General features: G+C 72.2%; 45 protein-coding genes and 1 tRNA gene (2 of these 46 running past the window's edge). 29 read left to right on the top strand and 17 right to left on the bottom strand.

Features of this window, described 5'->3' with window-relative positions; translation table 11 throughout:
- Both ACFY4A_RS22525 and ACFY4A_RS22520 read right to left on the bottom strand, forming a co-directional pair.
- Positions 1-1,011, bottom strand: partial view of a penicillin-binding transpeptidase domain-containing protein gene (locus ACFY4A_RS22525; RefSeq protein WP_390831155.1) — the 5' portion only. Its footprint begins 615 nt before the window's first position; 1,011 of the gene's 1,626 nt are visible here — the first part of the coding sequence; its start codon is at positions 1,009-1,011; its stop codon lies off the left edge, out of view.
- A gap of 106 nt (positions 1,012-1,117) precedes the next feature.
- Entirely contained in the window at positions 1,118-2,866 is a 1,749-nt protein-coding gene (locus tag ACFY4A_RS22520) for a dolichyl-phosphate-mannose--protein mannosyltransferase (RefSeq protein ID WP_390831154.1), read from the bottom strand.
- Positions 2,867-2,963: 97 nt separating this feature from the next.
- On the opposite strand from ACFY4A_RS22520, the gene rsmI reads away from it, so the two are divergent.
- The 14 genes from rsmI (at position 2,964) to galK (ending at position 20,922) form a co-directional block, all read left to right on the top strand.
- A complete protein-coding gene (gene rsmI, locus ACFY4A_RS22515; protein WP_390831153.1) occupies positions 2,964-3,812 on the top strand; it encodes a 16S rRNA (cytidine(1402)-2'-O)-methyltransferase in 849 nt (282 codons plus the stop codon).
- A gap of 235 nt (positions 3,813-4,047) precedes the next feature.
- Positions 4,048-4,500, top strand: a complete 453-nt coding sequence (locus tag ACFY4A_RS22510) for a hypothetical protein (RefSeq protein WP_390831152.1) — start codon at positions 4,048-4,050, stop codon at positions 4,498-4,500.
- 55 nt (positions 4,501-4,555) lie between these two features.
- Positions 4,556-5,485: a TatD family hydrolase gene (locus tag ACFY4A_RS22505; RefSeq protein ID WP_390831151.1), complete on the top strand. Its 930-nt coding sequence runs from the start codon at positions 4,556-4,558 to the stop codon at positions 5,483-5,485.
- 209 nt (positions 5,486-5,694) lie between these two features.
- On the top strand, positions 5,695-7,095 hold the full coding sequence (locus tag ACFY4A_RS22500) for a ubiquitin-like domain-containing protein (protein WP_390831184.1): 1,401 nt from the start codon (positions 5,695-5,697) through the stop codon (positions 7,093-7,095).
- 125 nt (positions 7,096-7,220) lie between these two features.
- Positions 7,221-8,090, top strand: a complete 870-nt coding sequence (gene rsmA, locus ACFY4A_RS22495; protein ID WP_390831150.1) for a 16S rRNA (adenine(1518)-N(6)/adenine(1519)-N(6))-dimethyltransferase RsmA — start codon at positions 7,221-7,223, stop codon at positions 8,088-8,090.
- Positions 8,087-8,980 carry a 4-(cytidine 5'-diphospho)-2-C-methyl-D-erythritol kinase gene (locus ACFY4A_RS22490; protein WP_390831149.1) on the top strand — a complete coding sequence of 298 codons (894 nt, stop codon included), beginning with the start codon at positions 8,087-8,089 and terminating at the stop codon, positions 8,978-8,980. Before rsmA ends, ACFY4A_RS22490 begins: the two co-directional genes overlap by 4 nt.
- 498 nt (positions 8,981-9,478) lie before the next feature.
- On the top strand, positions 9,479-9,913 hold the full coding sequence (locus ACFY4A_RS22485; protein ID WP_390831148.1) for a VOC family protein: 435 nt from the start codon (positions 9,479-9,481) through the stop codon (positions 9,911-9,913).
- Positions 9,914-10,640: 727 nt separating this feature from the next.
- Complete coding sequence (locus tag ACFY4A_RS22480) at positions 10,641-12,455, top strand: ABC-F family ATP-binding cassette domain-containing protein (protein ID WP_390831147.1); 1,815 nt, start codon at positions 10,641-10,643, stop codon at positions 12,453-12,455.
- 269 nt (positions 12,456-12,724) lie between these two features.
- A complete protein-coding gene (locus ACFY4A_RS22475; protein ID WP_390831146.1) occupies positions 12,725-14,566 on the top strand; it encodes a PQQ-binding-like beta-propeller repeat protein in 1,842 nt (613 codons plus the stop codon).
- Positions 14,567-14,667: 101 nt separating this feature from the next.
- The gene (locus tag ACFY4A_RS22470) at positions 14,668-16,488 is read left to right on the top strand and encodes a PQQ-binding-like beta-propeller repeat protein (protein WP_390831145.1); all 1,821 of its coding nucleotides are present in this window, start codon (positions 14,668-14,670) and stop codon (positions 16,486-16,488) included.
- Between the two features lie 263 nt (positions 16,489-16,751).
- Positions 16,752-17,423 carry a LuxR C-terminal-related transcriptional regulator gene (locus tag ACFY4A_RS22465; protein WP_390831144.1) on the top strand — a complete coding sequence of 224 codons (672 nt, stop codon included), beginning with the start codon at positions 16,752-16,754 and terminating at the stop codon, positions 17,421-17,423.
- A gap of 317 nt (positions 17,424-17,740) precedes the next feature.
- Positions 17,741-18,802, top strand: coding sequence for a galactose-1-phosphate uridylyltransferase (galT, locus tag ACFY4A_RS22460; RefSeq protein ID WP_390831143.1), 1,062 nt, complete (start codon positions 17,741-17,743; stop codon positions 18,800-18,802).
- A complete protein-coding gene (gene galE / locus ACFY4A_RS22455) occupies positions 18,799-19,767 on the top strand; it encodes a UDP-glucose 4-epimerase GalE (RefSeq protein WP_390831142.1) in 969 nt (322 codons plus the stop codon). The genes galT and galE overlap by 4 nt, the downstream gene beginning before the upstream one ends.
- Entirely contained in the window at positions 19,768-20,922 is a 1,155-nt protein-coding gene (gene galK / locus ACFY4A_RS22450) for a galactokinase (RefSeq protein WP_390831141.1), read from the top strand.
- 39 nt (positions 20,923-20,961) lie between these two features.
- Here the strand turns inward: galK and ACFY4A_RS22445 are convergent, their stop codons facing one another.
- On the bottom strand, positions 20,962-21,405 hold the full coding sequence (locus ACFY4A_RS22445; protein WP_390831140.1) for a GNAT family N-acetyltransferase: 444 nt from the start codon (positions 21,403-21,405) through the stop codon (positions 20,962-20,964).
- A 274-nt stretch (positions 21,406-21,679) separates the two neighbouring features.
- Between ACFY4A_RS22445 and ACFY4A_RS22440 the strand changes: the two genes are divergently transcribed.
- Positions 21,680-22,453: a LuxR C-terminal-related transcriptional regulator gene (locus ACFY4A_RS22440; RefSeq protein ID WP_390831139.1), complete on the top strand. Its 774-nt coding sequence runs from the start codon at positions 21,680-21,682 to the stop codon at positions 22,451-22,453.
- Between the two features lie 198 nt (positions 22,454-22,651).
- Here the strand turns inward: ACFY4A_RS22440 and tamR are convergent, their stop codons facing one another.
- Positions 22,652-23,149: a MarR family transcriptional regulator TamR gene (gene tamR, locus ACFY4A_RS22435; protein WP_390831138.1), complete on the bottom strand. Its 498-nt coding sequence runs from the start codon at positions 23,147-23,149 to the stop codon at positions 22,652-22,654.
- Positions 23,150-23,276: 127 nt separating this feature from the next.
- Here tamR and ACFY4A_RS22430 point away from each other — a divergent pair, with 127 nt between their 5' ends.
- Both ACFY4A_RS22430 and ACFY4A_RS22425 read left to right on the top strand, forming a co-directional pair.
- On the top strand, positions 23,277-24,095 hold the full coding sequence (locus ACFY4A_RS22430; RefSeq protein ID WP_390831183.1) for a trans-aconitate 2-methyltransferase: 819 nt from the start codon (positions 23,277-23,279) through the stop codon (positions 24,093-24,095).
- Positions 24,096-24,098: 3 nt separating this feature from the next.
- Entirely contained in the window at positions 24,099-24,461 is a 363-nt protein-coding gene (locus ACFY4A_RS22425; RefSeq protein ID WP_390831137.1) for a VOC family protein, read from the top strand.
- Positions 24,462-24,551: 90 nt separating this feature from the next.
- On the opposite strand, the gene ACFY4A_RS22420 is transcribed toward ACFY4A_RS22425, so the two are convergent.
- Together ACFY4A_RS22420 and ACFY4A_RS22415 are read right to left on the bottom strand one after the other, a co-directional pair.
- Complete coding sequence (locus ACFY4A_RS22420) at positions 24,552-25,226, bottom strand: TetR family transcriptional regulator (RefSeq protein ID WP_390831136.1); 675 nt, start codon at positions 25,224-25,226, stop codon at positions 24,552-24,554.
- A complete protein-coding gene (locus ACFY4A_RS22415; protein ID WP_390831135.1) occupies positions 25,223-26,230 on the bottom strand; it encodes an acyl-CoA desaturase in 1,008 nt (335 codons plus the stop codon). Before ACFY4A_RS22415 ends, ACFY4A_RS22420 begins: the two co-directional genes overlap by 4 nt.
- 291 nt (positions 26,231-26,521) lie before the next feature.
- Between ACFY4A_RS22415 and ppc the strand changes: the two genes are divergently transcribed.
- A complete protein-coding gene (gene ppc / locus ACFY4A_RS22410) occupies positions 26,522-29,251 on the top strand; it encodes a phosphoenolpyruvate carboxylase (protein WP_390831134.1) in 2,730 nt (909 codons plus the stop codon).
- Positions 29,252-29,361: 110 nt separating this feature from the next.
- Here ppc and ACFY4A_RS22405 read toward each other — a convergent pair whose 3' ends face one another.
- From ACFY4A_RS22405 to ACFY4A_RS22380, 6 genes are all read right to left on the bottom strand, one after another.
- Positions 29,362-29,868 carry a hypothetical protein gene (locus ACFY4A_RS22405; RefSeq protein ID WP_390831133.1) on the bottom strand — a complete coding sequence of 169 codons (507 nt, stop codon included), beginning with the start codon at positions 29,866-29,868 and terminating at the stop codon, positions 29,362-29,364.
- A gap of 53 nt (positions 29,869-29,921) precedes the next feature.
- Positions 29,922-30,524 carry an aminoacyl-tRNA hydrolase gene (gene pth, locus ACFY4A_RS22400; protein ID WP_390831132.1) on the bottom strand — a complete coding sequence of 201 codons (603 nt, stop codon included), beginning with the start codon at positions 30,522-30,524 and terminating at the stop codon, positions 29,922-29,924.
- A gap of 79 nt (positions 30,525-30,603) precedes the next feature.
- Positions 30,604-31,194, bottom strand: a complete 591-nt coding sequence (locus tag ACFY4A_RS22395) for a 50S ribosomal protein L25/general stress protein Ctc (protein ID WP_390831131.1) — start codon at positions 31,192-31,194, stop codon at positions 30,604-30,606.
- 189 nt (positions 31,195-31,383) lie between these two features.
- Positions 31,384-32,358 carry a ribose-phosphate diphosphokinase gene (locus ACFY4A_RS22390; protein ID WP_390831130.1) on the bottom strand — a complete coding sequence of 325 codons (975 nt, stop codon included), beginning with the start codon at positions 32,356-32,358 and terminating at the stop codon, positions 31,384-31,386.
- A 91-nt stretch (positions 32,359-32,449) separates the two neighbouring features.
- The gene (glmU, locus tag ACFY4A_RS22385; protein WP_390831129.1) at positions 32,450-33,898 is read right to left on the bottom strand and encodes a bifunctional UDP-N-acetylglucosamine diphosphorylase/glucosamine-1-phosphate N-acetyltransferase GlmU; all 1,449 of its coding nucleotides are present in this window, start codon (positions 33,896-33,898) and stop codon (positions 32,450-32,452) included.
- Positions 33,899-34,026: 128 nt separating this feature from the next.
- Positions 34,027-34,099, bottom strand: a tRNA-Gln gene (locus tag ACFY4A_RS22380).
- A gap of 236 nt (positions 34,100-34,335) precedes the next feature.
- Here ACFY4A_RS22380 and ACFY4A_RS22375 point away from each other — a divergent pair.
- Positions 34,336-35,703: a sensor histidine kinase gene (locus tag ACFY4A_RS22375; protein WP_390831128.1), complete on the top strand. Its 1,368-nt coding sequence runs from the start codon at positions 34,336-34,338 to the stop codon at positions 35,701-35,703.
- Positions 35,704-35,985: 282 nt separating this feature from the next.
- Here the strand turns inward: ACFY4A_RS22375 and ACFY4A_RS22370 are convergent, their stop codons facing one another.
- Together ACFY4A_RS22370 and ACFY4A_RS22365 are read right to left on the bottom strand one after the other, a co-directional pair.
- Entirely contained in the window at positions 35,986-36,519 is a 534-nt protein-coding gene (locus tag ACFY4A_RS22370; RefSeq protein WP_390831127.1) for an SUKH-3 domain-containing protein, read from the bottom strand.
- 102 nt (positions 36,520-36,621) lie between these two features.
- Entirely contained in the window at positions 36,622-37,137 is a 516-nt protein-coding gene (locus ACFY4A_RS22365; protein WP_390831126.1) for a YwqJ-related putative deaminase, read from the bottom strand.
- A 312-nt stretch (positions 37,138-37,449) separates the two neighbouring features.
- Here ACFY4A_RS22365 and ACFY4A_RS22360 point away from each other — a divergent pair, with 312 nt between their 5' ends.
- The 3 genes from ACFY4A_RS22360 (at position 37,450) to ACFY4A_RS22350 (ending at position 42,446) form a co-directional block, all read left to right on the top strand.
- Positions 37,450-38,469 (top strand): SMI1/KNR4 family protein, encoded by a 1,020-nt coding sequence (locus ACFY4A_RS22360; RefSeq protein WP_390831125.1) that lies wholly within the window; start codon positions 37,450-37,452, stop codon positions 38,467-38,469.
- A gap of 8 nt (positions 38,470-38,477) precedes the next feature.
- A complete protein-coding gene (locus ACFY4A_RS22355; RefSeq protein WP_390831124.1) occupies positions 38,478-41,393 on the top strand; it encodes an SUKH-4 family immunity protein in 2,916 nt (971 codons plus the stop codon).
- A gap of 165 nt (positions 41,394-41,558) precedes the next feature.
- Positions 41,559-42,446: a cellulose-binding protein gene (locus ACFY4A_RS22350; protein ID WP_390831123.1), complete on the top strand. Its 888-nt coding sequence runs from the start codon at positions 41,559-41,561 to the stop codon at positions 42,444-42,446.
- Positions 42,447-42,465: 19 nt separating this feature from the next.
- On the opposite strand, the gene ACFY4A_RS22345 is transcribed toward ACFY4A_RS22350, so the two are convergent.
- Positions 42,466-43,959, bottom strand: a complete 1,494-nt coding sequence (locus ACFY4A_RS22345) for an MFS transporter (RefSeq protein ID WP_390831122.1) — start codon at positions 43,957-43,959, stop codon at positions 42,466-42,468.
- A gap of 424 nt (positions 43,960-44,383) precedes the next feature.
- Between ACFY4A_RS22345 and ACFY4A_RS22340 the strand changes: the two genes are divergently transcribed.
- The 4 genes from ACFY4A_RS22340 (at position 44,384) to ACFY4A_RS22325 (ending at position 52,464) form a co-directional block, all read left to right on the top strand.
- The gene (locus ACFY4A_RS22340; RefSeq protein ID WP_390831121.1) at positions 44,384-45,172 is read left to right on the top strand and encodes an ABC transporter ATP-binding protein; all 789 of its coding nucleotides are present in this window, start codon (positions 44,384-44,386) and stop codon (positions 45,170-45,172) included.
- The gene (locus ACFY4A_RS22335) at positions 45,169-47,748 is read left to right on the top strand and encodes an ABC transporter permease (RefSeq protein ID WP_390831120.1); all 2,580 of its coding nucleotides are present in this window, start codon (positions 45,169-45,171) and stop codon (positions 47,746-47,748) included. Before ACFY4A_RS22340 ends, ACFY4A_RS22335 begins: the two co-directional genes overlap by 4 nt.
- Positions 47,749-47,988: 240 nt before the next feature.
- The gene (mfd, locus tag ACFY4A_RS22330; RefSeq protein ID WP_390831119.1) at positions 47,989-51,585 is read left to right on the top strand and encodes a transcription-repair coupling factor; all 3,597 of its coding nucleotides are present in this window, start codon (positions 47,989-47,991) and stop codon (positions 51,583-51,585) included.
- A gap of 204 nt (positions 51,586-51,789) precedes the next feature.
- Positions 51,790-52,464 carry an HNH endonuclease family protein gene (locus ACFY4A_RS22325; protein ID WP_390831118.1) on the top strand — a complete coding sequence of 225 codons (675 nt, stop codon included), beginning with the start codon at positions 51,790-51,792 and terminating at the stop codon, positions 52,462-52,464.
- Between the two features lie 66 nt (positions 52,465-52,530).
- Here the strand turns inward: ACFY4A_RS22325 and ACFY4A_RS22320 are convergent, their stop codons facing one another.
- Positions 52,531-53,322, bottom strand: coding sequence for a hypothetical protein (locus ACFY4A_RS22320; protein ID WP_390831117.1), 792 nt, complete (start codon positions 53,320-53,322; stop codon positions 52,531-52,533).
- Positions 53,323-53,479: 157 nt separating this feature from the next.
- Positions 53,480-53,941 (bottom strand): hypothetical protein, encoded by a 462-nt coding sequence (locus tag ACFY4A_RS22315; RefSeq protein ID WP_390831116.1) that lies wholly within the window; start codon positions 53,939-53,941, stop codon positions 53,480-53,482.
- Between the two features lie 192 nt (positions 53,942-54,133).
- On the opposite strand from ACFY4A_RS22315, the gene ACFY4A_RS22310 reads away from it, so the two are divergent.
- The 3 genes from ACFY4A_RS22310 to ACFY4A_RS22300 form a co-directional block, all read left to right on the top strand.
- A complete protein-coding gene (locus tag ACFY4A_RS22310) occupies positions 54,134-56,359 on the top strand; it encodes an N-6 DNA methylase (protein WP_390831115.1) in 2,226 nt (741 codons plus the stop codon).
- A gap of 201 nt (positions 56,360-56,560) precedes the next feature.
- Positions 56,561-57,394 carry a hypothetical protein gene (locus tag ACFY4A_RS22305; RefSeq protein ID WP_390831114.1) on the top strand — a complete coding sequence of 278 codons (834 nt, stop codon included), beginning with the start codon at positions 56,561-56,563 and terminating at the stop codon, positions 57,392-57,394.
- Positions 57,391-57,671: the 5' end (the start) of a protein kinase gene (locus tag ACFY4A_RS22300; protein WP_390831113.1), read on the top strand. It continues 1,264 nt past the right edge of the window; the window shows 281 of its 1,545 coding nt (coding positions 1-281); the start codon lies at positions 57,391-57,393; the stop codon falls past the right edge of the window. Before ACFY4A_RS22305 ends, ACFY4A_RS22300 begins: the two co-directional genes overlap by 4 nt.

Here is a 57,671-nt window from a genome sequence, read left to right as displayed (position 1 = left end):
CTTGAGGTTGTGGAAGGTCTGGCTCTGCCACACCGCCTCGTTCGGGCAGGGTGCGGGACCGGCGGCCGTCGTGATCCCGTTGTCGATGAGGGTCGCCGCGCTGATGATCTTCATGGTCGAGCCGGGCGCGAGCCGGCCGAGGAAGGCCGCGTTGAAACCGTCGGCCCGGTGGTTGGCGACCGCGAGCACCTCGCCGGTGGACGGCTTCACGGCGACCACGGACGACTCGGCATACCGCCGCACGGCCTGCTCGGCCGCCGCCTGCGCACTCGCGCTGAGGGTGGTGCGCAGCTTGCCCGGCCGGCCCTTGGCGAGGGTGATCAGCGGGGTCTCGGCGGCGCCGGTGTCCTCGTGCCGGATGCTCAGCTCGACCGCCGGCTCGCCGCCCGCCTTGTCGCCGTACTTGGCCCGCAGCTCGTCCAGGATCGGCCCGAGCGAGGGGTACTTCTCCTTGGTCAGCACGGCGCCGTCGCGATCGACGGCCTCGATCGGCGGGGACGCCGACTCTCCGGTGACGAGCGTGTCCCCCTTGACCAGGTCGGGGTGGACGACCGAAGGCTGCCAGTCGACCAGCGGCTGGTGGGTGGACACGCCCCGCACGATGCTCAGCCGGCTGTCGTAGGCCAGCGGCTCGGACTTCCCGTCGTACGACACGGTGGCCTTGACCGAGAAGGGCACGGTGGTCCCGGAGGCGGTCCCGGGCGTGATCTTCACATCGGTGATGTGCGCGTCGCGTCCGTAGGCCGTGAGCAACTGCTCGGCCGCCTCGGGGAAGTCCGTGTACGACGCGGCCTCCGCCGCCTCGTTCTTCTCCCAGGCCGCGAAGAACTTCGCCGAGGTCTCCTTCACCTCGTCCCGGCTCGGCGGCCCGGTCCTGGCGGGCGCCGGCCCGCCGCCGGCGACCGTGTCCCCGTTCAGCGCGGACACGAAGTTGTACGTCCCGTACCCCGCCCCGCCGATCATCAGGGCGAACACCCCGCCGACGACGGCGGCCTTGACCCCCTTGCGCATGGAAGCGCTCCCTCCCCGTTGCGGCCCCACCGCACTGTAAGTGGCCGCCGGGGAAACGGTGAGGGCTGTCTTCGAATGGTGTCCGAACAGTGATCAGCCCGCTGACTCAAACCCAGGTATCAAGCCACATACGTGAACGCCAGGAGTCGATGGGGATCGCCGTGCCGGTGTACAGCGGCCAGAAGTAGACGAAGTTCCAGGCGATCAGCAGGAACAGGACGCCCGCGCCGGTCGCGCCCGCGACGCGGCGGGTCTCCGAGGAGCCGGGCGGGCCCACGATCGCGCCGATCAGCATCGCCACCGCCAGGCAGAGGAAGGGGAGGAAGACGATGGCGTAGAAGAAGAAGATCGTGCGCTCCTGGTACATGAACCAGGGCAGGTAGCCGGCGGCGGCGGCGCAGGCGATGGCACCCGCGCGCCAGTCGCGGCGGAAGAACCAGCGCCACAGGACGTACACCAGCGCGGCGCAGGCCGCCCACCACAGCATCGGGGTGCCGAGGGCGAGGACCTCGCGGGCGCACTTGCCGACCGCGTCCTTGGGACAGCCCGCCGTGCCGGGCGAGGGCGACTCGTAGAAGTACGACACCGGGCGGCCGTCGACGATCCAGCTCCACGGGTTGGACTGGTAGGTGTGCGGCGAGGACAGGCCGACGTGGAACTTGAAGACCTCGTGCTCGTAGTGCCACAGGCTGCGCAGCCAGTCCGGCAGAAAGGTGAAGAAGCCGCCCTTGCCGTCGGTCACGGCCCAGTCGCGGTAGTAGCCGCCGGTGCCGTCGGCGGGGGAGCGGATCCAGCCGGTCCAGGAGGCCAAGTAGACGGCGATCGCGACCGGGACCGTGGCCAGGAACGTGATGCCGGTGTCCCGCTCCAGCACGGCCAGGTACGGGTGCCGGGCGCCGGCCACCTTGCGGGAGCCGACGTCCCACAAGACGGCCATCACACAGAACGCGGCCAGGATGTAGAGCCCGTTCCACTTGGTGCCGGACGCCAGGCCGAGCATGACGCCCGCCGCCCAGCGCCAGGGGCGCCACCCCAGGCGGGCCGTCCGGGCCACCCAGTCGTCGGGACGGACCCGTCCGTCGGCGTCGGCGGGGAGGGCGGCGGCGAGTTTCTCCCGGGTCCGGTCGCGGTCGATCAGCAGGCAGCCGAAGGCGGCCAGCACGAAGAACATCAGCACGCCGTCCAGCAGCGCGGTCCGGCTCATCACGAAGTGCAGGCCGTCCACCGCCATCAGCGCGCCCGCAAGGCAGCCGAGGAAGGTGGAGCGCAGGAGGCGCCGGCCGATCCGGCACAGCATCAGCACCGACAGCGTGCCGAGCAGGGCCGTCATGAAACGCCAGCCGAACGGGTCGAACCCGAAGAGCAGCTCGCCGAGGCCGATCACGTACTTGCCGACCGGCGGGTGCACGACATAGGCCGCGTCCGAGGGGATGGGGATGTGCCCGCCGGTCTTGAGGATCAGGTCGTTGGCGTTCTTGTCCCAGTTGACCTCGAAGCCGCGGTGGACGAGCGCCCACGCGTCCTTGGCGTAGTACGTCTCGTCGAATATCACCGCCTTCGGGCTGCCCAGATTCCAGAACCGAAGCGCGCCCGCCACCAGCGTGACCAGCAGCGGACCGCCCCAGCCCGACCAGCGGACGATCCGGTCGGCGAGGTTCCGCGGGATGCCGAGGGCCGCCCACAGGCGCTCACCGGGCTGCGCATAGGGCGGCACCAGACGGTCGACGACACCACTGCCGCCGCTCGCGGGCCCCGCGGAGTAGCCGAAGCGGCGCAGGCGCTGCTGCCACGTCGGCCGCTGGTCGTGCGGGGCCGGGCCCTGCCGGGTGTCCGTGTGGGACGCGGTACTGGTCACCGCGCCATCGTAGGGAACCGTGCTGTGTGAGTCCCGCGCATGGCCGGTACCGGCCGGGACGCGTCCGCCCGCGACGGCACTTGAGAGGATGGGGTGCGTGACTGGAACCCTTGTTTTGGCGGGCACTCCCATCGGCGACGTCCAGGACGCTCCGCCCCGGCTCGCCGAGGAGCTGGCCGGCGCGGACGTGGTAGCCGCCGAGGACACCCGGCGGCTGCGCCGGCTCGCCCAGGCGCTCGGCGTCACCCCGAAGGGGCGCGTGGTGTCGTACTTCGAGGGCAACGAGGCCGCCCGCACACCGGAGCTGGTCGAGGAACTGCTCGGCGGGGCGCGGGTGCTGCTGGTGACGGACGCGGGCATGCCGTCCGTGTCCGACCCGGGCTACCGGCTGGTCGCGGCCGCCGTGGAGCAGGACGTCCGGGTGACGGCCGTGCCGGGCCCGTCCGCCGTGCTCACCGCGCTCGCGCTGTCCGGGCTGCCGGTCGACCGGTTCTGTTTCGAGGGGTTCCTGCCGCGCAAGGCGGGCGAGCGGCTGACCCGGCTGCGGGAGGTCGCGGACGAGCGGCGCACGCTGGTCTACTTCGAGGCCCCGCACCGGCTCGACGACACGCTCGCGGCGATGGCCGAGGTGTTCGGCGCCGAGCGGCGGGCCGCCGTGTGCCGGGAGCTGACCAAGACCTACGAGGAGGTGCGGCGCGGCGGGCTCGGGGAGCTGGCCGCGTGGGCCGCCGAGGGCGTGCGCGGCGAGATCACCGTCGTGGTCGAGGGGGCGCCCGAGAAGGGGCCCGAGGAGATCGGCGCCGAGGAACTGGTGCGCCGGGTACGGGTCCGCGAGGAGGCCGGGGAACGCCGCAAGGAGGCCATCGCGGCGGTCGCCGCCGAGGCGGGGGTGCCCAAGCGGGAGGTGTTCGACGCGGTGGTCGCCGCCAAGCGCGCGGGGGCGTGAGACCTCGCTCACACCCGCTCTGAGCAGGGCGCATCTCTGATGAGCGGGCGCCCCATGGGGCGGCAAAGAGCCGTCCGGGAAGGCAAAGGGACTTCGGCCGTCGGAGGGACCCTTTGGCAAGCGGGGACCAAAACGCCTCCAACACTCCCCAGGCCTTGTGCGTGGCGGACGGCGGAGGAGTTCACTGGACGGCGGGACAACCCTCCCTTTTGCCCAGCGGACACGAGGAGCTGGCGTGAGCGACATCCAAGGGCAGCGGTACGGCCACCGCAGTACGGCCACCGCCGTCGTCAACGAGTCCTATTCCTTCGCCTGCATGAGGTGCGGGCACGGCTGGGAGCAGTCGTACGAGATAGAGCACTACACGGACGGCGACGGCAACGAGTGCGTGCGGTACGTGGCGGACGGCCGTGTCGTGCCGTCCCCGCTGAGCCGGCCGAACTGCCAGAACTGCGACGGTCGCGTCGTCCGGATCATGATGGCCGGCCGGGTGTCGTCCGCGCAGAGCCATCTGCACCGGCACGAGGAGCCGCGGCACCGGCCGGCGGCACCCGTGGTGGACCGGGTCGAGACGTCCCCGCCGGGGGAGGAGGCGGCGGACCGCGTGCAGGACGCCCACACCGGCCACGACGACCACCACTGGCATCTGTCGGACCTGCTGCACCCCTTCCACCGCAAGGCGGGCTGAGGAGCGCCGGCGGACGGCGAACGATGAGGACCAGCCCCTTCCGTAGGATCGGGGCATGCCTTCGAACGCCGACAAGAACGCGGCGCCCCCGCTTCCGGAGCCGCTCCGGATACCGGTCGCCGACTCCCACACCCACCTCGACATGCAGTCCGGCACGGTCGAGGTGGGCCTGGCCAAGGCCGCGTCGGTGGGCGTGACGACGGTCGTCCAGGTCGGCTGCGACGTCAACGGCTCGAGGTGGGCCGCCGAGACGGCCGCGGCGTACGACAGCGTCCATGCGACGGTCGCCCTGCACCCGAACGAGGCCCCGCGCATCGTGCACGGCGATCCCATCGAGGGGGCGTCGCGAAGCGACTCGGACAAGGGTGGTGGTGGGCGACTGGCGGGATGGTCGCGGCAGGGCGCGCGCGAGCCGGGCGGGGACGCCGGGCTGGACGAGGCCCTGGCCGAGATCGACCGGCTGGCCGCGCTGCCCCAGGTCAAGGGCGTCGGCGAGACCGGGCTCGACTACTTCCGCACCGGCCCCGAGGGCAAGGCGGCGCAGGAGCGGTCCTTCCGCGCCCACATCGAGATCGCCAAGCGGCACGGCAAGGCCCTCGTCATCCACGACCGGGACGCGCACGCCGACGTCCTGCGCGTCCTCAAGGAGGAGGGTGCCCCCGAGCGGACGGTGTTCCACTGCTACTCGGGCGACGCGGAGATGGCCGAGGTGTGCGCCCGTGCCGGCTACTACATGTCCTTCGCCGGCAACGTCACCTTCAAGAACGCCCAGAACCTGCGGGACGCCCTCGCCGTCGCCCCGCTGGAACTGGTCCTGGTGGAGACGGACGCGCCCTTCCTGACCCCGGCGCCGTACCGCGGACGGCCCAACGCCCCGTACCTCGTTCCGGTCACGGTGCGTGCGATGGCCGCCGTGCGCGGCATCGACGAGGACACCCTGGCGACGGCGCTGGCGGACAACACGGCCCGCGCTTTCGGCTACTGAGCGCACCCGGAGCGCTTTGGAGAGTGACGGGCGCTCCGCTAGGTTCTGGCCGCGTGAGCGATCTGCGGTACGAGGCCTACGGAACTTACGGCTCTTACGGCGTATACGAGGCATGCGAGAGCTATGAGCCTTACGGGCCGTACAGCCCGTACGAGCAGGACGGCGGACCGTACGAGCAGTACAACCCGTATGCGCAGTGCGACCCACATGTGCAGTACAACCCGTATGTGGAGTACGAGCAGTACGAGCAGCACGGCCCGTACCGGCAGTACGAGCGCGCCGTCGTCCGCGACGACGTGCACACCGCTCAGACGCTGCCGTGCGGGCCCCACGTGTCGCCGTACGCGGACCCGTACCGGCCCGCCTACGAGTCCCTCCGCCGGTCCACCGCCCACGAGCCCACCGAGCCGGTACTGCCCCGGCAGACCCGTCAGGCCGGAAGCGGTACGGGCAGCGGCGCAGGGAGCGGCACGCACCGGGGCGCGCGGCGGCGCGGGGCGCGGTACACGGAGCGGCCGGAGGCGTGCGTGCGCCGGCTGCTGCCCCGCGCGCTGGTCGTCGCGTTCCTGGCGGGCGGGACCACCGCGTTCGTGGCCGAGGACAAGGCGATCGAGCTCAGCGTCGACGGCAGCGGGCGCACCCTGCACACCTTCGCCGACGACGTCTCCGGACTGCTGGCCGACGAGGGCGTCCGGCTCGGGCCGCACGATGTGGTGCTGCCCGCCCCGGAGGCCGCGCTCACCAGCGGCGACGAGATCACCGTCCGCCATGGCCGGCCGGTCCGGCTCACGCTCGACGGACACCGCCGCGAGGTGTGGACGACAGCGCGCACGGTCGAGGAGGCGCTCGGGCAACTGGGTGTGCGCGCGGAGGGCGCGTATCTGTCGGCCGCGCGCTCGAAGCCCATCGGCCGCGCCGGACTCGTGCTCGACGTGCGCACCGAGCGTGCGGTGACCGTCATGGCGGACGGCCGCGCCCGCACCGTCCGCACCAACGCGGCCACCGTGCGGGACGTGGTGGAGGAGGCCGGGATCACCCTGCGGGGCCAGGACACCACCTCCGTGGCGCCGGGCAGTTTCCCGCGCGACGGGCAGACGGTCAGCGTGCTGCGGATCACCGGGAGCCGGGAGGCGCGCGAGGAGCTCATCCCGTTCGCCGTGCGGCGCGCCGCCGACCCGTCCCTGTTCAAGGGCACGGAGGTAGTCGAGCGGGCCGGGCAGCCGGGCGTGCGCCGGATCACGTACTCCGTGCGCACGGTCAACGGCGTGCGGCAGCGGCCGTGGCGCGTGGGGTCGGAGGTCGTGCGCGCGCCGCGGACGCAGATCGTGAAGGTCGGCACCAAGGCGCACCCGCGGTCGGTACGGGGCGCCGACCACCTCGACTGGCAGGGGCTGGCGCAGTGCGAGTCCGGCGGCCGGCCGGACGCCGTGGACCCCTCGGGCACGTACGGCGGCCTGTACCAGTTCGACGAAGGCACCTGGCACAGACTCGGCGGCCGGGGCCGCCCCCAGGACGCCCCGGCGCAGGAGCAGACCCACCGCGCGAAGAAGCTGTACGTGATCCGGGGCGCGAGCCCCTGGCCCCGCTGCGGTGACCGGCTGCGGGGGTAGGCCGGCGGCGGGTGCGGGCGAGCCGTCCCCTGGTGCGCCGGCCTCCGCTTCGGGCGGCCGCGGGCCGGCCCCGGCTCCGGGCGGCCGTGGCAATCGGCTCACCCACGCCCCCGTACCCTTGTGCCGTGAGCAGCCCCGCCCCCGACGCCCTCCTGGGCCCCGCCGACGTCCGCGAACTGGCGGCAGCACTCGGCGTACGCCCCACCAAGCAACGCGGCCAGAACTTCGTGATCGACGCGAACACCGTCCGCCGCATCGTCCGCACCGCCGACGTCCACCCCGAGGACGTGGTCGTCGAGGTCGGCCCGGGGCTCGGCTCCCTCACCCTCGCCCTGCTGGAGGCCGCCGACCGGGTCACCGCCGTCGAGATCGACGACGTACTCGCCGCCGCGCTGCCCGCGACCGTCGCCGCCCGCATGCCGGAGCGCGCCGGCCGTTTCGCGCTGGTCCACTCCGACGCCATGCACGTCACCGAGCTGCCGGGCCCCGCGCCCACCGCCCTGGTCGCGAACCTCCCCTACAACGTGGCCGTGCCCGTCCTGCTGCACATGCTCGACACCTTCCCGAGCATCGAGCGCACCCTCGTGATGGTGCAGGCGGAGGTCGCCGACCGGCTCGCGGCGGCGCCCGGCTCGAAGGTCTACGGCGTGCCGTCCGTGAAGGCCAACTGGTACGCCGAGGTCAAGCGGGCCGGGGCCATCGGCCGCACTGTGTTCTGGCCCGCGCCGAACGTCGACAGCGGACTGGTGTCCCTGGTCCGGCGCACGGAACCGATCAGGACCACCGCCACCAAGCAGGAGGTCTTCGCCGTCGTCGACGCGGCCTTCGCCCAGCGCCGCAAGACCCTGCGGGCCGCGCTCGCCGGGTGGGCCGGGTCGGCCGCGGCGGCGGAGGCGGCCCTGGTCGCCGCCGGGGTCTCCCCGCAGGCGCGGGGCGAGTCGCTGACGGTGGAGGAGTTCGCACGGATCGCCGAACACAAGGAGACCGGTAAGTGAGCGTCACCGTACGCGTCCCGGCCAAGGTCAACGTCCAGCTCGCGGTCGGCGCCGCCCGCCCGGACGGCTTCCACGACCTGGCGAACGTCTTCCTCGCGGTCGGCCTGTACGACGAGGTCACGGTCACCGAGGCCGACGAGCTGCGCGTGACGTGCGCGGGCCCGGACGCCGGCCAGGTCCCCATGGACCGTACGAACCTCGCCGCCCGCGCGGCCCTCGCCCTCGCCGAACGCCACGGGCGCAGCCCCGCCGTGCACATCCACATCGCCAAGGACATCCCGGTCGCCGGGGGCATGGCGGGCGGCAGCGCGGACGGCGCGGGCGCGCTGGTGGCCTGTGACGCGCTGTGGGGCACGAACGCCTCCCGCGACGAACTCCTTGGCATCTGCGCCGAGTTGGGCAGTGATGTGCCGTTCAGCCTGGTGGGCGGGGCGGCGCTGGGCACCGGGCGCGGGGAGAAGCTGCGCCCGCTGGAGGTCGGCGGCACCTTCCACTGGGTGTTCGCGATGGCCGACGGCGGGCTGTCCACCCCGGCGGTGTTCCGCGAGTTCGACCGGCTCGGCGAGGGCACGGACATCCCCGAACCGGTCGCCTCCGAGGACCTGCTGGCCGCCCTGGAGAAGGGGGACACCGCCGCCCTCGCCGCGGCGCTCTCCAACGACCTCCAGCCCGCCGCGCTCTCCCTGCGCCCGTCCCTCGCCAACACCCTCGCGGCGGGTCGCGCGGCGGGAGCACTGGCGGGCCTGGTGTCGGGCTCGGGACCGACGACGGCGTTCCTCGTGGCCGACGCGGAGGCGGCGACCGCGGTGGCTCGGGCCTTGCTCGCGTCGGGGACCTGCCGTGCGGCCCGGGCCGCCGGGTCGCCGGCGGCGGGGGCGACGGTGCTCTGAGGCACTGACGTCTCGGATTCGCTCGAAACCCGTCAGATCGATGTCGGGGCTTGATACCGGTGGGCTCGCGTATTCAACTGTCGTGTAATGGTCCGTCGGCAGTCTTGAACAGTGACTTTGAGTGACGAGGTCGGGGGCGTTGAGTTCGGGCAAGCGGTGATGTGTTGGTGGAAGACGGCAGGCTTCTGCGGCAGGTGCGCAACGGCTGGCTGTGTGGCCGCTCTGTAGGCTGATCTTGCGATTCGACGAGGGGAGTCCGGGGTGGAGCAGCCGTTGAGCATCGCGGTGGCGCAGCCGAGGTGAGACCGACGCCAAGGATCTGTCGGGCCTCGTGGGGCGGCTGACGGGGCGTCGGTCGCGGGACCGCTCCGAAGTCGTCCCGCGGACAACGCCCAGCTCGGGGTCCCACTCATCGCCAAGGGTCGGCCGCATGCGCCACAACCCAGCCAGGGGTGGGCCCGTGGAGACGGCGAAAGACCCCGCCTCTACGATGGACCGATGGCGTCGATCAAGCAGTTCCAAGTCACCTTCGACTGCGCAGAACCTGAGCGCGTCGCTCGCTTTTGGTGCGAGGTGTTGGGGTACGTCGTACCGTCGCCACCGGAGGGGTTTGCTACGTGGGACGATTTCGATCGCTCGCTGCCGCCTGAGCGGCAGGGTTCAGCGTTCGCCTGCAGTGATCCCTCAGGCGTGGGCCCGCGACTGTACTTCCAGCGCGTTCCGGAAGGCAAGGTCGTCAAGAATCGGCTGCATCTTGACGTGCGAGTCGGCACCGGGCTCGTGGGTGAAGAGCGCCTGGCCGCACTTGAGGCCGAATGCGCACGACTGGTCGCGCTCGGCGCGGTACGCGTGCGACTACTGCTCGCCGATGGCGACAACGAGTCGTGCCTCCTGATGCAGGACATCGAGGGCAACGAGTTCTGTCTGGACTGAGTTGCCGCGAACGTCGGCGCCTTCGCGAGTCGACTGGTGCAGTTCGCCATCACGAGGGTCGCCGTCCCACGGTGCGCCAACGGTCCTGATCCAGAACCACCCTTCGCCGTCCACGAGCAGGGACCGGTACGGGGTGGACGCCGACCGCGTCAACGGCATCGACGACGACCAGCTGAGGGTGATCCGGACACTGCTGGGCACCCTAGTGCTGATCCGCCGGCCCGCCGACGCCCGGCGCGGCCCGCGGCGGTCCGAGGAGGTCCGGCCCGCCGCAGCCGCCCGCAAGCGCCTGCGCCGGGCCGGTGCCGGGCATCCCGACGCCCCGGTGGGCCGGGCATCCCGACGCCCCGGTCCGCTGCATCACCCTCCGCCAGTCCATCCGCCCCGCCCTCGACGACGACGGTGGGGCCCGGGACGCCGCTGGCCGCGTCTACCGCCACCAGTGTTCGTACGCTCCCACCGGCGCACGTATCCCGACCAGGACGACCCGAGCGGCTACTCCCGCAAGTGGGTGGGCCCCCGCCCGGTCACCCCCGCCGGGTGCGAGGACGCCCGCCATCCTGGGCAGGGAGCGGGTCGCCGGCGTCCTGCGCCGCTGACGACCCGTCGCCGGGCGGCCGGTTCACCGATCTGGTCATCACAAAGAGTGACCGTCCCTTTGCGCACCGCCCCCTGCCCGCGAGGCCCTACGCTAGAAGGCTGACCGACCCCCGCGCACAGGAGTGAAATGGCCGTCAACCTGGTCAATGTCGAGAACGTCAGCAAGGTGTACGGCACGCGCGCCCTGCTCGACGGTGTCTCGCTCGGTGTGTCCGAAGGGGACCGGATCGGGGTCGTCGGGCGCAACGGTGACGGCAAGACCACGCTGATCCGGATGCTGGCCAGGCTGGAGGACGCCGACACCGGACGGGTCACGCACTCCGGCGGACTGCGGCTCGGGGTGCTCACGCAGCACGACTCCCTCGACCCGGCGGCCACCGTCCGCCACGAGGTCATCGGGGACATGGCCGACCACGAGTGGGCGGGCAACGCCAAGGTCAGGGACGTCCTGACCGGACTGTTCGGCGGGCTCGACCTGCCGGGCTTCCCCAAGGGCCTCGACACCGTCATCGGGCCGCTGTCCGGCGGTGAGCGGCGGCGGATCGCGCTGGCCAAGCTGCTCATCGAGGAGCAGGGCCTGCTCGTCCTGGACGAGCCCACCAACCACCTGGACGTGGAGGGCATCTCCTGGCTCGCCCGGCACCTTCGCGAGCGCCGCTCCGCGCTGGTGTGCGTCACCCACGACCGGTGGTTCCTCGACCAGGTCTGCACCCGGATGTGGGACGTGCAGCGCGGGGCGGTGTACGAGTACGAGGGCGGCTACTCCGACTACGTCTTCGCCCGCGCCGAGCGCGAACGCATCGCCGCCTCCGAGGAGGCCAAGCGGCAGAACCTGATCCGCAAGGAGCTGGCCTGGCTGCGGCGCGGCGCCCCCGCCCGCACCTCCAAGCCGCGCTTCCGCGTGGAGGCCGCCAACGAGCTGATCAAGGACGTGCCGCCGCCGCGGGACAGCAGCGAGCTGATGAAGTTCGCCTCCTCGCGGCTGGGCAGGACCGTCCTCGACCTCGAGGACGTCACCGTGCAGGCCGGGCCCAAGGTGCTGCTCAAGCACGTCACCTGGCAGCTCGGGCCGGGCGACCGGGTCGGCCTCGTCGGCGTCAACGGCGCCGGGAAGACCTCCCTGCTGCGGGCCATGGCGGACGCCGCCCGCACCGAGGGCGAGGCACAGCCCGCCGCCGGGCGGATCGCCGTCGGGAAGACCGTGAAGCTCGCCTACCTCTCCCAGGAGGTCGCCGAACTCGACCCCGACTGGCGGGTCCTGGAGGCCGTGCAGCGGGTGCGCGAGCGCGTCGACCTCGGCAAGGGGCGGGAGATGACCGCCGGGCAGCTGTGCGAGACGTTCGGCTTCGGCAAGGAGAAGCAGTGGACGCCGGTGGGCGACCTGTCCGGCGGTGAGCGGCGGCGGCTGCAACTCCTGCGCCTGCTCATGGACGAGCCCAACGTGCTCTTCCTCGACGAGCCCACCAACGACCTCGACATCGAGACCCTCACCCAGCTCGAGGACGTCCTCGACGGCTGGCCCGGCTCGATGATCGTCATTTCCCACGACCGCTTCTTCGTCGAGCGCACCACCGACACGGTGTACGCGCTCCTCGGCGACGGCACGCTGCGGATGCTGCCGCGCGGCATCGACGAGTACCTGGAGCGGCGGCAGCGGATGGAGCAGCAGGCCGCGGCCGCCGCCCCGGCCCCGGCGCCCGCCGCCGAACAGGCCGCGCCCGAGCGGAGCGCCGCCGAACTGCGCGCCGCGAAGAAGGAACTGCAGAAGATCGAGCGGCAGTTGGACCGCATCTTTGAGAAGGAGTCCACGCTGCACGCGCGGATCGCCGAGAACGCCACCGACTTCGCGAAGGTAGCCGAACTCGACGCCGAGCTGCGTGGGTTGGCGGGTGAGCGGGAGGAACTGGAGATGCGCTGGCTCGAACTCGCCGAGGAAGCTTAGCGGTACGGACGGGCGCGTCACGGGCGGGCGCACGCCCCGTGTGAACGGGGCGTGGTGGTTTTCTGGAGGGTAGTTCCCCCGGGCCCGCCACGCATAACGGGCGCGTCACGGGGCGGTCCTCCCTTGGGAACAGGGGCCGATGTGGGCCGGTGGCGGGCGGGTTGCGAGTGATAAGAATGAGCCGTCCGGGGACTTTCCCGGACGGCTCTGGGTGCGTCGAGTACCTCAGGGCGTGGCTAAAAAGCAGTGATTGAGGGGGAAGCGCGCTGATGTCTCAGCCGCCCAGCCGGCCGCCCCAGGGCGGCTTCGGAGCACCGCAGGATCAGCCGCAGCAACCGCAGGACCAGCCGCCGCAGTCCGGCGGCTTCGGGCCCCCGCAGACCCCGCCGGCGCAGGGCGGCTTCGGTGCTCCCCAGGACCCGTACCAGGCCACGCCCCCGCCCCCGGCCCAGCCCCCGCAGACCCCGCCCCCGCCCGCGGGACCGCCGCAGCCCCAGCCCGGCTACGGCTACCCGCAGCAGCCCGGGCCCTACGCCCAGCCCGGTCCCTACGGAGCGCCCGCCGCGCCCGGCCCGTACGGGCAGCCGCAGCAGCCGGGGCCGTACGGGCAGCAGCCCGGATACGGCTATCCGCAGCAGCCGCACTTCGCGGGCGCGCCCGGCACCCCGCCCCCCGGCGGCTCCGGCAGCCCGTTCAAGGGCAGGACCGCGGCCATCATCGGCGCCGCGGTGGCCGCCGTGCTCGTCGTCGGCGTCACCGTGTGGGCCGTCAGCGGCGACGACGGCAAGAAGCCGGTCGCCGAGGCGAGCGGCGACGCGAAGCCCTCGAAGTCCGGCTCCTCCGACGCCCCGGTCAACCCCGGGGACGGCAGCGGCGACGGCAAGGGGGAGGCGGAGGACCTCAACGCGGGCCGCAAGTCCGGCGAGGCCAGGGTGCTCTGGTACAAGGAGGCGCCCGCCGCGCCCGGTGGCGGCGCCGAGGCCCCCGGTATGTGGATCACCGGCAAGACGGCGGTGAAGGCGGCGTACAAGCAGGTCTTCGCCTACAACGTCGCTGACGGCAGGCCCACCTGGGAACCGATCACGTTCCCGGAGAAGATCTGCGCGGTGACACCGCAGAAGACGGCCGACGACAAGGTGGTCGTGGCCTACATGAGCGGCAGCAGCGACCGCGCCAAGTGCAACCAGCTCCAGCAGATCGACCTGAACACCGGGGCGAAGGGCTGGACCGTCAAGGTCGAGGACGGCGAGCTGTTCGACAGCACGCTCAGCATCGAGATGACCGTGGCCGGCAAGACGCTGATGGTGGGCCGCTCGCAGTCGGGCACGGCGTACGACGTCGACAGCGGCAGGAAGCTCTTCGACAAGCGGCGCTACGGCCAGGCCTGCTTCCCCGGCGCCTTCGCCGGCGGCGCCCGGCTGCTCTCGGTGTCGTCCTGCGGGGCGGGCGGTTCGAACGAGCACGACGAGGTGCAGGAGCTCGACCCCGCCACCGGCGCGGTCAGGTGGACCAAGAAGATTCCCAAGGACTGGTCGGTCGAGCGTGTCTACTCCGTCGACCCGGTGGTCCTGTACTCGGTGGACAAGGACAAGAAGCACTGGAACATCTCGACGCTGAGCGGCGGCGCCATCCGTTCCCAGGTGGACACCAAGGCGAACTTCAACGCCCAGTGCGGCTGGGCCGTCCTCGCCCGTAACCTCCAGGGCTGCCAGGCCGTCGCCTCCGACGCCGAGACCCTCTACCTGCCCACCGACGTCACCACCGGCGCCAACGAGATCGTCGCCCTCAACCTCGCCACCGGCAAGGAGAAGTGGCGCGTGAAGTCCCCGACGGACACCTCGATGATGCCGCTCAAGGTGGAGAACGGGCAGCTCATCGTGTACGTCGAGCCGTCGTACGACGCGGGCGGCCAGATCGTGTCCGTGGCCACGGCGGGCTCGGCCCACACTCCGGTGAAGCTGCTCCAGAACCCGGAGGGCACCGCGTCGATCGAGAACGGTTTCTACTCGCGGGCCGTCGACTGGGTCGACGGGCGCTTCTACCTCTCCACCACCCGGCTGCGCGGAAAGGCCGACACGAAGGAGAAGCTGATGCTCGCCTACGGCAAGTGAGCCCGGCCGGCCGCGTCACGCGGCCGGCGCCGCACGCCGTTCCGGCCACCCGGCTTCCCGTCGTCCCGTCCCCGCTCCGCGTCAACCGAGGTGCACCCGTCATGACCCAGCCGCCCCCGCCGCCCAACCAGCCGCCGCAGCACAGCGGTTTCGGCCCGCCCCAGGACCAGCCGCAGCAGCCCGCACAGCCCCCGCAGACGCCGCCCGCGGGCGGTCCTGACCTAGCCAAGTCCCCGCAGCCGGCACCGGGTTACGGCTACCCGCAGGCACCGCAGCCGCCGCAGGTCGCCCCGCAGACGCCGCCCCCGGCCGGACCGCCGCAGCCCCAGCCCGGCTACGGCTACCCGGGAGGGCAGCCGAACCCCTACGCCCAACCCCCCACCGCGCAGCCGAACCCGTACGGCGCCCAGCAGCCCGGGTACGGCTGTCCCGGCCAGGCGCCGACCGTGCCGATGCGGCCGCAGGCCGGACAGCCGGGCGGCGGCCGGAAGGTCAACGCCCAGGTGGCGATCATCGTCTCGACCGTCGTCGTGATCGCGCTGATCATCGGGACCGGCATCTGGTACTCGAACAAGTCCGACGGCGGCAAGCAGGACACCGCGAGCTCCACCGGCGGCACCGGCGGCAAGGAGGGCGACGGGAAGTCCGCCTCCGGCGGCACGGAGAAGGCGCCGTCCGACCCGGCCGCGAAGGTTCTCTACCAGGTGCCGATGCCCGAGGTCAGCGACCTGGTCACCACCACCGGCTCCTGGCTCACCGACAAGGCGTACGTCAAGAGCGGCGTCGCCGAGGTCGTCGGCTACGACCGGGACAAGGGCACCAAGCTGTGGACGATCGAACTGCCCGGACCGGTGTGCGAGGCCAGCAAGCACACCACCTCGGACGACAGGGCGGCGATCGTCTACGAGCCGGCCATGCCGACCAAGGACAAGCCCACGCACGGCTGCAGCCAGGTCGCGGCGATCGACCTCGACGCCGGCAAGAAGCTGTGGACGCAGACCGTCAAGTCCGGTGACCAGCCCATCAGGCTCGACAACGTCACCGTCAGCGGCGGCACGGTCGCCGCGGGCGGCACCAGTGGCGGGGCCGCCTTCGACATCGCGGACGGCAAGGTCCTGTGGGCCCCGAAGGCGGCCGACACCTGCTACGACGCCGGTTACGGCGGCGGCGCGAAGCTGGTCGCGGTCCGCAAGTGCGGCCAGTACGGGCAGCGTCAGCTGCGCATCCAGACGATCGACCCGAAGTCCGGCAAGGTGATCTCGGAGTACAAGATGTCGCAGGGCATCGAGTACGCCGCGATCGTCTCGACCGATCCGCTCGTCGTGGCCGCCGACGTCGGCCAGAGCGCGGGCGACGGCAGTGGTATCTCCGACTTCTTCTCCATCGACAACCAGACGGGCAAGCTGCGCGCCCACATCTCGGCGCCCGGCGACACCTACGCGGCCCGCTGCGACGGCATCAGCAGGATCGAGGACTGCCGGGGCCTCGCAGTCGGCAACGACCGGCTGTACGTGCCCACCGAGGACCACGACGGCAGCGAAGAGTTCCGCAAGACCAACGAGATCGTCGCGTTCGACCTCGGCACCGGTCGGCAGACCGGCCAGCGCGCCGACGCGGGCGACGGCTACCACATCCACCCGCTGCGCATGGACGGCGCCGACGTCATCGCGTACAAGAGCCCGCCCTACGACAAGGGCGGCCAGATCGTCAGCATCGACGGCAGCAGCTTCAAGCAGACCAAGCTGCTGGAGAACCCGGCCTCGCGGGACGTGCGCGACGCGGAGACCTCCATGTCCCCGGACCGCGCGGAGTTCCTCTACTCCCAGGGCCACCTCTACATGTCGTCGATCTACGCCCGCAAGGCGTCGTCCTCGTCCCTCGGCAAGGACTACCTGGCGCTGGCCTTCGGAGCGAGCGGCTGACCCGCCGCACGGCCGGAACGAGACGGCCCCGTCCCCGACCGGGGGCGGGGCCGTGCGCGTACCGCTCAGCGCCCTCGCATGACCCTCGAAATGAGTTCTGAATGCGAGGAATGCGAAAAAGCCCGCCGATCCGGGGCACTTCTCGTCGGTAGGGGCAGCGCGATGTCGAACAAGCGTGTAGCTTCCGGGGGCATGACGGGCGGGCGTGCCGGGGGGCCGCTGCCCGGGCGGGCTGTGGACATGCGTGGGGGACTGGGGGCTCGATGGGAGTGCGGCTCATGGTGGTCGACGACCACCGGCTACTTGCCGAGGCGCTGGCCTCGGCGCTGAAGCTGCGTGGACACCGTGTGCTCGCCGCCGCGGCGCCGGCCGCGGGCGCGGCGGACCTGGTGATCAGCCGTGCGCCGGAGGTGTGCCTGCTGGGCACGGCGACACCGGCCGAGCCCGGCACCTTCGACCCGGTGGTGAAGATCAAGCGGGAGCGTCCGCAGGTCGCCGTCGTCGTGCTCGGTCCGGTTCCGTCCCCGCGCGGCATCGCGGCCGCCTTCGCGGCGGGGGCCTCGGGGTACGTACGCCATGACGAGCGCATCGAGGGCGTCGAGCGGGCGATCATCAAGGCGAGGGCGGGCGAGGCCGCTGTCGCCCCGCAGCTCCTCCAGGGCGCCTTCGGCGAGTTGCTGAACCCCGCCGCCCAGCCGGACGACGAGGGCCAGCGCCTGCTGCGGATGCTCACCCCGCGCGAGGTGGAGGTCCTGGTCCGGGTCGCCGAGGGCGAGGACACCCGCCTGATCGCGGCCGGCATGGGCATCGCCCCGAGCACGGCCCGGACCCACCTCCAACGCGTCCTGATGAAGCTCGGGGTGGGCTCGCGGCTGGAGGCGGCGGCCCTGGCGGCCCGCACCGGCCTGCTGGACCGCGCGGGCCCGCTGCCGTAACCCTGTCCGGCTCCGGCGTCCCCCGCACCGGTCGGCGGACGCCGGCGTCACCTTCTCCCGCGGTTCCTCCCGCCGTTCCTCGGGCGGGGTCACCGGGCGTGGCTTCATCCGCACCAGGAAGAACGCGCCTCGCGATGCCCGTGATCCGGGCGGGCAGCGAGCGCTCGGAGAGCTTTGGTCGAGGGGCTTTGTTCGATCGTGATCTGAAGAAGGGTGGTGGGTTGTGGCGTGTTATGTTTGATTGTGTTGGGTGGGTGGGCGTTGGCGGGGTGCGGGCTCGCGGACCGGTGGCCCGGGGACCAGTAGGGAGTCCGACAGTGAAGAAGACCTCGACCCGGCTGGCCGACGGTCGTGAGCTCGTCTACTACGACCTGCGGGAAGACACCGTGCGCGACGCGGTGGACCGGCGCCCGCTGGAGCGGACGGTCACCACCTCCGAGGTCCGCCGGGACGTGCTGCTCGGCGACGCGGTCGCCGTCGCCTCCCACCGTCAGGGCCGCACCTACCACCCGCCGGCCGACGAGTGCCCCCTGTGCCCGTCCCGGGGCGGGCGGCTGAGCGAGATCCCCGACTCCTCCTACGACGTGGTGGTCTTCGAGAACCGCTTCCCCTCGCTGACCGGCGACCTCGGCCGGTGCGAGGTCGTCTGCTTCACCTCCGACCACGACGCCTCGTTCGCCGACCTGAGCGAGAAGCAGGGCCGGCTGGTCCTGGACGCGTGGACGGACCGCACCGCGGAGCTGTCCCAACTGCCTTCCGTGGAGCAGGTGTTCTGCTTCGAGAACCGCGGACCGGAGATCGGCGTGACGCTGGGGCATCCGCACGGCCAGATCTACGCCTACCCCTTCACCACCCCGCGCACCGCGCTGATGCTGCGCTCCCTGGCGGCGCACAAGGAGGCCACCGGCGGGGAGAACCTCTTCGACGCGGTCCTGGAGCGGGAGCTGGCGGACGAGCGGATCGTCGTAGCGGGCGAGCACTGGGTGGCCTTCGTGCCGTACGCGGCGCACTGGCCCTACGAGGTCCACCTCTACCCCCGTCGCCGGGTCCCCGACCTGCTCGGACTCGACGAGGCGGCGCGCGCGGAGTTCCCCGGGATCTATCTGGACCTGTTGGGGCGCTTCGACCGGCTCTTCGGCGAGGGCGACCCGCCGACGCCGTACATCGCGGCCTGGCACCAGGCCCCGTTCGGCGCACTGGAGGAGTTCGACGGCGTCACACGCGACGACTTCGCGCTCCACCTCGAGCTTTTCACCATCCGCCGCACTTCCGGCAAGCTGAAGTTCCTCGCGGGTTCCGAGTCCGGCATGAACGTGTTCATCAACGACGTGCCGCCGGAGCGTGCGGCCGAGCGACTGCGAGAGGTAGCGGGTTCATGAGCGGGAAGTACCTGGTGACGGGTGGCGCGGGCTACGTCGGCGGCGTGGTCGCCCAGCACCTGCTGGAGGCCGGTCACGAGGTCGTGGTGCTCGACAACCTCTCCACCGGCTTCCGTGAGGGCGTGCCCGCGGGCGCCTCCTTCGTCGAGGGCGACGTCCGGGACGCCGCCAAGTGGCTGGACTCCTCCTTCGCCGCGGTGCTGCACTTCGCCGCCTTCTCGCAGGTCGGCGAGTCGGTGGTGAAGCCGGAGAGGTACTGGGCCAACAACGTCGGCGGCACGATGGCCCTGCTCACCGCCATGCGCGAGGCGGGCGTGCGCACGCTGGTCTTCTCCTCCACGGCGGCGACCTACGGCGAACCGGAGCAGGTCCCGATCGTCGAGACGGCCGCTACCCGGCCCACCAACCCCTACGGCGCCTCGAAGCTCGCCGTCGACCACATGATCGCCGGCGAGACGGCGGCCCACGGCCTGGGCGCGGTCTCGCTGCGCTACTTCAACGTGGCCGGCGCCTACGGCGCGTACGGCGAACGCCACGACCCCGAGTCGCACCTGATCCCGCTGGTCCTCCAGGTCGCGCAGGGCAGGCGGGACGCGATCTCCGTCTACGGCGACGACTACCCGACCCCGGACGGCACCTGCGTGCGCGACTACATCCACGTGGCCGACCTCGCCGAGGCCCATCTGCTGGCCCTGGACGCCGCCCGGCCCGGCGAGCACCTGGTGTGCAACCTGGGCAACGGCAACGGCTTCTCCGTCCGCGAGGTCGTCGAGACCGTCCGGCGGGTCACCGGCCACCCCGTCCCGGAGGTCGTGGCCCCGCGCCGGGCCGGCGACCCGGCGGTCCTGGTCGCCTCGGCCGCCGCCGCCCGCGAGAAGCTCGGCTGGAACCCGTCCCGCGCGGATCTCGCGGGTATCGTCGCGGATGCCTGGGAGTTCGCGCAGCACATCGCAAGGGAGCGGTAAGTGGGGGCACTTGAGGTCCAAGAAGGCTTCACCGAGCTGTACGGCGCCGAGCCGGAGGGAGTCTGGGCGGCGCCGGGCCGCGTCAACCTGATCGGCGAGCACACCGACTACAACGACGGCTTCGTGATGCCCTTCGCGCTGCCGCACGTCACGACCGCCGCGGTCGCGCGCCGCGACGACGGCGTACTGCGGCTGCACTCGGCCGATGTGCCGGGAGGTCCCGTGGAACTGAGGATCGACGACCTGGCCCCGCAGTCCGACCGGAACTGGACCGCCTACCCCGCGGGCGTGGTCTGGGCTCTGCGCGAGGCGGGCCACGAGGTGACCGGCGCGGACGTCCACCTGACGTCGACGGTCCCCACGGGCGCCGGCCTGTCCTCCTCCGCGGCCCTGGAGGTCGTGGTCGCCCTGGCCCTGAACGACCTCTACGGCCCGGATCTGAAAGGCTGGCAACTGGCCCGCCTGTGCCAGCGCGCCGAGAACGTCTACGTCGGCGCCCCCACCGGCATCATGGACCAGACCGCCTCGGCCTGCTGCGCGTCGGGCCACGCCCTGTTCCTGGACACCCGCGACCTGTCCCAGCGCCAGGTCCCCTTCGACCTGGCCGCCGAGGGCCTGCGCCTGCTGGTCGTCGACACCCGGGTCCAGCACGCCCACAGCGACGGCGAGTACGGCAGGCGCCGCACGGGCTGCGAGAAGGGCGCGGCCCTGCTGGGCGTGGACGCCCTGCGCGACATCCCCTACGACGGCCTGGACGCGGCGCTGGCCGAGCTGGCCGGTGAAGAGGAGGTGACCCGGCTGGTCCGCCATGTCGTCACCGAGAACGAGCGGGCGGAACGGGTGGTGTCCCTCCTGGAGGCGGGCGACATCAGGTCGATCGGCCCGATCCTGACCGAGGGCCACGCCTCCCTGCGCGACGACTTCCGGGTGTCCTGCCCGGAGCTGGACCTGGTCGTCGACACGGCCCTCGCCTCCGGCGCCCTCGGCGCCCGGATGACCGGCGGCGGTTTCGGCGGCTCGGCGATCGTCCTGACCGAGTCCTCCGGCGTCCCCGCCCTCACCAAGGCGATCGAGCAGTCCTTCACCGACGCGGGCCACCGGACCCCGCGCGTCTTCGAGGCGGTTCCCTCGGCGGGCGCGAGGCGGTCGGCCTGACGGAACGGGACCGGGTCCCGTCGCCGGGAGCCGGTCCGGTCAGGGCAGAGGCTTGATCATGGTGTACTCGGTGATCCCCGGCGGGTAGTCGGGGATCGCGCAGACCACCTTGTAGTCGTGCCTGCGGTAGAAGTCCGGGGCCTGGAAGTCCCAGGTCTCCAGGCGGGCGGCGGTGCAGGCGCGGTCGCGGTGGGCGATGCGTTCGGCGCGGGTCAGCAGGCGGGAGCCGAGGCCCGTGCCGCGGTGGGGGGCGTCGACCCAGAGGTGGGTCACATGCAGCCAGGTCGCCCAGGTGTGGCCCACCAGGCCGCCCGCCAGATCGCCGGAGTCGTTCAACGCCCAGAGGTGGAGGGGGGCTTCTCGCGCGGCGGGGGTTCTGCGCAGGGCGGCGATGTACGGGGAGGCCGCCGTGTTCGTGTCGCGGAGGCGGGAGCGGAGCAGATCGTGGCGTGCTTTGTCGACTTCTGCCTCAATACGAAACATGCGGCACACCTTAAACGCGTCGGCCGGTCAGTTCTGCGAATTGCCTTCCCCTCCTGGCCGCCGGCCGTACCCTGATGAGCGGCACCGGTGGGGGCCGGTGCTGGTCAGGGGGCGAGAGGACTCGGGCAGGACACCGGAGGCGGAAGCGGCGGTCCGGTACGGCGAGAGCCGTGCGACCGTGCTCGGCCCCGGGCGTCGGGCCCGTGCCGCTCGGCGTTCTCCGGCGATGGGAGACTCCCCTGCTCTGCCAAGAGCGTGGGGAAGGGGGTTTTCAGTGGTTCGTGTCCGAGTCCTGGTCGTCGACGACCACCGCATCTTCGCCGAGTCGCTCGCCGCCGCCCTGGCCGCCGAGCCCGACGTCGAGGTGTCCGCGGCCGGCTCCGGCCCGGCGGCACTGCGCTGCCTGGAGCGGGCGGCCGCCGAGGGCCGCCGCTTCGACGTCGTGCTCGTCGACGCCGACCTCGGCGGCAACGTCCCCGGCGCCCGGCCCGCCGTTCCCGTGCGGGAGGGCGACGAGGACGGACTGGTGGACGGTATCTCCCTGGTCGCGGGGGCGCGCGGCGCCCAGCCGGGGGTGCGGACCGTCGTACTCGCCGAGAAGGACGACCCGCGCCGCGCCGCGCTCGCTCTCCAGGCCGGTGCCTGCGGCTGGGTCGCCAAGGACTGCTCGCTGTCCCGGCTGCTCACCGTCATCCGCGGGGTCCTGCGCGACGAGACCCATCTGCCGCCCGCCCTGCTCACCGGTGTGCTGCGGGAGCTGACCGCCGCCCGCAAGCACCGGACCGAGAGCGAGCGCCTGGTGGAGTCGCTGACCCCGCGCGAGCGGGAGGTGCTGCGCTGCATGGTCGCGGGGCTGGGCCGCAAGGCCGTCGCCGAGCGGCTGTACCTGTCCCCGCACACCGTGCGCACCCATATGCAGAACGTCCTGGGCAAGCTGGGCGTGCACTCCACCCTGGCCGCCGTGGCACTGGCCCGCCGGGCCGGCGTGGGGCCGGCCGACCTGGGGCCTGCCGGGCGGATCGGGGTGGAGGAAAGCAGCAGCGCCTGACCGACTCCGGTGAGCGGGTCCGGTGCGTGCGGCTGCAAGGCGGAGGAGGGAGCCGACGCGATGGAGGTCCCCCTGCTCGTCAAGGGCTTGGGGATCGGCGAGTGACGACAACGCCGCTGGGGGTCCCCCCCTGCTCGAAGAGTTCAGGGGAGTGCGTGCCAGACCCCGCGACCCCGCCCCGATCCGCCCGGCAGGCCCTCAGCCGGGGATGTTGTCGAACGGGGCGGTCAACTGGCGCAGCAGGCCGGCCAGTTCGGCGCGCTGTGCGGACGACAGCTCGGCCAGCAGCGCGCGCTCCTGGTCCAGGAGCCCGGCCAGGGACCGGTCGGCGCGGTCCCGGCCCTCGTCCGTCAGGCGGACCAGTACTCCGCGCCGGTCGCTGGGGTCGGGGAGGCGTTCCACCAGGCCCTTCTTGGCCAGCCGGTCGATGCGGTTCGTCATCGTGCCGGAGGTGACCAGCGTCTGGGTCAGCAGCTGTCCGGGGGAGAGCTGGTACGGCGAGCCCGCGCGCCTGAGCGCCGTCAGGACATCGAACTCCCAGGGCTCCAGGCTGTGCTCGGAGAAGGCAAGCCGGCGTGCGCGGTCCAGGTGCCGGGCCAGTCTGCTCACCCGGCTGAGCACCTCGAGCGGTTCCACGTCGAGGTCCGGGCGCTCTCGGCGCCACGCTGCGACCAGCCGATCGACCTCGTCCTCCATGGCGATCAGTGTAGTGGTTGTGTCGACATGAAGTCTCTTGATGTCGATTTTCTTGACGCCGAGATAACTGGAGGGGAAAGTGGTGCCCGCAGCCACCGACGACGCCCAGCACCTTCTGGAGGCCGCCATGTCCACCCACAGCCCCGCCTGGGACCCCGCCCAGTACCTGCGCCACGCCGGCCACCGGGCCCGCCCCTTCAGCGATCTCCTCGCCCGCATCCCCGCGCTGCCCGGCGACCGACCCCGTATCGCCGACCTCGGCTGCGGCCCCGGAAACGTGACCGCCCTGCTCGCCGACCGCTGGCCCACCGCGCACATCACGGGCTACGACAACTCCCCGGCGATGCTCGACAAGGCCGTGGTCGACCACCAGGGCCCCACCCCCCGCGGCGGCCGCCTCGACTTCACCCCCGGCGACGCCCGCATCTGGACCCCCGGCGAGCCGTACGACCTGATCGTCAGCAACGCCACGCTCCAGTGGGTGCCTGGGCACCCGGACCGCTTCGCCGACTGGGTGGCGGGGCTGCGCCCCGGCGGCACCTTCGCCTTCCAGGTCCCCGGCAACTTCTCCGCCCCCAGCCACCGGCTCATGCGCGAAATCGCCGGCTCCGCCCGCTGGCGCGACCGGCTCGCGGACACCTTGCGCCACGAGGACGCGGTGCTCGCCCCCGAGGCCTACCTGGAGAGGCTGACCGGCCTCGGCTGCGCGGCCGACGTCTGGGAGACCACGTACATCCACCTTCTGACCGGTGAGGACCCGGTCCTGGACTGGGTGAAGGGCACCGGTCTGCGGCCCGTCCTCACCGCCCTCAGCGACGACCCGGCGGCCCGCGAGGACTTCCTGACCGAGTACCGCACCGCCCTGCGCGAGGCCTACCCGGCCGGACCGCACGGCACCCCGTTCCCCTTCCGCCGCATCCTCGCGGTCGCCACCAAGGAGGCGTGAATCATGCTCACCGCCCTCGACCACGTCCAGCTCGCCGCCCCGCCCGGCTCCGAGGACGACCTGCGGGCGTACTACGCCGGGATCCTCGGCATGACCGAGGTCCCGAAGCCGCCGGTACTGGCCGCGCGCGGCGGCTGCTGGTTCGAGGCCGGCTCCGTCCGGCTGCACCTGGGCGTCGAACGGGACTTCCGCCCCGCCCGGAAGGCCCACCCGGGGCTCCGGGTGACGGACATCGAGGCCTTCGCCGCCCGGCTCGCGGCGCACGGCGCGAAGGTCGTCCGGGACGACGACCTGCCCGGCCACAAGCGCTTCTACTCGGAGGACCCCGTCGGCAACCGCCTGGAGTTCCTGGAGCCGCTCGCCTGAGACCTCTCGCCTCTTCGCGGGACGACCTGGGGTCCTCCGCCTGGATCAGGCCGGAGGCCCGGGAGCCCGGCGTGATCCGAACGAGAGGCCCTAGGACTTGCGGTGCCCGATCAGCCGGGGCCGCTGCTCCAGCCCGTCCAGCCCGTGCCAGGCCAGGTTCACCAGATGGGCGGCGACCTCCGCCTTCTTCGGGCGGCGGACGTCCAGCCACCACTGGCCGGTCAGGGCGACCATGCCGACCAGCGCCTGGGCGTACAGCGGGGCCAGCTTCGGATCGAAGCCGCGGGACTTGAACTCGCGGCCCAGGATGTCCTCCACCTGGGTGGCGATGTCGGAGATCAGGGAGGCGAAGGAACCCGTCGACTGGGGGATGGGGGAGTCGCGGACCAGGATGCGGAAGCCGTCCGTGTACTCCTCGATATAGTCCAGCAGGGCGAACGCGGCCTGCTCGCACAGCTCGCGGGGGTGGCCCGCCGTCAGCGAGCCGGTGACCATCTCCAGCAGCCGCCGCATCTCGCGGTCCACCACCACCGCGTACAGGCCCTCCTTGCCGCCGAAGTGCTCGTACACCACCGGCTTGGACACCCCGGCCTTCGCCGCGATCTCCTCCACCGAGGTGCCCTCGAAGCCCTTCGCCGCGAACAGCGTGCGACCGATCTCCAGCAGTTGCTGGCGGCGCTCGGCACCGGTCATACGGGTACGCCGCGTGCGCCGCGGCTTGTCATTGCTGGAAGTGCTGGAGTCGGTCGCCACGCCGTCAATCATGCCGCCTCGGCGGTCTTCCTCCGGCGCCGGGAGTCGCCCTCCCCGTCGTTGCGGCGGGAATCGATACGCGAGCGTGACGGCCAGCGCACGTCGTGGGCCCAGCCGAGCCGTTCGAACCAGCGGATGATCCGGGCCGAGGAGTCCAGCTGGCCGCGCTCCACTCCGTGCCGGGCCGAGGTCGGGTCGGCGTGGTGCAGGTTGTGCCAGGACTCGCCGCACGACAGGATCGCCAGCCACCACACGTTGCCCGAGCGGTCCCGCGACTTGAACGGGCGCTTGCCGACCGCGTGGCAGATGGAGTTGATCGACCACGTCACGTGGTGCAGCAGCGCCACCCGGACCAGCGAGCCCCAGAAGAACGCGGTGAACGCGCCCCACCACGACATCGTGACCAGGCCGCCGATCAGCGCCGGCAGCAGCAGCGACACCGCCGTCCACAGCACGAACTGCCGGGAGATCGTCCGCATGGTCCGGTCCTTGATCAGGTCCGGGGCGTACTTGTCCTGCGGCGTCTGCTCCTCGTCGAACATCCAGCCGACATGGGCCCACCACAGGCCCTTCAGCAGCGCCGGAACCGTCTCGCCGTACCGCCACGGGGAGTGCGGATCGCCCTCGTGGTCGGAGAACTTGTGGTGCCTGCGGTGGTCGGCGACCCAGCGGACCAGGGGTCCTTCGACCGCCATCGACCCCGCGATCGCCAGCGCGATCCTCAGGGGCCGCTTCGCCTTGAACGAGCCATGTGTGAAATGCCGGTGGAAACCGATCGTGATGCCGTGACAGCCGAGGAAGTAGAAGAAGACCAGGAGGCCGAGGTCCAGCCACCTCACCCCCCAGCCCCATGCCAGCGGTACCGCGGCGAGCAGTGCCAGGAACGGAACGGTGATGAAGAGCAGCAGCGTGATCTGCTCGATCGAACGCTTCTGCTCACCTCCCAGGGTGGCGGAGGGAAGTGAGGTGTCGGTCGCCTTCGGGGCGTCGTCGATCACATCGGAGCTTGTGGTCATGGGCGTCCCCTGTGGGGTCGAGGGTCGAGACGGGTCGTCGGGGGTCAGGGAACCGTTCAGCTCCCTACGGTTCCGTAACCTACGGCGTCGTAAGTATGGCAGCGCGTCGCGCCGCGGCAAGAGCCCCTAGCCTGCGCGTCCCCCACGACACCTAGACTTGGAGGCGGTCGGACAGCGCGGTCCGCTCTGAAGAATTCCTTCCCGGACACCTGGCCCGTAAGCGGCAGCCGCCGCGCGGCACCCGTCCGGGTTCCCTCCCAGACGTGCTTCAACCCGCAAGGAGCCGCACCTGTGAGCAGTGCCGACGACCAGACGACGACCAGCGCCGAGCTGCGCGCCGACATCCGCCGACTGGGTGACCTCCTCGGGGAGGCCCTGGTACGGCAGGAAGGCCCCGAGCTCCTCGACCTGGTCGAGAAGGTCCGCCGCCTCACCCGAGAGGACGGTGAGGCCGCCGCCGAACTGCTGCGCGGCACCGAACTCGACACCGCGGCCAAGTTGGTCCGCGCCTTCTCCACCTACTTCCATCTGGCGAACGTCACCGAACAGGTGCACCGCGGACGCGAACTGCGCGCCCGGCGCGCCGCGGAGGGCGGTCTGCTCGCCCGCACCGCCGACCGCCTCAAGGACGCCGACCCCGAACATCTGCGCGAGACCGTTCGGCACCTCAACGTCCGACCGGTGTTCACCGCCCACCCCACCGAGGCCGCCCGCCGCTCGGTGCTCAACAAGCTCCGGCGCATCGCCGCGCTCCTGGAGTCCCCGGTCGTCGAGTCCGACCGCCGCCGCCTGGACACCCGGCTGGCGGAGAACATCGACCTCGTCTGGCAGACCGACGAACTCCGCGTCGTCCGCCCCGAACCCGCCGACGAGTCCCGCAACGCCATCTACTACCTCGACGAACTCCACGCCGGCGCCGTCGGCGACGTCCTGGAGGACCTCACCGCGGAACTGGAGCGCGTCGGCGTCAAGCTGCCCGACGACACCCGTCCCCTCACCTTCGGCACCTGGATCGGCGGCGACCGCGACGGCAACCCCAACGTGACCCCCGAGGTCACCTGGGACGTGCTGATCCTCCAGCACGAGCACGGCATCAACGACGCCCTCGACATGATCGACGAGCTGCGCGGCTTCCTGTCCAACTCGATCCGCTACACCGGCGCCACCGACGAACTGCTCCAGTCCCTCCAGACCGATCTGGAGAACCTGCCCGAGATCAGCCCCCGCTACAAGCGGCTCAACGCCGAGGAGCCCTACCGGCTCAAGGCCACCTGCATCCGCCAGAAGCTCGTCAACACCAAGCAGCGCCTGGCCACCGGCACCCCGCACGAGGCCGGCCGCGACTACCTCGGCACCTCCGAACTCCTGCGCGACCTGCGGATCATCCAGGGCTCGCTGCGCGAGAACCGCGGCGGCCTGTTCGCCGACGGCCGGCTGGGCCGCACCATCCGCACCCTGGCCGCCTTCGGCCTCCAGCTGGCCACCATGGACGTCCGCGAGCACGCCGACGCCCACCACCACGCCCTTGGCCAGCTGTTCGACCGGCTCGGCGAGGAGTCCTGGCGCTACGCCGACATGCCCCGCGAGTACCGCGCCAAGCTGCTCGCCAAGGAGCTGAGGTCCAGAAGGCCGCTCGCCCCCACCCCGGCCCCCGTCGACGCGGCCGGCGCCAAGACCCTCGGCGTCTTCGAGACGGTCAAGCGGGCCCTGAGCGTCTTCGGGCCCGAGGTGATCGAGTCGTACATCATCTCCATGTGCCAGGGCGCCGACGACGTCTTCGCCGCCACCGTCCTGGCCCGCGAGGCCGGACTCCTCGACCTGCACGCCGGCTGGGCCCGGATCGGCATCGTGCCGCTGCTGGAGACCACCGACGAGCTCAAGGCCGCCGACACCATCCTGGAGGACATGCTCTCCGACCCGTCCTACCGGCGCCTGGTCGCGCTCAGGGGCGATGTGCAGGAGGTCATGCTCGGCTACTCCGACTCCTCCAAGTTCGGCGGCATCACCACCAGCCAGTGGGAGATCCACCGCGCCCAGCGGCGCCTGCGCGACGTCGCGCACCGCTACGGCGTACGGCTGCGGCTCTTCCACGGGCGCGGCGGCACCGTCGGCCGCGGCGGCGGCCCCAGCCACGACGCGATCCTCGCCCAGCCCTGGGGCACCCTGGAGGGCGAGATCAAGGTCACCGAGCAGGGCGAGGTCATCTCCGACAAGTACCTCATCCCGTCCCTGGCCCGGGAGAACCTGGAACTGACGGTTGCGGCGACCCTTCAGGCCTCCGCCCTGCACACCGCCCCGCGCCAGTCGGTGGAGGCGCTGGCCCGCTGGGACGCCGCGATGGACGTGGTGTCCGGCGCCGCCCACGCCGCCTACCGCAGGCTCGTCGAGGATCCCGACCTGCCGGCGTACTTCTTCGCCTCCACCCCCGTGGACCAGCTCGCCGACCTGCACCTGGGCTCGCGCCCCTCGCGCCGCCCCGACTCCGGCGCCGGACTCGACGGACTGCGCGCCATCCCCTGGGTGTTCGGCTGGACCCAGTCCCGGCAGATCGTGCCCGGCTGGTTCGGCGTCGGCTCCGGGCTGAAGGCGCTGCGCGAGGCCGGACTCGACACCGTGCTCGACGAGATGCACGGGCAGTGGCACTTCTTCCGCAACTTCATCTCCAACGTCGAGATGACCCTGGCCAAGACCGACCTGCGCATCGCCCGGCACTACGTCGACACCCTCGTCCCCGACGAGCTCAAGCACATCTTCGACACCATCCGGGCCGAGCACGAGCTCACCGTGCGCGAGGTGCTGCGCGTCACCGGCGAGAGCGAACTCCTCGACGCCCAGCCCGTGCTCAGGCAGACCTTCGCCATCCGCGACGCCTACCTCGACCCGATCTCCTACCTCCAGGTCACCCTGCTCAAGCGGCAGCGCGACGCGGCGGCGGCCGGCCAGGAACCCGACCCGCTGCTCTCCCGGGCCCTGCTGCTCACGGTCAACGGCGTGGCGGCCGGCCTGCGCAACACCGGCTGAACATCCCGGGCACGGCCCACCGGCCGGCCATCCGGGAAACGGCCAAGGGTGCCCCCGGGGTTCGTACCGACCGTCGGACGAATCCGGGGCGCACCCTCATGCGCTACGGCTCACAACGCCACGAAGGCCGCCGTCAGCAGAGCGACCCCCGACCCCGCCAGCACCCACGCCGCCCGGGTCCGCCGCAGCCCGCCCGCCACGACCACCGAGGCCAGCAGCAGCGCACCGCCCAGCGGAGCCCACGCGTACAGGATCCCGGCCGGGCCCGAGCGGACCACCTCGTCCGTCCCCGGCTTGACGACGACGCTGTAGGCCTGCCCCTTGCGCACCGCCACGGTGTGGTCGATCACCACCAGGTCGCGGGCCTTCGACCCCGTCGAGACCGGTGTGTACGGCCCGGTGCACGTGCCGCTGTCGCACCGCGTCACCGCGATCGTGCCCTGCTCACGTCCCTTGGTCAGCATCACGTACGGCGCGGTGCGCCAGGACGCCCACACCCCCGCGATGAGGATCAGCGCCGTGACGGTGCCCATGGCCGTGACCCGACCGAACCGGAGCGCGGCGTCGGAGGCCTGACGGGAACGAGTGGCGGTGGCGGCAGGCATGGCCGGGATCATTGGCCATGCCGCTGCGACCGGTCAACTCCGGGGGGTCGCGGCGTGGGGACAAGTCATGAGTTGTACGCGCTTTGCGCCCGCTCCAGGCCCTCCGCCAGCAGACACTCCACCGAGTCCGCCGCCCGGTCCACGAAGTAGTCCAGCTCCTTGCGCTCCGCGGCGGAGAAGTCCTTCAGCACGAAGTCCGCCACCTGCATACGGCCCGGCGGACGTCCGATCCCGAACCGCACCCGGTGGTAGTCCGGACCCATCGCCTTCGTCATCGACTTCAGCCCGTTGTGACCGTTGTCGCCGCCGCCCAGCTTCAGCCGCAGCACGCCGTAGTCGATGTCCAGTTCGTCGTGCACCGCCACGATGTTCGACAGCGGCACCTTGTAGAAGTCGCGCAGCGCGTTCACCGGCCCGCCGGACAGGTTCATGAACGACATCGGCTTCACCAGGACCACCCGGCGGCTCTCCGGCCCAGGGGGACCGATCCGTCCCTCCACCACCTGCGCCTGCGCCTTGCCCGCCCGCTTGAACCGGCCCCCGATCCGGTCGGCCAGCAGATCCACCACCATGAAGCCGACGTTGTGCCGGTTCATGGTGTACTCCGGTCCGGGATTGCCGAGGCCGACGATCAGCCAGGGGGCGTTCGCGGAGGTCGTCACGTCCATGTCTCCTCAATACGCGTCATACGCGCCAGCCGCCGCCCCCCGAGGGAAGCGGCGGCTGACGGAACGACGACGGTCGGGCTCAGGCCTGCGCGGCCTCTTCGCCTTCCTCGCCCGCCGGGGCCTCCTCGGCCTGGGCGGCCAGCACCTGGAGCACCGCGGCGTCCTCCTCCACGGCCAGCGTCACGCCGTTCGGGAGGTCGATGTCCTTGGCCAGGACCGTGTCACCGGCGGACAGACCGGCCACGGACACCGGCAGGGTGTCCGGGATGTGCGTGGCCTCGGCCTCGACCGGCAGCGCGGTCAGGACGTGCTCGAGCAGGTTGCCGCCCGGGGCCAGTTCGCCCTCGGCGACGACCGGGATCTCGACGACGACGCGCTCGCCGCGCTTGACCATCAGCAGGTCCACGTGGACCAGGAAGCCCTTCAGCGGGTCACGCTGCACGGCCTTCGGAATCGCCAGCTCGTTGCTCTTGCCGTCGATGTCCAGCGAGATCAGGACGTTCGGCGTACGCAGCGCCATCAGCAGCTCGTGACCCGGCAGGGTCAGGTGGATCGGCACCGTGCCGTGCTCGTACAGCACACCGGGAACCTTGTTCTCACGGCGGATACGGCGCGCGGCACCCTTGCCGAACTCGGTGCGCGTCTCGGCGGCGAGCTTCACCTCGGACATGCTCTTCACTCCTCGTAGAGGTACACGGAATACGGTCGCGGTCACCCGGCCACGAACGGCCTGCTACGAAGAGCGCGTCGATAACGGATCGCCATACCACGAGAACGAGTACGGCCTCCCTCGCCGAGCAACTGAAGCAGTCTACTCGGAGCGGGAGGCCGGACCCAAAACGATCTACGGACCTGATGGTTACTGCTCGTCGAACAGGCTCGTCACCGAACCGTCCTCGAACACCTCGCGCACCGCACGCGCGATCGTCGGCGCGATGGACAGCACCGTGATCTTGTCCAGTTCCAGCTCGTTCGCCGTCGGCAGCGTGTTGGTGAACACGAACTCGCTCACCTTGGAGTTCTTCAGCCGGTCCGCCGCCGGACCCGACAGCACACCGTGCGTCGCCGTCACGATCACGTCCTCCGCGCCGTGCGCGAACAGGGCGTCCGCCGCGGCGCAGATCGTGCCACCGGTGTCGATCATGTCGTCCACCAGGACGCAGATGCGGCCCCTCACATCACCGACGACCTCGTGCACGGTGACCTGGTTCGCCACGTCCTTGTCACGCCGCTTGTGCACGATCGCCAGCGGCGCGCCCAGCCGGTCGCACCAGCGGTCCGCCACCCGCACCCGGCCGGCGTCCGGGGACACCACCGTCAGCTTCGAACGGTCCACCTTGTCGCCCACGTAGTCCGCCAGCAGCGGCAGCGCGAACAGGTGGTCCACCGGCCCGTCGAAGAAACCCTGGATCTGGTCCGTGTGCAGATCCACGGTCAGGATGCGGTCGGCACCCGCGGTCTTCATCAGATCCGCGATCAGACGCGCCGAGATCGGTTCACGTCCCCGGTGCTTCTTGTCCTGCCGCGCGTAACCGTAGAACGGCACGATGACCGTGATGGAGCGGGCCGACGCACGCTTCAGGGCGTCGATCATGATCAGCTGCTCCATGATCCACTTGTTGATCGGAGCGGTGTGGCTCTGGATCAGGAAGCAGTCCGCGCCGCGGGCCGACTCCTGATAACGCACGTAGATCTCGCCGTTCGCGAAGTCGAACGCCTTCGTCGGGACGACCCCGACACCCAACTCATGGGCGATTTCCTCGGCAAGCTCGGGGTGGGCGCGGCCGGAGAAGAACATCATCTTCTTCTCGCCGGTCGTCTTGATCCCGGTCACAGCAGTGTCTCCTCAGCGGGTGTTCGCAGCGTTGTGGGGGCGGGCGTGTGTACCTATCACGGTACGCCGTCTTTGGCGCGCCGGTTTCCGGTCAGGCTTCGCCCTCCGGCTGTCCGGATACCGCCTCGGCCGCCTTCGCCGCCGCGCTTCCGGGACGCTTGCGAGCCACCCAACCCTCGATATTCCGCTGCTGGCCGCGGGCCACGGCCAGCGAACCGGGCGGCACGTTCTTCGTGATCACGGACCCGGCGGCGGTGTAGGCGCCGTCCCCGATCGTGACGGGAGCCACAAACATGTTGTCCGAACCGGTCTTGCAGTGCGAGCCGACCGTCGTGTGGTGCTTGTTCTCCCCGTCGTAGTTCACGAACACGCTCGCCGCGCCGATGTTCGTGTACTCGCCGATGGTGGCGTCACCGACGTACGACAGGTGGGGAACCTTGGTTCCCTCGCCGATCGAGGCGTTCTTCGTCTCGACGTACGTACCCACCTTGGACCTCACCCCGAGCCGCGTGCCCGGCCGCAGGTACGCGTACGGCCCCACGGAGGCCTGCGGGCCCACCACGGCGCCGTCGGACACCGTGTTGTCCACCCGCGCCCCCGCGCCGACCCGGGTGTTCGTCAGCCGGCTGTTGGGGCCCACCTCGCAGCCCTCACCGAGACGGGTCGTGCCGTGCAGCTGCGTGCCCGGGTGCACGACGACGTCCTGCTCGAAGGTCACCGTCACGTCGATCCAGGTGGTCGCGGGATCGACGACCGTGACACCCGCGAGCATCGCGTTCGTCAGCAGGCGGTCGTTGAGGATCCGCCGCGCCTCGGCCAGCTGCACCCGGTTGTTGATCCCGGCGATCTCCCGGTGGTCGCCGGCCACGCAGGCGCCGACCCGGTACCCGGTCTCGCGCAGGATCCCGAGGACGTCGGTGAGGTACTCCTCGTGCTGGCTGTTGTTCGTCCGGACCTTCCCCAGCGCCTCGGCGAGCAGCCGCCCGTCGAACGCGAACACCCCGGAGTTGATCTCCCGGATCGCCCGCTGGTCCTCGGTGGCGTCCTTGTGCTCGACGATCGCGGTCACCGCGCCCGTACCGGCGTCGCGCACGATCCGGCCGTAACCGGTCGCGTCCGGCACCTCCGCGCTGAGCACGGTGACGGCGTTGCCGTCCTCCTGGTGCGCGGTGGCGAGCCGCTGGAGGGTCTCACCGGTGAGGAGGGGGGTGTCGCCGCAGACGACGATCACGGTCCCCGCGACGGACCCGCCGAGCTCCTCGAGGCCCATCCGGACCGCGTGCCCGGTGCCCTTCTGCTTCTCCTGCACGGCGGTACGGACCCCGGAGTCGACCTCGGCCAGGTGCTCGGTCACCCGCTCCCGCGCGTGCCCGACCACGACGACGAGGTTCTCCGGCTTCAACTCACGTGCGGCGGCGAGCACATGACCCACCAGTGACCGGCCGCAGATCTCATGCAGAACCTTCGGTGTGGCCGACTTCATACGGGTGCCCTCACCCGCTGCGAGAACGACGACGGCTGCCGGGCGAATGGCGCTCACGGGATGCCCTTCGGCTGTGGATGGGTGGGGGTGGACATCCGCAGGATACCGGGGCGGTTGTGGGGGGATACGAGTCCGGGTCCCGACCCGTGGGGGCGGGACCCGGAGCGGGGCCGTGTGTGCCGGAGCTCCCCCGCAAGGATTCGAACCTTGTCCTGCTGGTACCAAAAACCAGTGTGCTGCCAGTTACACCACGGGGGACAGCGCTTCAGACCTTACCGGAGACGTGCCCGGGTCCGGGCCACGATTCCGTTCCGCCGGGCTCGGAACGGGCCCGGGATCCGGGTGGAATGTCCGGTTCCGAGGCCGAACGGGGCATGGTTCAGCAGTTCGAGGGATGCCAGATGGTTTCGCTGTTGTTCGATTACGGCCTGTGCTGCGGTCCGGTACCCGGAACTCACCGGAAATGCCCGGGCAGGCGCCCGTAGGCTGGAGCCATGACCACGACGGGGGAAGACCACGAGGCGGTCCCGACCGGGCCGTGGTGGTGGGTGCGATGGCGCAGCGCGGCGCTCGACGGGGGGCTCGCACTGGTGTCCGCCCTGGAGTGCGGGGTCGAGGGCGTGCCGTTCGCCCGGGACGCGGGGATTCCGGCGTCCCTGGGGATCGTGTTCGGCGTACTGGCGGGGTCCGTGCTGCTCGTCCGGCGGCGGTGGCCGATCGCCGTGGTGCTGGTGGCGATCGCCATCACGCCGGCCCAGATGGGCTTCCTGATGGGGATCGTCGGGCTGTACACCCTGGCCTCGTGCGAGTTGCCGCGCCGGGTGATCGCCGCGCTGGCCGGGATGTCCCTGGTCGGGACGATGATCGTGACGTTCGTGCGGGTGCGCCAGGACATGGCGCGCGGGGATCTGACCCTCGGCAACTGGTTCGTGCCGTTCGCGGCGGTGACCACCTCGCTCGGGCTGACGGCCCCTCCTCTTCTTCTCGGCCTGTACGTCGGGGCCCGGCGGCGGCTGATGGAGAGCCTGCGGGAGCGGGCGGACAGTCTCGAGCGGGAGTTGCAGCTGCTCGCGGAGCGGGCGGAGGAGCGGGCCGAGTGGGCCCGCAACGAGGAGCGGACCCGGATCGCGCGGGAGATGCACGACGTGGTCGCGCACCGGGTGAGTCTGATGGTGGTCCATGCCGCCGCGTTGCAGGCCGTGGCCCGCAAGGATCCGGAGAAGGCGGTGAAGAACGCGGCCCTGGTGGGGGACATGGGGCGGCAGGCGCTGACCGAGTTGCGGGAGATGCTCGGGGTGCTGCGCAGCACGGAGGGGCCCGCCCAGGCCCGGACTCAGACCCAGGGGGAGGCGCGGGTGGAGGCCTCGGAGCAGGGTGCGCCCCGTGCACCGGACGCCGTGCCGCTCGCCGCGGTGGGGGCCGCCGCGGCGGCCGCGGCCTCCCGGGCCGTCGGCGGCCCGCCGGAGGGGCCATGCCTGTCGGAGCTGGACGAACTGGTCGGGCAGTCGGCGGCCGCCGGGATGGTCGTGGACCTGTCGGTGCAGGGCACGGTCCGCTCGTACGCGGCGGAGGTCGAGCAGACGGCGTACCGCGTGGTGCAGGAGGCGCTGACGAACGTCCACAAGCACGCGGCGGGGGCGAAGACGTACGTGCGGCTGGCGCACCGGTCGTCGGAGATCGCGATGCAGGTGGAGAACGAGCCGCCGCCCGAGCCCGCGTCGGCGTCGGCGGCGGGGCTGCCGTCGGGCGGGAACGGACTGCTCGGGATGCGGGAGCGGGTCGTCGCGCTGGGCGGAGTGTTCGTGTCGGGGCCGACGGACGCGGGAGGCTTCCGGGTCTCGGCGGTGATCCCGGCGTCGTAGTGGCCCTTCCGTTCGGTGCGTGGTGGTCCGCCCCTAGGGCCTCTCGGTTGGATCAGGCCGGGCTCGCGGGGTCCGGCACCGCTCCTCCAAGCTCTTCGAGCAGGGGGGACCCCAGCCGCGTTGTCGTCGGTCGGCGGGGCTCCGCCCTGCCGCCGTCCTCCGCCTTGCGGTGCTCCCCCACCGCCTGAAGGGGTGGGAGGTGCCCCCAGCACCAGACCCCGCTCCCTGATCCGGCCCGATACGAACGGAAGACCCCAGTGAGCCGGTGAGCCGTACGGGTGTTCAGCCCGTGGTGAGCCGTACGGGTTGCGTGCCGGAGACGAGAGCCGACAGGGCCTGGTCGATGTCGGGGCCGAGGTACCAGTCGCCGGTGTGGTCGAGGGCGTAGACACGGCCTTCGCTGTCGATGGCGAGCAGGGACCCGCTGTCGGTCTCGGTGCCCAGCGGGCAGACATCGGTGTCCAGGGCGCGGCCGAGGTCGCCGAGGGTGCGGGCCATGTGGAGGCCGTGCAGCGGGTCCAGGTCGAGGGCGGCGGGGGCGATCTGGCGGCCGACTCCGGTGGGCGAGACGCGCAGGCCGCCGAATTCCGCCCAGGCCTCGACCGCGGCGGGGAACACGGCGTGGTGGTGACCGGCGGGCGAGAGGTGCTCGCGCAGGGCGTCGGCCCACATCTCGGCCTGCTTTATGTCCCAGCGTCCCGGTTGCCAGCCGGCGGCGCGCAGCGCGGCGTCGACGGGCCCGGCGAAGCGTGCTGGGGTTCCACCCTGTCCGAGCGGAGCCGAGGACTTGGGGAAGGAGGCGCGGTCGGCGTGCATCTGCCCTTCGTTCGTGGATCGTGCCGCGGCGGGTGGCGCCGTGGCGAATGGTGCCGGTGGGGGGTTTCGTGGCGGCTGCGGCCGGGGGCGTGGTCGGCCGGGTCAGCCCTTCCCGGCGGTGGGGTCGACGACGCGGACGCCGAAGTGGGCGCTGAGCGCGGTGCAGGCCCGGCAGGGGCCGGCGAAGCTGCCGTGCAGGGGGTCGCCGTCCTCGCGGATGCGCCGGGTGGTGAGTTTGGCGTGCTTCAGGCTCTTGCGGGCCTCGCCGTTGCTCATGGGTTTGCGGGAGGCACGTTTGCTGCGGGCGGCGTCGGCGGCGGTGATGTGCCGGGAGATGAGGATCGTCTCGGCGCAGCGGCCGGTGAAGCGGTCGCGCTGGGCGCTGGTGAGGGCGTCGAGGAAGTCCTGGACAAGGGGGTGCAGGGCGGGTGGCTCCTCGCCGCGGGCGGCGGTGCCGGTGAGGGTGGCGCCGCGCACGGAGAGCGCGGCGGCGACGGTCGGCAGGATGCCGTCGCGGCGGTGGCGGAGCGCGGGGGCGTGCGGTGTCTCGGCGCTGCTCCAGCCGACTCTGGGGTCGCCGAAGGCGCTCGCGTGCGGTCCCGTCTGCGTGGCGTTCATGATCGTTTTTCCCTCCCGTGCATCCCCCCGAAACTCACAGAGTGCCAAATGCCGTGGCTGCTGCGGAAGCTGGGGCGGTGTGACACACCCCGTCCGGGGCAGCGCGTCACTGGAGGGTGACGGCTGGTCACGGCGGGGCCGGGTCGGCGGGTGGCGGCCCGGTGACCGGTGACGTCGTACCGCATAGGCTGTCGGCACGCCGCGATGCGCGCGGTGGACGCGTTGGAGAGAAGTAGGGATACGGGCCTCGGCGGGGCGGAGCAGCGAGCCGGTCGCCGTGGGCCGTACAGAGCGCCGCAGGGGGCAACAGCCATGACGACAGGTCGGCTCGGGCTTGGGGTACCACCCGGCCGCCAGGCTGGGGGACAGGCCGCGCCGCCGAACGCGGCCTATGCCGGGCAGGTCGTGCACTTTCCGGATCCGGTCCGGGCCGCACGTCACCCGAGAGGGGTGCGGGTGGACGACCGCGGTTTCCCCGACTTCTCGCCTTACGCGCGGGCCGCGGTGGAGATCGCGGAGCCGCCGCAGGGGTTCGGGGTCGACGAACTGCGGCTGACGGACTACGTGTCCGCGAACGCGGCGATGGCGGCATCGGGACACGAGCTGTGGGACACGGTGCCGAACGTGGCGACCCCGCACGGCTGGACGTGGCACCACGCGGCCGGCTCCCGGCGTCTGGAACTGGTCCCGGTGGAGGTGAAGGCGCTGCTGCGCCACCACGGCGGGATCGCGACCGCGAACGTCGACCAGAACAAGCGGGGCACCCGCCCGTTGCAGGAGACGCGGCCGGCGCACTTCCGGCTGCCGAAGTCGGGTGCCCCGGTGTCGGAGCAGCAGGTGCAGGGCGTCGAGGAGGACCTCGGGTACCGGCTGCCGGGCGCCTACCGCACGTTCCTGAAGGCGGCGGGCGGTTGCGCGCCCGTCGGGACGGCCCTGGACGCGGAGTTGGGGCTGCTGGTCGACCAGCCGTTCTTCACGGTCCGCGAGGAGGCGGCGGTCAACGACCTGGTGTACGTCAACAAGTGCCTGCGCGACCATCTGACCAAGGACTACCTGGCCGTCGGCTTCGTCCAGGGCGGACTGCTCGCCGTGAAGGTGAAGGGCGAGCGGATCGGTTCGGTGTGGTTCTGCGCGTACGACGACGCGCGGGACGTGGATCCGTCCTGGCCGCAGGCGGAGCGGGTGCAGCGGTTGCTGCTGGCGTGCGGTGAGGACTTCGACGCGTTCCTGTCCCGGCTGGCGGGTTCGCCGCCGGAGTTGGAGACGGTGGCGAACCTGATGGTGGACGGCGGTTTCGCCCGTGCCGTGGCCGTCTCGTCGGTGGGGGAGTGAGTCGAGCGATGGTGACGTTCGCGCAGGCGCAGGAGCGCGCGGAAGAGTGGATCAACGGTGACGTGCCCGCGTACCAGCACCGTGAGGTGCGGGTACGGGAGTTCGAGCTGGGCTTCGTGGTGTGGGCCGAGGACCGTGAGGGCGGCCCGCGCCTGGACGGGGGCGCGCAGCGGCTGGTGATCGCCCGGGACAGCGGGGAGGCCACGCTGTGGCCGGCGCTGCCGGTGGGCGAGGTGGTCCGCCGGTACGAGGAGGAGTACGGCCGGGTCGAGCCGGCCGCCGACGCGGCCCCGGCGCCTCCGGCGAGAGTGGACCTGAACCAGACGTCCTTCCTGCTGAGCCCGCCTGAGTGGCTTCAGGAGGCGGCGGACCGGATGGGCATTCCCGACCGGCGCGGCGAATCGGGCACGGGTGGCGGCGCGGCCGCCGCCGCGTCGGCGGCGGCCGGGAGCGGTTCGCTTCCTCAGACGCAGGCAGGGGTGCCGGTGGGCGCGTCCGCGGACGCGGGTGCGCCGGGTACGCCGGCCGGGGCGACCCCGTGGGCGGGTACGGACACCAACGCCGATACCGGGGACGACCGTTCCGTGCCGCTGCCGGCGACCGTGTTCGCGCCGCCGCTGAGCGGCTCCGACGACACCCCGCCGCCCGCCGCCCCGCCGGACGCCAAGACGGCGCTGATGGCGGGCGGCAGCGCGCTCCCGCGCACGACGCTCGCACCGGCGGTGGACGACCCCAACCGACCGGTCCCGCCGGGCACTTCACCCGTCCCGGGTGCGCCGCAGGGCAGTACGCCGCCGCCGTCCGGGCCGGTGGGTGACGCCGGGTACGGGTATCCGCAGGGGCCGGGTGGGCCGGGTACGCCGCCGGTGCCGGGTGCGGTGCCGGGTGCGCCGCAGGGCAGTACGCCGCCGCCGTCCGGGCCGGTGGGTGATGCCGGGTACGGGTATCCGCAGGGGCCGGGTGGGCCGGGTACGCCGCCGGTGCCGGGTGCGGTGCCGGGTGCGCCGCAGGGCAGTACGCCGCCGCCGTCCGGGCCGGTGGGTGACGCCGGGTACGGCTATCCGCAGGGGGCCGGTGGGCCGGGTGCTCCGGCGGCTCCGGGTACGCCGCCTCCGCCGTCGGTTCCGGGTGTGCCGGCGCCGGGCGGTGCCAGTCACGGGCGGCCGCTCGCGCCCAACGCCGGTGACATCGCCGACGCCGCGACCAGTAAAGCGGCGCCTCCGCCGCGCCGTGGGGGCGGTTCGTCCACGCCTCCGCCGCCGGGTGCTCCGGGCATGCCGGGCGCGCGGCCCAGTGGCTCGTCCACGCCGCCCCCGCCGGGCGCCGCGGGCGGCTATGTGCCGACCCAGATGGTGTCGTCGCTCGGCCCCGACGGGCCCGAGGGCCTCACCGGTCCGGGCGCGCCCGGCGGTACACCGCCGGGCGGCGTCCACCACGCCGCCACGATGCTCGCCGACCCCGGCCAGAGCGGCGGGGGCGCCCCGCGCCCGCCGGCTCCGCCCGGCGCTCCGCAGCCGCCGACGCCCCCTGGCGCCCCGGGCGCTCCCGCCGCCCCGGGCGCCCCCGGTGTGCCGCCGGGCGCCCCCGGCGCGCCGGGCGCCGTGCACCACGCGGAGACGATGCTGGCCGCGCCCCCCTCGGGCGGCCCCCATACGCCTCCCCCGCCACCGGGCGCTCCCGGTGTCCCGGGCGGCCCGGGCGGCCCTGGTGTGCCTCCGGGCACCCCGCCGCCCATGCCGCCGGGCGCGGTGCCGCCGCCGGGCACGCCGCCCGTGCCCGGTCAGGTGATGCCGGGACAGCCGTCCGTCCCTGGTCAGGTGATGCCGGGACAGCCGCCCGTGCCCGGTCAGGTGATGCCGGGACAGCCGCCCGTGCCCGGTCAGGCGATGCCGGGACAGCCGCCCGTTCCGGGCCAGCATCCCCCGGCCTACGGCTACCCCCAGCAGGGGCAGCCGACCGTCGGGCCCGGCTACCAGGCCGTGTTGCGCTACCGCGCGCACGACGGTTCCGAGCAGCAGCTGATCCGGCGCTCCGCGCCCGGCATGCCGCACCCGGAGTGGCAGATCTTCCACGAGCTGCGGGCCATGAACGTGCCGCCGGACCGGGTCCTGGAGCTGCACACGGAGCTTGAGTCCTGCCAGTTGCCGGGCGCGTACTGCGCGCGGATGATTCGTGAGCAGTGGCCGCAGGCCCGCATCGCGTCCATCGCCCCGTACGGCACCGACCACGCGAGCCGTCAGCAGGGGATGCAGCAACTGCTCGCTCACCAGGGTGAGTTGCACCAGGTCGCGGACGGGCCGGCCCGTCCCGGACCGGTGCGTGCGCCGCTGCCGCCGGTGCAGCCGGTGCCGCCGATTCCTCCGGAGGGGATCGCGCAGGAGCTCGCGGCAGCGTTCGGGCCGGGGGTCTTCCGCTTCGATCAGGCGGCGGTCTCCCGGCAGGGCGTACCGCCGGTCGTGGCGCACACGCTGGTGGTGGCGGGTCTGCCCATGGACCTGGGCCCGTTCTTCTGGGCGCAGGCCCAGCCGGGGCGCCCGGTGCCGACGCTGGCGGAGCTGGCGGCCGAGCGCGGGGCGCAGCCGGCGTCGGACGCGGGTTCCTACCTCGTCATGGGCAGCGACTTCGGCAAGGCGATCTGCGTGCAGTACGGCACGGCGAACATCGTGGCGGTGCCCGTGGAGGCGGGGCCGGGCGGTGCGCCCGTGGCGCCGCAGTTCGTGAACACCGGTCTGCCGGAGTTCGCGCGCTGCCTGGCGCTGCTCGGCCGGATGTGGCGGCTGCGGTTCGGCCTGAACCAGGAGCAGGCGGGCCGCTGGACCGTCGACTTCCAGGCGCAGTTGGCCGCGCTCGACCCGGCGGCGCTCGGTTCGCCCGAGAGCTGGTGGTCGGTGCTGCTGGAGCAGATGTGGGACGGGCTGCTGTGAGCGTGTGAGCGCTCGGCGCAGGGGGCCGGACCCGGTCGTGTGACCGGGTCCGGCCCTTTTGTGGTCGAGGTCGACCACCGGTTGTGCCCGGAGTGTCGCGTTATGGACATTTCCGCCCAATCCCTCAAGATGTGCGCGAATCACCGACGCGGAGAGGGGTCCAGGATGGGCAGCGCACCGATGTCGCTCCACGGCTTCGTGGTCGTACGGGGACGCGGCTACCGCCCCGATCAGGTGAACGCCTTCGCGGACGCTCTCTCCGACGACCGGGACGGGGCCTGGGAACGGGCCGCGCGGCTGACCGTCCTGGCCAGGAGGATGGAGGAGGAACTCGCGTCCCTGCGGGAGAGGCTCGCCCGGCTCGGCGAGCAGACCTACGAGTCGCTGGGCGAGGGTGCCCGGCGGCTGTACGAGTTGGGACTCGAGGAGGCGCGGACGGTTCGGGAGCGAGCGCGGCAGGAGGCGGCCGAACTGCTGGAGACGGCACGGACGCACGCGGACGGTGCGCTCCGGGACGCGCGGGCGCACGCCGACGTCGTACGCGCCGAGGCCGACGAACGGGCCCGGCAACGGCTCCTCGCGGCCCGGGCGGAGGCCGACGACATCCGGATCTCGGTGCGGCGCGAGGTCAAGGAGTCCCGCGGCGAGGCGCTGGCGGCGCTGCGGGAGATGCGGCAGCGCACGTCCGGGATGCTCACCGAGCAGTCCCGTGAGTACGCGGACGCACTCGTCGAGGCGGAGCGCGAACTGACGGAACGTCAGGCCGCCCTGGAAGCGGAGCACACCGAAAGGACGGCGGCGGCCGAGACGGCACTGTCCGCGGCGGAGCAGGCCCTCGCCGACGCGCGGGAGGCGGCGCGGCGGGAACCGGAGGAGACACGCGTGCTGGCGGCGGAGATGCTGGCCGAGGCGCGGCTGCGGGCGGACCGGATCGCCCACGAGACCGAGCAGGTACTGCGCGAGCACGGCGAGGTGTGGGACGACGTACGGGCCCAGATGGACACCGTGCAGGACAGCATCACAGCCCTGAAGGAAGGAGCGTGGGCCGAGTAGTGCCCAGCGACCCACCGCCTCACTCCTTCAGTACCGGGAAGCGGCGCGGCGCCAGTACCAGCAGCACCGTGAACGCCAGCGCCGCCGCGCAACCCGCTCCCACGTACACCGCGTGCACCGCGTCCGCGATGGCCCGCCGTGTGGCCTCCGGGGCCGTGCCCGAACTCAGTGCCCGTGTCACCGAGTCCAGGTCGCTCGTGCCGCCGAGGCGCGCGGCCAGCACCCCGTTGGCGACCGCGCCGAAGACGGACGCGCCGAGCGTCTGGCCGGTCTGGCGGCAGAAGAGGACGGAGGCGGTGGCGGTGCCCCGCTCCGACCACCCCACCGTCGACTGGACGCCCACGATGAGGGGGAGCTGGAACAGGCCGAGGGCCGCACCCAGCACCAGCATCAGCGCGGTGGGCTGCCAGGCCGCGCCGGGGTAGGGCAGGAAGGGGAAGGCGAACAGGGTCAGCGCCGCCGCCCCGATGCCGAGCATGGCCGTGTTGCGGAAGCCGATCCGCCGGTAGACGTGCTGGCTGAGCGCGGCCGACACCGGCCAGCTCAGCGTCCAGACCGACAGGACGAAACCGGCGGCCACCGGCGCCAGGCCGAGCACCGACTGGGCGTACGTCGGCAGGAAGACCGCCGGGGCGACCATCAGCAACCCCAGGGCGCCCAGGGCGAGATTCACCGCGGCGATCGTACGGCGGCGCCACACCCAGCCCGGCAGGATCGGCTCGGCCGCCCGCCGTTCGATCACCACCACGACGGCGGCCAGCGCCAGCCCCGTACCGAACAGGGCGAGCGACGGCGCCGACAGCCACGGCCACGCCACCCCGCCCTGCACCACCGCGGTGAGCAGGGCGCCCGCGCAGGCGAACACCGCCAGCGCGCCCGCCCAGTCGACGCGCGGGCGGGACCGCGCCGCCCGCTCCGGCTCGTGGAGGTGCCGGACGATCAGCCACAGGGCCACGGAGCCGATCGGAAGGTTGACCAGGAAGATCCAGCGCCAGTCGGCGTAGGCGGCCAGGACGCCGCCCAGCGCCGGTCCGGCGATCGCCGACACCGCCCACACCGTGGAGAGCTTCGCCTGGATCCTCGGGCGCTGCTCCAGCGGGTACAGATCGGCGGCGAGTGTCTGGACCGTGCCCTGCAACGCCCCGCCGCCCAGGCCCTGGACGACGCGGAAGGCGATCAGCGCGCCCATGTTCCAGGCGCCGGCGCACAGCAAGGAGCCGACGAGGAAGACGACCGCGCCCGCGACGAGCACCGGTTTGCGGCCGAAGGTGTCGGACAGCTTGCCGTAGACGGGCAGAGTCACCGTCACGGCCAGCAGATAGCCCGAGAACAGCCACGAGAACACGGAGAAGCCGCCCAGGTCCCCGACGATCTGCGGCACGGCCGTCGACACGATCGTCGAGTCGAGCGCGGCCAGCGCCATGGCCAGCATGAGCGCGGCGACGACCGCGCCCCGCCGGTCGGTCGCGCCGGGCCGAGCGGCCTGCCGTGTCGCGGGTTCGGTGCTGCCCACCCCGGAATCCTTTCCCCCTGCATCCATCTGCCGCCGGACAGCTTCCCACTTGACCTTCCCGTAGCGGGAGGGCGGAGGCTGAGGGGGCCGGGAGACGGAGGCGACCCTGAGAAGGGGTCCACCCATGGGGGGAGACCCCCTAGGGGAAGCTCCGTACCCGGGGTCGGGGAGGGTTCGTACCGGCGGAGGACGAGCGTGGACGGGGGCGGTCCTTAACCTGGCTTCACGCCGCGGGGGGCGGTACGCCGGAGCGGCGGGGGTGGGGTTTTCCCCAGGAGAAGACTGCGCTGAGCACCAGCGCGCCGGACACCCCCCGTCGAGCAGACTCGACGGCGTACCGCAGCGCACGACGTACACACACCCGACTTCCACGCGATTCACGACCAGGCGCGACTCACCACCGGACCGACATAGGAGACTTGACGTGACAACGGCTGTGACCATTCCCAGGCACGGGGGTACTGGAGGGACTACGGCCGTCGCCGCGCGGGCGCGGCAGGTCGTGAAGGCGTACGGGGCCGGGGAGACCCGTGTCGTCGCCCTCGACCACGTCGACGTGGACATCGCCCGCGGCCGGTTCACCGCGATCATGGGACCCTCGGGCTCCGGCAAGTCCACGCTGATGCACTGCCTCGCCGGTCTCGACACCGTGACGAGCGGCCAGATCTTCCTGGACGAGACCGAGATCACCGGGCTGAAGGACAAGAAACTCACGCGACTGCGCCGGGACCGGATCGGTTTCATCTTCCAGGCGTTCAACCTGCTGCCCACGCTGAACGCGCTCGAGAACATCACCCTGCCCATGGACATCGCCGGCCGCAAGCCGGAGCGGAAGTGGCTGGAGCAAGTGGTGGAGACCGTCGGCCTCGCGGGACGGCTCAAGCACCGGCCCAACCAGCTCTCCGGCGGCCAGCAGCAGCGCGTCGCCGTGGCCCGGGCCCTGGCCGCCCGGCCCGAGATCATCTTCGGTGACGAGCCGACCGGCAACCTGGACTCCCGCGCGGGCGCCGAGGTGCTGGGCTTCCTGCGCCGGTCCGTGGACGAGCTGGGACAGACGATCGTGATGGTCACGCACGACCCGGTGGCCGCCTCCTACGCCGACCGCGTGCTGTACCTCGCCGACGGCCGGATCGTCGACGAGATGAACCAGCCGACGGCCGATCAGGTCCTCGACCGCATGAAGGACTTCGACGCCCGGGGGCGTACGTCATGACCGTCCTGAAGACCTCCCTGCGCAACTTCTTCGCGCACAAGGGACGCATGGCGCTGTCGGCCGTGGCGGTGCTGCTGTCGGTGGCCTTCGTGTGCGGCACGCTCGTGTTCACCGACACCATGAACACCACGTTCGACAAGCTGTTCCAGGCGACGGCCTCGGACGTGACGGTCAGCGCCAAGACCTCGTCCGACACCGGTGAGACCACCTCCCGCACCGGCAAGCCGCCGGTCATGCCGGCCTCCGTGCTCGGCGAGGTGCGCCGGGCCGAGGGTGTGCGGGCGGCCGAGGGGACGGTGTTCTCCACCTCGGTGACCGTCGTCGACGCCGACAAGGACAAACTGTCGCCCAGCAGCGGCGCGCCCACCATCGTCGGCAACTGGAACGACAACGAATCCCGCACCATGAAGATCACCTCCGGGGCGGCGCCCAAGGGCCCGGAACAGGTGATGGTCGACGCGGACACCGCCGACAAGCACCACCTGAAGCTGGGCGACGAGATCGGTGTGATCACCGCGGTCGGCACCCACCGCGCGCACGTGTCCGGCATCGCCGCCTTCACCGTCACCAACCCCGGCGCGGCGATCTTCTACCTGGACACCAGGACCGCCCAGCAGACCCTGGTCGGCCGGAGCGGTGTGTACACGAACCTCAACGTCACGGCCGCCAAGGGCGTCACCGACGAGCAGCTGAAGAAGAACGTGGCCGCCGCGCTCGGCACCGGCTACAAGGTGCAGACCGCCAAGGAGGTCGCCGACGCCAACCAGAAGGACATCGAGAGCTTCCTGAACGTGATGAAGTACGGGATGCTCGGGTTCGCCGGAATCGCTTTCCTCGTCGGCATCTTCCTGATCATCAACACCTTCTCGATGCTCGTCGCCCAGCGCACCCGGGAGATCGGCCTGATGCGCGCCATCGGCTCCTCCCGCCGCCAGGTGAACCGGTCCGTGCTGGTCGAGGCGTTGCTGCTGGGCGTGGTCGGCTCCGTGCTCGGCGTCGGGGCGGGCGTCGGCATCGCGGTCGGCCTGATGAAGCTCATGGGCGCGATGGGCATGCACCTGTCCACCGACGACCTCACGGTCGCCTGGACCACCCCCGTGATCGGCCTGGTCCTCGGCGTGGTCGTCACCGTCCTCGCCGCCTACCTGCCCGCCCGGCGGGCCGGCAAGGTCTCCCCGATGGCCGCCCTGCGCGACGCGGGGACCCCGGCCGACGGCAGGGCCGGGACCGTGCGGGCCGTCCTCGGCGTGGTCCTCACCGGCGCCGGCGCCGCGAGCCTGTACGCCGCCGCCGGCGCCGACAAGGCCACTCAGGGCTCGGCGTGGCTGGGCCTGGGCGTGGTGCTCACCCTGATCGGCCTCGTCGTCGTCGGCCCGCTGCTCGTGGGCGGCCTGGTCCGCGTCCTCAGCGCGGTCCTGCTGCGGATCTTCGGCCCGATCGGGCGGATGGCCGAGCGCAACGCGCTGCGCAACCCGCGCCGCACCGGCGCCACGGGTGCCGCGCTGATGATCGGCCTGGCCCTGGTGGCCTGCCTGTCGGTGGTCGGCTCCTCGATGGTCGCCTCCGCCACCGACCAGCTCGACAAGACCGTCGGCACGGACTTCATCATCCAGAGCGACAACGGCGAGGTCATCACCCCGCAGGCGGTGAAGGCCGTGAAGGACGCCCCGGGGCTGGAGCGGGTCACCGAGTACAAGCTCGTGGACGTCTCCCTGACCACCCCGGACGGCCGTACCTCCAAGAACGAGATGATCAACGCGGCCGACCCGACCTACGCCCAGGACCTGCGCACCAAGACGGTGGCCGGCACGCTCGCCGACGCCTACCGGCCCGACTCGATGTCCCTCCCCGAGGGCTTCGCCAAGAAGCACGGCGTCAAGCAGGGGTCCACGATCGAGGTCGGTTTCAGGGGCGGCACGACGGCCAGGCTCACGGTCCGCGCGATCACCAGCGACGACGCCGTGATCGACAAGGGCGCGATGTACGTCTCGACCACCACGGTCGCGAAGTACGTGCCCGCCGACCGGATGCCGCTCGACCTGCTGCTCTTCGCCTCCGCCAAGGACGGGCAGGAGACCGCCGCGTACCAGGCGCTCAAGTCCGCGCTGCACGACTACCCGCAGTACACCGTGCGCGACCAGACCGACTACAAGGAGGAGCTGCAGAACCAGATCGGCCAGCTGCTGAACATGGTCTACGGCCTGCTCGCCCTGGCGATCATCGTCGCCGTCCTGGGCGTGGTGAACACCCTGGCGCTGTCGGTGGTGGAGCGGACGAGGGAGATCGGCCTGATGCGGGCGATCGGCCTCTCCCGCCGCCAGCTGCGCCGCATGATCCGCCTCGAGTCCGTGGTGATCGCCCTGTTCGGCGCGCTGCTGGGCCTGGGGCTGGGCATGGGCTGGGGCGCGACCGCCCAGAAGCTCCTCGCCCTGGAGGGCCTGAAGGTCCTGGAGATCCCCTGGGGCACGATCGCCGGAGTCTTCATCGGCTCGGCCTTCGTGGGCCTGTTCGCCGCCCTGATCCCGGCCTTCCGGGCAGGCCGGATGAACGTACTGAACGCGATCGCGACGGAGTAGCGAGCGCGGCGCGATCCCTCCGTGGACGGGGGTCACGGGGAAGCCCGGTGCCGGGAAGTCAGGGGGACTTCCCGGCACCGGGCGTGTGCCGTAGGGGCCGCGGGGGCGGGAGCAGGGTTGTCCACAGCCCCCGCGGGCCGCCTGTCCGGCGGCGTACGCTGAAGGAATCCCCGGCCCGCCGCTCGAGTCGGGATCTTCGCGTTGCCCACCTTCGGACGGATTCGGACGGAAAAGCCCCTCATGAGCCTGCACGGTCTGCTCGACGCCGTCGTCAAGGACCCCGCCCTCGCGGAAGCGATCACCGCGGCGGCGGACGGCAACCGCATGCACGTCGACATCGTCGGTCCCCCCGCCGCCCGCCCCTTCACCGTCGCCGCCCTGGCCCGCGAGGCCGCCCGTCCCGTGCTCGCGGTGACGGCGACCGGCCGCGAGGCCGAGGACCTGGCAGCGGCGCTGCGCTCGCTGCTGCCCGCGGAAGGCGTCGTGGAGTACCCCTCCTGGGAGACGCTGCCGCACGAGCGGCTCAGCCCGCGCAGCGACACCGTGGGCCGCCGCCTGGCCGTGCTGCGCCGACTGGCCCACCCGAGCCCCGACGATCCGGAGACCGGCCCGGTCTCCGTCGTTGTCGCACCCGTGCGCTCGGTGCTCCAGCCGCAGGTCAAGGGCCTGGGCGACCTGGTGCCGGTGTCCCTGCGGACGGGGCAGACCGCGGACCTGAACGACGTGGTGGACGACCTCGCCGCCGCCGCGTACTCCCGGGTGGAGCTGGTGGAGAAGCGCGGTGAGTTCGCCGTGCGCGGCGGCATCCTCGACGTCTTCCCGCCCACCGAGGAACACCCCCTGCGCATCGAGTTCTGGGGCGACGACGTCGAGGAGATCCGGTACTTCAAGGTCGCCGACCAGCGCTCCCTGGAGGTCGCCGAGCACGGCCTGTGGGCCCCGCCCTGCCGTGAGCTGCTGCTCACCGAGGACGTACGCAGGCGGGCGCGTGCCCTCGCCGAGCGGCACCCCGAACTCGGCGAGCTGCTGGGCAAGATCGCCGAGGGCATCGCGGTGGAGGGCATGGAGTCCCTGGCCCCGGTCCTGGTCGACGACATGGAGCTGCTGCTCGACGTGGTGCCCAAGGGCGCCATGACCGTGGTGTGCGACCCGGAGCGGGTGCGCACGCGAGCGGCGGACCTGGTGGCGACCTCCCAGGAGTTCCTCCAGGCGTCCTGGGCGGCCTCGGCCGAAACGTGGCGCGCGGGCGAAGCCCGCTCGGTTGAGGGTGGTGGTGGGCGACGGGCGGGAGGGGAGGCGCCCATCGACCTCGGCGCGGCCTCCCTGTGGTCGATCGCGGACGTCCGGGACCGGGCGCGCGAGCTGGACATGATGTGGTGGTCGGTGTCGCCGTTCGCCGCGGACGAGACGGCGTACGACGGGGACGGGGACACGCTCCAGCTGGGCATGCACGCGCCCGAGACGTACCGCGGGGACATCGCGAAGGCGCTCGCCGACACCAAGGGCTGGCTCGCGGACGGCTGGCGCGCGGTGTACGTCACCGAGGGCCACGGCCCGGCCTCGCGCACCGTCGAGGTGCTGGGCGGGGAGGGCATCGCGGCCCGTCTCGACGTGGACCTCGGGCAGCTGTCCCCGTCGGTCGTGCACGTGACCTGCGGCGGCATCGACCACGGCTTCGTCGACGCCGCGCTGAAGCTGGCCGTGCTCACCGAGACCGACCTGACCGGCCAGAAGACGGCCGGCCGGGACGGCGCGCGGATGCCGGTGCGGCGGCGCAAGACCATCGACCCGCTGACCCTGGAGACGGGCGACTACATCGTCCACGAGCAGCACGGCGTGGGCCGCTACATCGAGATGGTGCAGCGCACGGTGCAGGGCGCGACCCGCGAGTACCTGGTGGTGGAGTACGCCCCGGCCAAGCGCGGCCAGCCCGGCGACCGGCTGTACATCCCCACCGACCAGCTGGAGCAGATCACCAAGTACGTCGGCGGCGAGGCGCCCACCCTGCACCGGCTCGGCGGTGCCGACTGGACGAAGACCAAGGCGCGGGCGAAGAAGGCGGTCAAGGAGATCGCCGCCGACCTGATCAAGCTCTACAGCGCGCGGATGGCGGCGCCCGGGCACGCCTTCGGCACGGACACGCCGTGGCAACGCGAACTGGAGGACGCCTTCCCGTACGCGGAGACCCCGGACCAGCTGACCACGATCGCCGAGGTCAAGGAAGACATGGAGAAGTCGGTCCCGATGGACCGCCTGATCTGCGGCGACGTCGGCTACGGCAAGACGGAGATCGCGGTCCGCGCCGCCTTCAAGGCCGTCCAGGACGGCAAGCAGGTCGCGGTCCTGGTCCCGACGACACTGCTGGTGCAGCAGCACTTCGGCACGTTCTCCGAGCGGTACGCGCAGTTCCCGGTGAACGTCAGAGCGCTCTCCCGCTTCCAGACAGACACCGAGGCGAAGGCGGTCGTGGAGGGCCTCGTGGAGGGATCGGTGGACGTCGTCATCGGCACCCACCGCCTGTTCTCCTCGGAGACGAAGTTCAAGGACCTCGGCCTGGTCATCGTCGACGAGGAGCAGCGCTTCGGCGTCGAGCACAAGGAGCAGCTGAAGAAGCTCCGCGCGAACGTCGACGTCCTGACGATGTCGGCGACCCCGATCCCGCGCACGCTGGAGATGGCGGTGACCGGCATCAGGGAGATGTCGACGATCACCACGCCGCCGGAGGAGCGGCACCCGGTGCTGACGTTCGTCGGGCCGTACGAGGAGAAGCAGATCGGCGCGGCGATCCGCCGCGAACTGCTGCGCGAGGGTCAGGTCTTCTACATCCACAACCGGGTGGAGTCCATCGACCGCGCCGCGGCCCGGCTGCGTGAGATCGTCCCCGAGGCGCGCATCGCCACCGCCCACGGCCAGATGTCGGAGACGGCCCTGGAGCAGGTCGTCGTCGACTTCTGGGAGAAGAAGTTCGACGTGCTGGTCTCGACGACGATCGTCGAGTCCGGCATCGACATCTCCAACGCCAACACCCTGATCGTGGAGCGCGGCGACAACTTCGGCCTGTCCCAGCTGCACCAGTTGCGCGGCCGGGTGGGCCGTGGCCGCGAGCGCGGCTACGCCTACTTCCTGTACCCGCCGGAGAAGCCGCTGACGGAGACCGCCCACGAGCGCCTGGCCACCATCGCGCAGCACACCGAGATGGGCGCGGGCATGTACGTGGCGATGAAGGACCTGGAGATCCGCGGCGCCGGAAACCTGCTGGGCGGCGAGCAGTCCGGGCACATCGCGGGCGTCGGCTTCGACCTGTACGTGCGCATGGTGGGCGAGGCCGTCGCGGACTACCGGCGGCAGTTGGAGACGGGAGAGATCGAGGAGGAGCCGCCGCTCGAGGTCAAAATCGAGCTGCCGGTCGACGCGCACGTCCCGCACGACTACGCGCCCGGGGAGCGGCTGCGCCTCCAGGCCTACCGGTCCATCGCCTCCGCGGACTCCGAGGAGGACATCAAGGCCGTCCGCGAGGAACTCACCGACCGCTACGGCAAGTTGCCCGAGCCGGTGGAGAACCTGCTGCTGGTGGCCGGTCTGCGCATGCTCGCCCGGGCCTGCGGCGTCGGCGAGATCGTCCTCCAGGGCAACAACATCCGCTTCGCCCCGGTGGATCTGCGCGAGTCGCAGGAGCTGCGCGTCAAGCGCCTCTACCCGGGCTCGGTGATCAAGCCGGCCGTCCACCAGGTCCTCGTGCCCCGTCCCAAGACCGCGAAGATCGGCGGCAAGCCGCTGGTCGGCCGTGAACTGCTGGGCTGGGTGGGGGAGTTCCTGGCTTCCATTCTGGGTTCGTAGTCCGCGCGTCTCCGGGCCGCGAAGGGTTCGCCGTCCGCGCACGTTGACGCCCCGTGACCCCAGTACCCCCTGTGTGGCCTGGGCATATTCCCCGCTACGGTGGGCACCAGGTGAAGGACGCCCGAACCAGGGGCGAGACCAGGCAGGTTAGGGGAGGGGCGCAGCGTGACGCGTCTGCGGGGCGGGGCGGTTGCGGCTGCCGTAATGGCACTGTTCGTGACCGGATGCACGGAGCAGTTGGACGGCGCGGGCGGGCCCGAGCCGGCGAAGACCGGCGGCGCGGCCCTCGCCGCCGCCGAGTCACTGACCGTCAAGGGCCGGGCACCGAAGACCGGCTACGCCCGGGAGAAGTTCGGCACCGCCTGGGCGGACACCGACTCCAACGGCTGCCCCACCCGCGACGACATCCTCGAACGGGATCTGGAGCAGGTGCGGTTCACCGACGGGGACTGCAAGGTGTCGTACGGCGTGCTGGAGCGGGACCCGTACTCCGGCAAGGAGATCGTCTACCGGCGTGGGCGCAGCCAGGTCGACATCGACCATGTCGTCGCCCTCTCGGACGCCTGGCAGAAGGGCGCCGCGTACTGGGACGCGAGCAAGCGCATAGCGCTGGCCAACGACCCGCTCAACCTGCTCGCCGTGGACGCGAGCACCAACCGCTCCAAGGGCGACGGCGACACGGCGACGTGGCTGCCGCCCGCCAAGGCCTACCGGTGCACGTACGTCGCCGCGCAGGTCGCGGTGAAGAAGAAGTACGAACTGTGGGTCACCGCGGCCGAGAAGACCGCGATGAAGAAGGTCCTGTCCACCTGCCCCGGCCAGAAGCTCCCCTCCGGCGGCAACCCGACGAAGGCACCGGAGCGCTTCCGGGCCCGCTGAGCGCGGTCGGGGTCGCCGCCACACGCCGGCCGCCGGAGAAGCGGTCGGCGTGTGGCGGCTCGGGCGTCAGAGCTTGTCGAGGTCCAGGACGTCCTTGTCGGCGGGCGGCACCGCCGGGACCGGCTTGTCGTAGTCCGTGAAGGAGATGTCTTCCGGCTGCTTCGCCGTGGTGTTCTCGATCCGCAGCAGGTACGGCTTGCCCTCGGTGGCGACGTAGAGGGTGTGGCGGTCCTTGCCCTCGGCCTCGGTGAGGGTGAACGCGGGTGTGCCGTCGAGGGTCGTCGCCCTGCCCTTGCGGGCGGCCGAGCGGGTGTCCTCGAAGTCGGCGAGCAGCCCGTCGAGGTCGCAGAAGCCGGTGATGTCCTTGGCGTCGGCACTGTCGGCGGCGGTCTTCACCCAGCGGTCGGCGAGCATGTCCACCACTCCGTCGACCTCCGACTTGGACTGCCCCTTGCCCTCGGAGCGCAGGTACGCCTCGTCGAACTTCATGTAGACCGTGTCGTCGGTCCTGATGAGGCCGACCTCGCCCTCGCCGGACATTCCCAGGGTCCCGGCGCAGTGCCCCTCGCGGTCCAGGGCCAGGTCGAGCTCGACGGTGCCCTCGTCGTCGGGGACGCTGCCCTTCAGGGTGAGGGAGGTGGCGCTCCGGGTGGCCTTGAGCGCCCTGTCGACGATCTCCTGCCCGGACAGGTCGGCGAACGGGGCCTGTCCGTCCGTGGCGCCGGCGGCCTTGTGCGTTGAGCCGGCCGTGCCCTCGGCGCCGCCGTCTGCCGCGTCCGGCTTCTCGGAGCCGCACGCGGTGAGCGCGAGCGAGGCGGTGACGGCGGCCAGGCAGAGTGCGGCGGCGGTGTGACGCATGGGGTCCCCCTGGGTTGTCGTGAGGTGAGTGAGCGGCGATCGTGCCGTGGTGACGGCACGGGCAGGGGGCGATGGTGCGGCGGGGAGCACCGGGTGCGGGGGCCCCGGTGCGGATGTGAGGCACCGGGGGCCGGGGCCCGGTGCGGGAGCGGAAGCTCTAGAAGTTGCCGTTGCCGAGCAGTTCGCCGTCGGCGTCGTAGACCGTGACGAGGCCGTTCTCGCTGTGCTTCCAGTCCGCGAAGACGGAGGCGATCAGCTTGGCGGGACCCGTCCCCTTGCCCATCAGGCCGCCGGTGAAGTCGGTGTGGATGTCGACGCTGTCGAGGATGTCGTTCTGCTCGTCGGCGCCCTGGACCTTGGTGACGTGGGCGACGGCTTCCTTCTCCTTCGCGGTGCCGTTCTTGTTCACGAAGGCCTTGAACTGGTCCGCCTGGGAGCCCTTGGCGGACTTCTTGTCCTTGGCGGCGCCCTTGCCGCTGGTGCCGCCGCTGGCCCCCTCGGCCGCCGCCGAGCTGGACGAGCCGCTCTTGGAGTCGCCGGTGTCGGCGCTGCACGACACCGCGCCGATGATCGCGAGACCGACGGCGGCGCCCAGCGCGAGCTTCGTCTTCATGCTCATGAGAAATCCCCTCCCGAGAATGGCGCCGCCATGATCCGGCGGTCGCCCGTTGCGATGGGTCAATCAGAGCAGAAGCTGTGAACCGAGTCAACAAGAACTCCATCGGTTTATCGGTTCACCCCGTGAAGGGGGCTTTCGGGCACCCTTGGGTATGCTCGACGCCACAGAGCCATCACGAGGGGAGCCGTGCGGGTGCAGGACAACGCCACTGAGGTGACCGCCGCCGGAATCGCACGGCTCGCGGGGGTCGGCCGAGCCGCCGTCAGCAACTGGCGCCGCCGCCACGCCGACTTCCCCCGACCTGTCGGCGGCACCGAGGCGAGCCCCGCCTTCGCGCTCGCCGAGGTCGAGGAGTGGCTGCGCAAGCAGGGCAAACTCGCCGAGGTGCCGCTCCGCGAACGGGTCTGGCAGCAGCTCGCCGGACACCCCGCCGGCCCCGTCACCGCCCTCGTCCACGCGGGCTGCGCACTGCTCCTGATCCGCGACCGGCCCACCGAATGGCTGAAGCTGAGCGGCCTGACCGACGCACGCATGGCCGAACTGCTTCCCGCCAAGCTGGCCAAAGCCCTCACCCATCGGTTCGGTTCACAGACCGCTGTGAACACTCAGGGCACGACCCCCGCCCCGGTCGACGCCGACCGCAGTTCACAGGCGACTGTGAACACCGACGGAGCTCCCCCCGCCGCCGCACCCGGCGACGGCCCGGTGACGGCCCCCGCCGGTCACGTGGCCCTGGTCCCGCCCGGCCCCGCCGAACTGGCCGCCTCCGTGCCGCTGCTGAGGGGCGTCGGCGAACTCGCCGTCGAACTCGGCACCCGCCGCGCCTTCGAGTTCCTGCTCGGCCGGCAACTCGACGCCAACCCCCGCCAGTACACACTCACTCCGGCCGGGCCCGCTGCGCTGATGGCCGAACTCGCCGGCCGGCCCCGTACGGTGCTCGACCCCGCCGCCGGCACCGGCGCCCTGCTCGGCGCGGCCGGCTCGCCGACCGCCGTGTACGCGCAGGACGCCGCCGCCGACCTGGCCGCCCTCACCGCGCTGCGGCTCGCCCTGAGCACCGACGCCGAGGTGCACGCACGCGTCGGCGACACCCTGCGCGCCGACGCCTTTCCTGGCCTCACGGTGGACGCGGTGCTGTGCCACCCGCCGTTCAACGAGCGCAACTGGGGCCATAACGAACTCGCCTACGACCCGCGCTGGGAGTACGGCTTCCCCGCGCGCACCGAATCCGAACTGGCCTGGGTCCAGCACGCCCTCGCCCACCTGCGCGACGGCGGCACCGCCGTCCTGCTGATGCCGCCCGCCGCCGCGTCCCGCCGCTCCGGCCGCCGCATCCGCGCCGACCTGCTCCGCCGCGGCGCCCTGCGGGCCGTGATCGCGCTGCCCGCCGGGTCGGCGCCCCCGTACAACATTCCGCTGCACCTCTGGGTGCTGCGCCGCCCCGCCGCCGGAGCCCAGCCCTCCCCGCCCGAACTGCTGCTCGTGGACACGGCCGCCGCCGACGGGCCCGCCCGCGGCGACTGGCAGGCCGTGCGCTCCGCCGTCCTCGACGCCTGGCGGCCCTTCGACCGCACCGGCACGGCCGACGAGCAGCCGGGGCTCAGCCGCTGCGTCCCGGTGATCGACCTCCTCGACGACGACGTCGACCTCGCCCCCGCCCGCCACCTGCCGCTGGCGGCCGACGGCGGAGCCGAGCAACTGGCCGACGTCGGGGCGCGCCTGGGCGACACCCTGCGGCTCGCCGCCAACCTCGCCCCGCCGCCGCCCGCCACCGGGGCCCCGCCGGCGCGCTGGCCGCTGACCAGCGTCGGCGAACTCGCCCGCGCGGGCGCCCTGGTCCTGCGCACCTCCGGCAGCACCGGCCCCACCGCCGCGTCGCACCCCCGTACCCCCGCCGCCGGTGTCCCGGCCGCCGGCCGGCCGTCCCGTACGGGCGTTCCCGTCCTCACCGACCACGACGTCCTCGCCGCCGCCGCGCCGTCCGGGATGCTGCCCGACGGGGAGCCGGCCGAGGACATCGTGCTCACCGAAGCCGGCGACGTCGTCGTCCCCGTCCTCGGCGGGGGGCGCGTCGCCCGCGTCGTCGACGAGCGCACCGCCGGGGCCGCGCTCGGCCGCAACCTCACCCTGCTGCGCCCCGACCCGGCCGCGCTCGACCCGTGGTTCCTCGCCGGATTCCTGCGCGGCACCGCCAACAACCGCCAGGCCAGCAGCTACGCGTCCACCGCGACCCGGCTCGACGCGCGCAGGCTCCAACTCCCCCGGATCCCGCTGGAGCAGCAGCGGACCTACGGCGAACGGTTCCGCGGACTGGCCGCCTTCGAGGACGCCCTGCGACTGGCCGGACACCTCGGCGAGCAACTGGTGCGGGGCATGTACGACGGGCTGACCGACGGGACGGTCCCGCCCGGCGGCTGACCGAGCGGGGGCCGACCAAGCGCGCGCTGCGGGACGGCGGAGAGGAGGGCGGGAGCGGGAGACGGCAACGGTTCGGTACATCCCAAGCCGGTTGTCCGGGCGGACCGATACCCTCGGAACACGCTCGGAGCACCCTCGGTTCCGCACCGTACGCAACGTCCCCACAGGCGCCCCACCGGGGCCTCGGCACTAGGAGCAGTCATGCACGGCCCCGGCCACGCACCGCCGCAGCCTCCGCGCCCCTCGACCGCGCTGGTGGTCGGGCTCCGGGTGCTGTTCGTGGCCCTCTCGGTGCTGAGCCTCGGCTTCCTGGCCTGGGGCACCATGCTGCGCGTCGCCTGCCTGACCCGTGCCCGGCGCGACTGGATCCTGTTCGCCCTGTCACTCGTCGTCCTGTGCGTGGGCTGTGTGTTCCTGGGCGTCGACGGCACCGGCGAGGAGGGCGACCCGCAGACCTGGCGCGGCGATGTCGGCGTGGCGCTGCTCCTGCTGTCCGCGTTCGGCAGCGTCGGCTACTTCCTGTTCCGGGACCTCCGCCACCACGAGGCCCCCCTGGCCGGCAGGATCGTCCCCAGTCCCACGGCCGCCACCGTGGTGTACGGCTACCCGCCGTCCGCCGCCCCGCAGAGCTACGGCCCGCCGCCCGCCCCGTACGGCCGGCCACAGCCCGCGTCCTACTCCCCGCCGCAGCCGGGTCCTTACTCCCCGCCGCAGCCCGCCTCCTTCCAATCCGCGCCGAACCCGGCGCCCGCGCCCGCCCCCAACGCGGTGCCCCGGCAGCCGCAGCGTCCCGCGCCCGCCCGCATCGACCAGGTCCGCGCCGAACTGGACGAGCTGAGCGACTTCCTGCGCGGCCAGGACAACGGCCACGGCCACGGCGGGCAGTCCGGCCATGGTGGGCAGTCCGGTCACGGCGGGCAGTCCGGCCATGGTGGGCAGTCCGGTCACGGCGGGCGGTCCGGACAGGGCGGAACCACCCCGGGCACCGGGGACGCCGGGTTCACCACGAGCTGGGGCGCGGGAGACGGCCGGTGACCGCACGCGTCGTCGCCGGACGCTACGAACTGTCCACGCTCATCGGACAAGGCGGCATGGGCCAGGTGTGGACGGGCTACGACAAGCGGCTCGACCGCCGGGTCGCCGTCAAACTGCTGCGCCCCGACAAGGTCGCGGGACCCCACAGCCAGGACGCCGCCGAACTGCGCCGCCGCTTCGTCCGCGAGTGCCGCGTCACCGCCCAGGTCGACCACCCCGGCCTGGTCACCGTGCACGACGCGGGCAGCGAGGACGAGAACCTCTACCTCGTCATGCA

This window comes from Streptomyces sp. NPDC001292, assembly GCF_042896465.1.
In the GTDB taxonomy this organism is placed as follows: Bacteria; Actinomycetota; Actinomycetes; order Streptomycetales; family Streptomycetaceae; genus Streptomyces.
The sequence above is the reverse complement of the archived record's forward strand: the minus strand, read 5'-3'. Positions and strand labels throughout refer to the sequence as shown.

What these genes read in the sequence shown, in the direction of transcription:
- ACFY4A_RS22320 (WP_390831117.1), bottom strand. Translation starts at nt 53,322, where the DNA reads ATGCGTCACACCGCCGCCGCACTCTGCCTGGCCGCCGTCACCGCCTCG.
- ACFY4A_RS22470 (WP_390831145.1), top strand. Translation starts at nt 14,668, where the DNA reads ATGACCCAGCCGCCCCCGCCGCCCAACCAGCCGCCGCAGCACAGCGGT.
- galE (WP_390831142.1), top strand. Translation starts at nt 18,799, where the DNA reads ATGAGCGGGAAGTACCTGGTGACGGGTGGCGCGGGCTACGTCGGCGGC.
- ACFY4A_RS22375 (WP_390831128.1), top strand. Translation starts at nt 34,336, where the DNA reads ATGACCACGACGGGGGAAGACCACGAGGCGGTCCCGACCGGGCCGTGG.
- ACFY4A_RS22305 (WP_390831114.1), top strand. Translation starts at nt 56,561, where the DNA reads ATGCACGGCCCCGGCCACGCACCGCCGCAGCCTCCGCGCCCCTCGACC.
- pth (WP_390831132.1), bottom strand. Translation starts at nt 30,524, where the DNA reads ATGGACGTGACGACCTCCGCGAACGCCCCCTGGCTGATCGTCGGCCTC.
- tamR (WP_390831138.1), bottom strand. Translation starts at nt 23,149, where the DNA reads ATGGAGGACGAGGTCGATCGGCTGGTCGCAGCGTGGCGCCGAGAGCGC.
- ACFY4A_RS22395 (WP_390831131.1), bottom strand. Translation starts at nt 31,194, where the DNA reads ATGTCCGAGGTGAAGCTCGCCGCCGAGACGCGCACCGAGTTCGGCAAG.
- ACFY4A_RS22480 (WP_390831147.1), top strand. Translation starts at nt 10,641, where the DNA reads ATGGCCGTCAACCTGGTCAATGTCGAGAACGTCAGCAAGGTGTACGGC.
- ACFY4A_RS22430 (WP_390831183.1), top strand. Translation starts at nt 23,277, where the DNA reads ATGTCCACCCACAGCCCCGCCTGGGACCCCGCCCAGTACCTGCGCCAC.
- ACFY4A_RS22415 (WP_390831135.1), bottom strand. Translation starts at nt 26,230, where the DNA reads ATGACCACAAGCTCCGATGTGATCGACGACGCCCCGAAGGCGACCGAC.
- ACFY4A_RS22485 (WP_390831148.1), top strand. Translation starts at nt 9,479, where the DNA reads ATGGCGTCGATCAAGCAGTTCCAAGTCACCTTCGACTGCGCAGAACCT.
- ACFY4A_RS22350 (WP_390831123.1), top strand. Translation starts at nt 41,559, where the DNA reads ATGGGCAGCGCACCGATGTCGCTCCACGGCTTCGTGGTCGTACGGGGA.
- mfd (WP_390831119.1), top strand. Translation starts at nt 47,989, where the DNA reads ATGAGCCTGCACGGTCTGCTCGACGCCGTCGTCAAGGACCCCGCCCTC.
- ACFY4A_RS22405 (WP_390831133.1), bottom strand. Translation starts at nt 29,868, where the DNA reads ATGATCCCGGCCATGCCTGCCGCCACCGCCACTCGTTCCCGTCAGGCC.
- ACFY4A_RS22370 (WP_390831127.1), bottom strand. Translation starts at nt 36,519, where the DNA reads ATGCACGCCGACCGCGCCTCCTTCCCCAAGTCCTCGGCTCCGCTCGGA.
- ACFY4A_RS22475 (WP_390831146.1), top strand. Translation starts at nt 12,725, where the DNA reads ATGTCTCAGCCGCCCAGCCGGCCGCCCCAGGGCGGCTTCGGAGCACCG.
- ACFY4A_RS22315 (WP_390831116.1), bottom strand. Translation starts at nt 53,941, where the DNA reads ATGAGCATGAAGACGAAGCTCGCGCTGGGCGCCGCCGTCGGTCTCGCG.
- ACFY4A_RS22325 (WP_390831118.1), top strand. Translation starts at nt 51,790, where the DNA reads ATGGCACTGTTCGTGACCGGATGCACGGAGCAGTTGGACGGCGCGGGC.
- ACFY4A_RS22420 (WP_390831136.1), bottom strand. Translation starts at nt 25,226, where the DNA reads ATGATTGACGGCGTGGCGACCGACTCCAGCACTTCCAGCAATGACAAG.
- ACFY4A_RS22505 (WP_390831151.1), top strand. Translation starts at nt 4,556, where the DNA reads ATGCCTTCGAACGCCGACAAGAACGCGGCGCCCCCGCTTCCGGAGCCG.
- ACFY4A_RS22355 (WP_390831124.1), top strand. Translation starts at nt 38,478, where the DNA reads ATGGTGACGTTCGCGCAGGCGCAGGAGCGCGCGGAAGAGTGGATCAAC.
- ACFY4A_RS22465 (WP_390831144.1), top strand. Translation starts at nt 16,752, where the DNA reads ATGGGAGTGCGGCTCATGGTGGTCGACGACCACCGGCTACTTGCCGAG.
- ACFY4A_RS22365 (WP_390831126.1), bottom strand. Translation starts at nt 37,137, where the DNA reads ATGAACGCCACGCAGACGGGACCGCACGCGAGCGCCTTCGGCGACCCC.
- ACFY4A_RS22335 (WP_390831120.1), top strand. Translation starts at nt 45,169, where the DNA reads ATGACCGTCCTGAAGACCTCCCTGCGCAACTTCTTCGCGCACAAGGGA.
- ACFY4A_RS22445 (WP_390831140.1), bottom strand. Translation starts at nt 21,405, where the DNA reads ATGTTTCGTATTGAGGCAGAAGTCGACAAAGCACGCCACGATCTGCTC.
- ACFY4A_RS22425 (WP_390831137.1), top strand. Translation starts at nt 24,099, where the DNA reads ATGCTCACCGCCCTCGACCACGTCCAGCTCGCCGCCCCGCCCGGCTCC.
- ACFY4A_RS22360 (WP_390831125.1), top strand. Translation starts at nt 37,450, where the DNA reads ATGACGACAGGTCGGCTCGGGCTTGGGGTACCACCCGGCCGCCAGGCT.